Source organism: Pseudomonas sp. FW305-3-2-15-E-TSA4, from assembly GCF_058787295.1.
In genome coordinates this window covers 1-44,930 of record NZ_JBYSZP010000029.1, presented here as the reverse complement: position 1 = coordinate 44,930, position 44,930 = coordinate 1, and the positions used below count along the sequence as shown (strand labels likewise).

Sequence of the window (44,930 nt, the reverse complement as noted above, 5' to 3'; positions counted from 1 at the left end):
CCGGTCGTCAGGTTAACCGTCGCTTCACCTTTGACGGTGGTGCCGTCCTTGATCTGGACTTTCTGACCTTTGGCCCCACCCCCTGACAACGTGATCTGGGTATCAACGGTGAATCCGCCTTTGGCAATCTCATTCCCTTTGGAGTCTTCCACTAGGGTAATTTCTGGGCGCACATCCTCAATCGCTTTGATCGTATAAGTGCGCACCGGAAACTCCACCGCCTCACTCTCCACAGTGCTCTGACCAAGCGCCGCTTTAAACACCAATTCCAGATCGCTGCCATCCTGCAGAGCGTTGAGCTCATCGGCTGGAAGCGGAGCAGTGAAGAACCGGTCAGCAATCCAGTCGGGGTTGGTGAAGGCCGTCGGCGCGCTCCAGATCTCGCGTGTGTAGGCGCTGCCGTCGGCATTGGTCCCGCACAGGCGCAACCAGACGTATTGGTTGAGGGCGATCAGCGGCCAGTCGCCCATGCGTACGGAAGCTTGGGTCAGGTTGCCGGTATGCAGTTCCGGGCCGGCGCCATCGTTGTCGGCCTGCTCGATGGTGGGGCTGGTCAGCGCGCTCTGCGGCATTGCTTGCACCGTCAGGTCAAATACCCGGGACGGTGTTGGATGACCATCAATGATGACGACGTAGGAGACTTTTACCCGCTTACCCAGATTGAACGCCACCACGCTGTTGGGGATCGCAAACTCAAGCCCTTCGCTTACCGCACGCGGCGCTGAGGTGTGCGACCCGCCGGCCGGCGTGCCGTCAGCGCCAGTCCAGGTGACGCTGATTGCATGGTTTGGCAGCAACGCGCTGTTGTCCGGCACCACGATGGTCAAGGTGTCCCTGACCAGCAGCGGGTTGAGTGCGCTGTCGCCGTTGTTCTCCTTGATCCAGGGGGCGAGCAGTTCCAGCGCGACGCCCACGGTGAACACCAATGGATTCGAAAGGCTGGTCTCATCTGTGGCATGCCGCCAGAGCTGGTAGCGGACGGTGATCTTGCTGCCGCGGTTCGGTTCGATGTGTTGGGCGACGAAGGCGGCGTCCAGGTTGATGACCCAGTCTTGTTGGGCGGTGACGGCATTGAATGTGCGGGACCCGGGTTCCTCGCCGGAGATGTCGCCCACCCACTTCCAGGTGGCCTCGTCGTTGGCTACCCATGGCTTCACCACAGGCCTGGGGATGGTCAGTCTACTGGTACCGCCGGGCAGTGTGGCCGGGTCGAGGAAGCCGTTCTGCACCCCGAGGACAATGGGTGCGTCCAGCTCGAATTTCGGTTCACCCACATTGAGCAATTTCGTGTGCAGCGATTCCCGTCTGAGGATCTCGTCGCCCTCGGCTATCAGCAGGTCGTACCACCCCTTCAGGGTTCCGCCGTCAAGGAGCTTGAGGTTGTAGTCATCGACGGTGATGACAAAACCTTCGGGATTTTCGACTTCATCCTCCTCCGGAATGTGCCACTTCAACTCAGGCAGGAAGGTGCTGCCGTCCGGACGTTTACCCAACAGGAACAGCTCAATGCCCATGCCGTACTCGATGGCCGGATCGAACGGAATGCGGACGTTGATTTGAGTTTCGGAGGGATCGATGAATTCTCCCTCGGCTTCTTCGATGATCGGTGCGGCCAGGCGGTGGGCTGCGCCGGTGACTTGTACAAACTGCCTTTTTGAGCGTAACGGGTCACTGCTGCCGCTGCGTTCCAGCCGATAGAAGAAACTGACCTGGGTATTGACCAGTTTGCGCACGTCGGCAATGGGCAGCTTGAACTCGTAGTTATGCGGGATGTTGTCGACGGTCTGGGGCAGGGCGGTGACTTCGACTTTTTCGCCCTCCAGGGTGGTGCCGAGCATGGTCAAGTGAATGATGTCATTCATCTCGAAGTCTGGTCGGTCGGCCGTGACATGCACCGTGATGTCGTTGTCGCCCTGTTTATCGACGTCGAGCTTGTTGTTGACGGCCTCCTGAACAATCGGTGCGGCCAGCAGGTCGATGCCGGTGGTGACGACGATGCGGGTTTCCTTGCACCAGTCTTCCGATTCATTGCCGACGATGTCGCGCACCTTGAAGGTGACCGCCAGACCGGAGAGGTCGGTGTCACCAGCCCGTTCAATAGTGGCTTTGGAGACCGTGATCAATATCGGGTTTGCCGCTGGATCGTCGATCTGCGCCTGGGTCACCGGTGTGGAATACTCAAAAAAGCCACCCCAACTGAGATGAATGACGTCGTCCTTCGCGATGTCAGGGTAAGGCAAGCCGCTGCCGGACTCGGACCTGATGACAATCGGCACTCCCGCTTCGGCAACGTCTTTGTCCACCCCGCCGTTGACGATTTCCGGGGGAATGTACATGTACAGGTTGGAGTGACCAGGGCCCGGGTCGATGTCCTGGCCACCGGGGAGTTCCAGTTTGACGAAGAGGTTGAGGGGCTTGTCCGGACGCTCTTCTTTTTGATTGGGCTGTTTGATTTCGTAGGTGAGTTCGTAAGAACCGGTCTGCAGATGACGGGGAGCCACCCACAAGAGGGTCGGTTGCTTGAGCTCGGCCTCGTCAATGATGGGACGTCCGTCGACCTCACGGCCATTGAGCAGCAGCTTGACGGAATCTCCGACATCCTTGCTGGCCCAGACGGGGATGACGACCAGCAGTCCGAGGTCGGGAAAAGTGAACACCGCCGCCCGGTTGATCCCCCACTGACCGGAAGGCAGGAGGCGCCCGGGGACTAGCGGGTCCAGCAGTGAATGGGGGGCAGAGATTTTCATCCTGGGCTGAACGAGCATGGTCGGAACTCCAAGCGAACTGTCGGGAGACAAAGGGCATGGAGTTATTCAGCGCTGAAGATGACGGCTCTGGCTACTGTCAGAAATTACAGGTACGAGGCCTTTTCGGATGAGCGGTAAGGCGCGGCGCGACGGATAAAAAGACGTTTCCCGGCATCCCTTGGCACCTTCTGTGCCCGTCGCGGACAGTACCTGCTGGACTTGAATGAGAGGGTTGCCAGCCGTACCGGCCTCTTCGCGAGCAAGCCCGCTCCCACAGTTTTAACCGGGTGTTGCTGTAACCATCGGCTCAGCGCATTTCGATGTGGGCGCGGGCTTGCTCGCAGCGGCAGTTCCTGCAGATCGGGCACTATCAAGCGGCGTGGGGTGAGCCGGGCAGGGTGGCGGTATGTTCAGGCGAATACATCCAGCGCATCAACGAATGCCGGCCGCTGATCCCCAGCTTGATCGCGGCGCGCTTGAGGTAGCTTTCCACCGTGTTGACCTTCAGTTGCAACTGTTCGGCCAGTTCCGGCGCGGTACGCCCGGCGAGCAGGCCGATGCACACTTCGGTTTCGCGATTGGACAGCCTCAGGCCCAGTTGCTGCAAACGCTCGTTGAAGCGCAGCCGCAGGTTTTCCAGGCCCTGTTGCGCGCCGTCAGCGCCGGGCGACGGATCTTCTGTGTTGGTCTGCTGGGGTTGCAGGGCGTGAATGTGTTTTTCCACCATCGGCAACAGCACCGGAGATATGTCCTGCAACAAACTCTGCTCCTGAGCCGAGAATCGTTGCGACTGGTCGTTGCGATACACCGAAATCACGTAGCGGTAGCCGTCCTTGCGCCGGGTCAGGTGTAGCTGCGAGGCGTCGGCGCTGGCCGCGTCTGGCGTGTCTATCGGCTCGCTCGAGCGTGCGGCAATCTGTTCGCAGAATACCGTTTCAGCCTGCTGGGCCGAGTCTTGGCCGGTTTCCGGTAGGTTGCGATGGGCGGGGCGGCCCACCGGCTCGACGCGCATCTGGCGAATGTGTGTGGCGTCGACCGCCAGTTGTGTCTGGATCAGGTCATGCAGCATCCGCGGAAAGTGCCGGCTGCCGGTGCTCGCAATGACTTTACCGATGTGGGGAAACAGGTGTGAATTCATAAACATCATCCATGAGTTGCAGGTGAAACAGTCCCATTTCTGACCTGCGTCGAGCATGTTCCCTGGTCGGCGCAAATGTCAGGATGTGGATCCTATCCTAGTACAACGTTTGAAAGACGGTTTAATGAAGGTGTTATTAGCTCATAACTTCATCCACAGGATTGTGAGGTGAACCCAGGAATGGCGGCCTGTCGAGATCATTGTGGGAGCGGGCTTGCTCGCGAAAGCGGTGCGTCAGTCATTTGAGATGTTGCCTGGAATGAACCCTTCGCGGGCAAGCCCGCTCCCACAGGGTTATGGGGCACCGCCTACCCGCAAGGCCTCAACTTGATTGGCGCAACGGTGGAGAGGGTCCTGAACCGGGCACCGTACAGTTTGATGATCGCCAAACCAATTCTCCAGCCGCATTGAGTCGGAGGCTGGCAAGCCTGTGTTGTGTCGCCAGGATTGTCCGTTATGAGTTGACAGTGAAACGCTTTTCAACCGATTTATCGGTTTCGGTTGTGTCAGTAATCTGTGCCCATGTTCAACGCAACGCCCACTACCTCAACCAAGAAAAGGGATTCAAACATGAGCACTGCAACCTACAACCGCCTGAACAAAGACGACGCCGTAGTCCTGCTGGTCGACCACCAGACCGGTCTGATTTCTCTGGTTCAGGACTTCTCGCCGAACGAGTTCAAGAACAACGTCCTGGCGCTGGCCGACCTGGCAAAATTCTTCAACCTGCCGACCATCCTCACCACCAGTTTCGAACAAGGCCCCAACGGCCCACTGGTTCCGGAACTGAAAGAAATGTTCCCCGATGCGCCGTACATCGCCCGCCCAGGCCAGATCAACGCCTGGGACAACGAAGACTTCGTCAAGGCGATCAAGGCCACCGGCCGCAAGCAGATCATCATCGCCGGTGTCGTGACCGACGTCTGCGTCGCATTCCCGACTCTGTCGGCACTGGCCGAAGGCTTCGATGTGTTCGTCGTCACCGACGCCTCCGGCACCTTCAACACCACCGTCCAGCAAGCCGCCTGGAGCCGCATGACCCAGGCCGGCGCACAAATGATGAACTGGTTCTCGGTCGCCTGTGAGCTGCACCGCGACTGGCGCAACGACATCGAAGGGCTGGGCAATCTGCTGTCGCAGCGGATTCCGAACTACCGGAACCTGATGAACAGTTACTCGGCATTGACCGCGCAGCAAAAGTGACTGCAGCGTTGTGAACGTGAAAGCCTGCCCTGAAAAGCAGGCTTTCTTTGTTTGCGCCGCGGCATCAACGTTACTACCCGGCGCGATGAACCGAGCGCTGGCTTCTGCGGTTTTTTTGATCAGACTCAGCTGGGTTTTCCCTGACGTTTACGGCTAATCTGCGCACTCGCTGACGACAACAAGACAAAAACAGGAGTCACTGATGCAACCGATCCGTCTCGGTCTGGTGGGCTACGGCAAGATTGCCCAGGATCAACATGTTCCGGCGATCAACGCCAATCCCGGATTTCGTCTGGTGGCGGTCGCCACGCAAGGTGCACCCTGTGCCGGGGTGGAGAACTTTCACTCGTTGAGCGAGTTGCTGGAGAACGGCCCCGAGGTGGATGCGATCGCGTTTTGTACGCCGCCGCAAGGTCGATTCGCTCTGGTACAGCAGGCGCTGGCCGCCGGCAAACATGTGTTGGTGGAAAAACCGCCGTGCGCCACGCTGGGCGAGGCGATGACCCTGGTCAGTCAAGCGCAGCAGCAGGGTGTCAGTGCGTTGTTCGCCTGGCATTCGCGCTACGCCCCCGGTATCGAAGCCGCCCGCGACTGGCTCGCCGGCCGCACGCTGCAAAGCGTGCAGATCGACTGGAAGGAAGACGTGCGCAAGTGGCATCCCGGGCAGACGTGGATCTGGCAACCCGGTGGTCTGGGCGTTTTCGATCCGGGCATCAATGCCCTATCGATAGTCACCCGTTTGCTGGCGCAGCCATTGTTTGTCGAAGCCGCCGAACTGCGCGTACCGGAAAACTGCCAGTCGCCGATTGCCGCGTCGATCAAGATGTCCGACGCGAACCGACTCGACGTGCAGGCCGAGTTCGATTTCGACCACGGTCACGACGAACTCTGGAGCATCGAGATGCGCTGCGCCGAAGGGGTGCTGCGTCTGGACAACGGCGGGGCGCTGCTGAGCATCGACGGCGTGCGCCAAGTGGTGTCGGAAGAGGGCGAGTACACCGCGGTGTATCGACACTTCCGGCAACTGATTGGCGATCGGGCCAGCGACGTCGATCTGCAGCCACTGCGGCTGGTGGCTGACAGTTTCTTTGTCGGCAGTCGGGTGGCGGTCGAACCGTTTTATGACCCGGCACGTTGATCAGTTGAAGCGGGAGAGCTGTCGCGTGATGACAGCGAACTTGAGCGTCAGGCCTAAGCTAATGCAAAAAGGGTATTTGTTCGTGGTTTTTAAGATCGTTTAGTTTTGTCTCACGACGAATCAAACGCATCAAACCGATAGACCCCCGATTGCCATGACGGCACACGCTGAATCGATCAAAGGCTCTTCAGGTTTGGTTCACACGGGAGTGAATCATGCCGCATACCCTCGATATCACCACGCTGCCGACGCTGGACCTTTCGTTGTTCGAAGGCACCGCGCAGCAGCGTTATGAATTTCTTGAAAACCTGCGTCACGCCGCGCGTGACGTCGGCTTTTTCTATCTCACCGGCCATGGCATCGACAGCCACCTGCTCAAGCAGGTGCAGGATCACGCCCGGCAGTTCTTCGCTTTGTCCGAGCACGAAAAAAACGCCGTCGGCATGATCAATTCGCCGCATTTTCGCGGGTACAACCGTGCCGCTTCCGAGATCACCCGTGGTCAACCCGACTGGCGTGAGCAGTTCGATCTCGGCGCCGAGCGCGAAGCGTTGCCGCTGGACGCGGACAGTCCGTTGTGGGCTCGGTTGCAGGGACCCAACCAATGGCCGGCGGCGCTGCCAGAACTGAAACCGCTGCTGCTCGAATGGCAACAGGCGATGACGCGCATGGCGTTGCGTCTGCTGCGTGCCTTTGCCCAGGCGCTGTCGCTGCGGGCGGACGCGTTCGATCAGTTGTACGGCGACAAGCCCAACGAACACATCAAGTTGATGCGCTATCCAGGCCAGGCCGCCAGCGCGAGCCAGCAGGGCGTCGGCGCGCACAAGGATTCCGGGTTCCTGAGCTTTCTCCTGCAAGATCAGCAGGCCGGTCTGCAAGTGGAGGTCGAGGAAGGGCGCTGGATCGATGCGCTGCCCCGCGACAACACGCTGGTGGTGAACATCGGTGAACTGCTGGAGCTGGCCACCAACGGTTATCTGCGCGCCACGGTGCATCGGGTGGTGTCGCCGCCCGCAGGCAGCGAACGCTTGTCCATCGCCTTCTTCCTCGGCGCGCAACTCGATGCCGTGGTGCCGCTGTATCCGTTGCCCACCGCGCTGTTGCGCGAAGCGCGTGGCCCGGCGAGTGATCCGCTCAATCCGTTGTTTCGCGATGTCGGCTGGAACTACCTCAAGGGTCGGTTGCGTTCGCACCCCGACGTCGCCCGGCGCTTCTATGCCGACGCGCTGATGCCCGCCGCACCGGCTCGTAAAACCGCCAACGCCTGATTCATCACTCGCTCAAGGACTCCGCTCATGTTGAAAAAAGCAGGTTTGACCCTGGCCGTGCTCGGCGCGCTGGTGACTTCGTTCGGCGCGCACGCACTGGAGCCGTTGCGCGTGGCCGCCGACCCGGTGCCCCACGCGCAGATTCTCGCGTACATCCAGACAATCGATCCGCAACTCAAGCTCAAGGTCATCGAGATTCCCAACGGCGTGAACTCCAACGAGCTGTTGGTGCATGGCGATGTCGATGCCAATTACTTCCAGCATCTGCCGTACCTGAAATCCCAGGAACAAGCGCTGGGGCAGAAACTCGCGGTGGCCGCCACGGTGCATATCGAGCCGCTGGGCATCTATTCGCGCCGACACAAAAGCTTCGCCGAGGTGCCGGAAAAAGGCACCGTCGCCGTGCCCAACAACGTCACCAACCTGAGCCGTGCGCTGTACCTGTTGCAGGACAACGGCCTGATCAAACTCAAGCCCGGCTTCAAGGATCCGGCAGCCGATCAGGCCACACCCAAGGACATCGCCGAGAACCCGAAACAGCTGAAGATCCTTGAGATCGAATCGCCGCAAATTCCTCGGGCGCTGGACGACGTCGACCTTGCGGTGATCAACGGCAACTACGCGCTGGAAGCCGGACTGGTGCCGGCCCAGGATGCGCTGGGGCTGGAGAAGGCCGAGCACAATCCGTACGCCAACATTCTGGTGACCACGCCGACACTGCAGAACGATCCGCGCATTGCGCAACTGGCCAAGGACCTGACCTCGTCGCAAGTGGCGAAATACATCACCGATAACTTCAAGGGGTCGGTGATTCCGGTGGAGGATGGCAAGCCATGATCGTCGTCGAGCAGTTGAGCAAGACCTACCCGTCGGCGCCGGCACCAGCACTGGATCAGGTGTCGCTGAGTATTCCCGACGGCGCGATCTACGGCATTCTCGGGCGCAGCGGGGCGGGCAAGTCGACCCTGTTGCGATGTCTCAATCTGCTTGAACGCCCGGACAGCGGGCGGATCCTGATCGACGGCGTGGACCTGCTGACGCTGTCTGCCAGCGACCTACGCCGCCAGCGTCAGCGCATCGGCATGATCTTCCAGGGCTTCAATCTGCTGCACTCGCGCACCGTGTTCGACAACATCGCCGTGCCGCTGGAAATCGCCAACGTCGGCAAACCGTGGCGCCATGTGCGGGTGCGCGAACTGCTGGAACTGGTCGGTTTGACGGACAAGGCGCAAGCCTTTCCCTCGCAGTTGTCCGGTGGGCAAAAACAACGGGTGGGGATCGCCCGCGCGCTGGCTGCCGAGCCTGCGTATCTGCTGTCGGACGAAGCCACCAGTGCGCTGGACCCGGAAACCACCACGTCGATTCTTGACTTGCTGCGCGACATCAACCGGCAATTGGGCGTGACCATTGTGCTGATCACCCATGAGCTGGACGTGGTCAAGTCGATCTGCGATCACGCGGCGTACATGGCGGACGGTCGCCTGGTCGAGTCCGGCCCGGTGCCGCGATTGCTCGCCGATGCGCAATCGAGTCTCGGCACTTCGTTGCGGCCGACCTGCGGCCTGCCGCTGGGCCACGACATCCCCGGGCTCAGCTTCCTCAAGCAATACGGCGTGCGGGCGGCTCAGTCATGAACCGCACGATCAACTGGGATGAAATCCTGCAACTGCTATTCAACGCCACTGGCGAAACCCTATACATGGTCTTGCTCGCGGGGCTGTTCACGCTGCTGATCGGTTTGCCGCTCGGGGTGTTGCTGTTTGTCAGTCGCCGCGACGGCCTGTGGCCGCTGCCACGCCTCAATGCCGCGCTGGGTTCGCTGGTCAATCTGGGGCGTTCGCTGCCGTTTGTGGTGATGTTGATTGCACTGATTCCGCTGACCCGTCTGCTGGTTGGTACGACGCTGGGCAGCACCGCTGCGGTAGTGCCGATCACCATCGGCGCGTTTCCGTTTTTTGCGCGGATCGTCGAGAACGCGCTGGACGAAGTCGACAAGGGCCGCATCGAAGCGATCCTCGCCATGGGCGGCGACATCCGTCATGTGATTTTCAAAGTGCTGTTGCCCGAAGCGCTGCCCGCGCTGCTGGCGGGGATCACTCTGACGCTGGTGATGCTGATCGGTTTTTCTTCCATGGCCGGGGTGATTGGCGGTGGCGGCCTCGGTGATCTGGCGATCCGTTATGGCTATCAGCGTTTCAACAATGAAGTGATGGTCGCCACCGTGGTGGTGCTGGTCATTCTGGTGCAGGGCGTGCAGAGCCTGGGCGACCGGCTGGTACGTTCGCTGGCCCATCGGCGTTAAGGAATCTTATGAGTGTCGTCGTGGCCCGCGCGCCGCTGATTCAGGTGCGTGAACTAAGCAAAACCTTCGGCTCGAACCGCGCACTGGATCGCGTCAGCCTGCAGATTCATCCCGCCGAAGTGGTGGCGTTGCTCGGTGCCAACGGTGCCGGCAAATCGACGCTGGTGAAAATTCTCGCCGGCAGCCAGCGCGCCGATGGCGGCGAGATTTACATCGACGGTCAGCCCCGGCAATTCAGCTCGCCGCCGTCGGCACGTCGGGTCGGGATTGTCGCGGTGCATCAGCAGATCAACGAGGGCATTGCGCCCGGTTTGAGCGTGGCGGAGAACCTGCTGCTCGATGAACTGTGCAAACCCGACGCGGACTTCTGGCTCAATCGCCAACGCTTGCTGGAACGCGCCGCGAGTATCGCCGCCGGGCTGGGTCTGGTGTTGCCGCTGCAGCAGCCGATTGAACACCTGGGCCAGGCCGAACGGCAGTTGGTGTTGCTGGCGCGGGCCTTTGCCTTGCAGCCGCGTCTGCTGATTCTCGATGAGCCGACCGCAGCCTTGTCGGAGACCGAGGCGCAACGGCTGTTCGGCCTGATCGACACCCTGCGCAGCCGTGGCGTGGCGATTGTTTACATCTCTCATCGCTTGTCCGATCTGCAACGGGTGGCGGACCGCGCCATTGTCCTGCGCGATGGTCGACCGGCCGGGGAATTCAGCGCACGGCAGTTGCCGGAAGCGGTGCACTCCATGCTCGGACAGGCGCTGGACGGGCATGTCTACACGCCCGGCAGCGTGGGCCGAAAAGTCCTTGGTGTGCGCGGTTTGCAGATTTTGCCACGCTCCAGGCGTTTCGATTTCGACCTGCACCAAGGCGAAGTGGTGGTACTGACCGGGCTGCTCGGCGCTGGCAAAAGCGAAATCGCCGAAGTGTTGTTCGGCTTGCGCAAAGCGGTGGCCGGCAGCCTGCAACTGGACGGCATGGACTGGCTGCCGGGTTCGCCAAGGGCGGCGATTCACAGCGGTGTGTTTCTCGCGGCGGAGGATCGTGCCAGTCAGTCGCTGGTGCCGGATTTCTCCCTGCGCCGCACCCTGACGCTGCCGTTTCTGGAGCGCTTCACCCGTGCCGGGTTCATTCGCAACCGCGCCGAAGCTGCAGCGGTCGAGGCGCAAGTCGCGGCGCTGGGGATCAAGACCGCCGGCATCGAGGTGCCGATGAGCGCGCTGTCCGGCGGCAATCAACAGAAGGTCGTGCTTGGCCGCTGGCTGCTCGGAGAAGGGCGGGTGTTGATCCTCGACGAGCCGTTTCAGGGCGTCGACGTGCGCGCCCGCCGCGAGATCGGCCAACTGTTGCGCGACAGTGCCGGCGGCCGCGCGACCCTGGTGATTTGCGCCGATGTCGACGAAGCCCTGGAAATCGCCGACCGCATTCTGTTGGTGCTCGATCACGCCGTGGTCGCCGAATACCCGCGTGCCGGTCTTGAGCGCGCGACCCTGGTCGCTGCGCTGGCCGGCAGCGACGCTAGCGAAAATCCCTTTCATGCCACGCCAAGGAGCAGAGCGAGTGCCTGATTCGAGTTCACTGTTGTCGTCCGCTACGGCACCCACCGAGCGCCTGCTGCAAGCGCTGATCCGCTACGGCCTGTTGTGGCTGCTGGCGCTGATCGTGGTGTTTTTCAGTGTCGCGGAGCCGGCGTTTTTGCGCGTCGGCAATCTGTTCAGCATCTTGCAGTCGGTGTCGATCGTCGCGCTGCTGGCCCTTGGCGTGACGCTGACCATGGCCGTCGGCGGACTTGATCTGTCGATTGGTGCGGTGGCGGCGATGAGCCTGATGATCGCCAGTTACGTGATGGTGGTGCTCGGTTGGGGCGCGGTGCCGGCGGTGCTGATCAGTCTGGCCGGTGGCGCACTGGTCGGGCTGCTCAATGGCTGGCTGATCGTCAAGCTGCGGGTGCCGGACATTCTCGCGACGCTGGGCAGCATGTTTCTGGTGATCGGCGTGCAACTGATTCCCACGGGCGGACGCTCGATTGCGGTGGGCATGACCTTGCCCAGTGGCGTGGAAACCGAAGGCACGTTCAGTACGGCGTTTCTCGCCCTCGGCCGCGGACGCTTGTGGGACATGGTGCCGGTGCCGGTGTTGATCACGGCGCTGGTGGCGCTGGCGGTGTGGCTGTTTCTCGAGCGTACGCGCATCGGCCGGTTGTTTTATGCGATTGGCGGTAACGAACAGGCAGCGCGATTGGCAGGCGCGCCAGTGCAGCGCTTCAAGTTGCTTGCGTACGTGCTCTCGGCATTGCTCGCCTCGCTCGGCGGGTTGCTGTTGGCGGCGCGCCTGGGTCGGGGTGATGTCAGCTCCGGCAACGGTCTGGTGCTCGACGCCCTCGGCGCGGCGCTGATCGGTTTTGCCGTGCTCGGAGCGAAGAAGCCCAATGCGTTCGGCACGTTGGTCGGCGCACTGTTGGTGGCGTCGCTGCTCAATGGCCTGACCATGCTCAACGCGCCGTACTACGCGCAGGATTTCGTCAAGGGACTGGTGCTGGTGCTGGCCCTGATGTTCACCTTCGGCCTCGCGCATCGGGCGCGCTGAGCCGGTTCATTTGTCGCTGCAAGGAAGATGTATGCACGGTTCAATCAAGCAGTTCGCACGCCATTGCCTCGCCGGCGCGGTGCTCTCGGCATTGGCTTTGAGTGCTCAGGCCAAGGCATTGCCAGGTGCTCCGGCGCCGTCCGATAAAGGTCAGGTGCAGATCGCGCTGGTCGGCTATCTGTTTTCCGGGGACTTTCCCGAGGCGTACCTGCGCGGCGTGGAGAAACAGACCGAGGCGCTGGGGGCCAATCTGCGGGTGTTCGATGCGCGCCAGCAAGCGGCGAGTCAGGGCGAGATGATCGATCAGGCAATCGACCTCGGCGTCGACGGGATCATCGTGCAACTGGGCCTGGCGGAAACCCTCAAGGGACCGATTGACCGGGCGATCGCCAAAGGCATCAAGGTGGTGGCGTTCGACGTCGATCTGAACAGCCCGCAAGTGACTCAGGTAGAGCAGGATCACCATGCACTGGCGCGACTGGCGCTGGATCAGGCGGTGAAGGACAACGGCACGCGGTTCGATGCCGGTTACGTGTACATCAGCGGCTTCACCCCGATGGAGCGCCGCGACGAGATCTGGAGTCAGGTGAAAAAGGCCAATCCGGGCATCATCGAGAAGGCGCGTTTCGGCACGCTCAACCCGCCGATTGCCAACTCGGTGGCGGATCAGGCCAGCGCGGTGTTGCGCGCCAATCCGGATATCAGCGTGATCTTCGCGCCGTTCGACGAGTTTGCCAAAGGCGCGAAGATCGCCGTCGACGAGGCCGGGCTGGGGCGCAAGGTGAAGATCTACAGCGCCGACATCTCCACCGCCGACATTCAGATCATGAAAGAACCTGACAGCGCCTGGGCGGCGACCGCCGCGGTCAATCCGCAAGTGGCGGGGGCGATCAGCGTGCGCAGTCTGGCGATGTTGATTGCCGGCGAAAATCCTGGGCATCAAGTGCTGGTGCCACCGACCCTGATCACACGCCAACAGTTGCTCGATCTGGACGTGAAAAACGTCCGCGACCTGGCGCAGAAACTCCCGGCGTTCGGCGATACCGCCAATGTGGCGCGGGCCGAGTGGATTCCTGTGGCGAACTGAATGCAGCCGTTATCACCGGGTGATGCGCTGTATGCGCGGTAGGCATCCTGACGCGCTTGGGAGTGAACATGCACAACAAAGCCATGCGTTTGCGCAACAGCCGCGCACCTAAGGCTGATCCGGCGCTCGGTCAACGTTTGCCGCCGGGGCAGGTGTTGACCGAGCGGTTCCCGATTCTCCACGAAGGCACGGTGCCGGAGTATGAGTTGGCAACCTGGTCACTGCGCCTGTTCGGCAAGGTCGGGCGTGGCGTCGAGTTGAGTTTTGCCGACCTCCAGGGTTTGCCGCAACGCCAGTTGCAATGTGACATTCATTGCGTCACACGCTGGTCGAAGTTCGACACGCAGTGGAGCGGGGTACATCTGCAGGATCTGCTGAGCGCATTCGGGATCCAGCCCGCTTCACGTTTCGTCATGGCCCACGCCGATCACGACTACCAGACTAACCTGTCACTCGACGACCTGCTGCACCCGGACAGCCTGCTCGCCACCCATTACGCCGGCCAACCCTTGACCGCCCAGCACGGCTGGCCGCTGCGGCTGGTGGTCGCCGGGCGCTACTTCTGGAAGAGCGCCAAATGGTTGCGCAGTCTGGAGTTTGTCGACGAAGAACAACCCGGTTTCTGGGAGCGCAACGGCTTTCACCTGCACGCCGATCCGTTTGCGGAACAACGCTTCAGTGCTGACGCTTTGGACATTGCCGAAGATGCCTGGCTGGAAAAGGAATTCGACTAAGGTTTTGCGCCTGTTTTGCAGTCAACCTCCCGGGTGACTGGACTGGCCCCTTCGCGAGCAAGCCCGCTCCCACATTGGATTTCAGTCGGGAGTAAAAAGTCAGCTCGCTCCAATAACAACTGTGGGAGCGAGCTTGCTCGCGAAGAGGCCATTCCAGCCAACATCTGCATTGACTGATACACCGCTTTCGCGAGCAGGCTCGCTCCCACACTGGATTTCAGCCGGGAGTAAAATGTCAGTTCACTCCAATAACAACTGTGGGAGCGAGCCTGCTCGCGAAGGGGCCATTCCAGCCAACATCTGCATTGGCTGATACACCGCTTTCGCGAGCAGGCTCGCTCCCACACTGGATTTCAGTCGGGAGTAAAAAGTCAGTTCACTCCAATAACAACTGTAGGAGTGAGCCTGCTCGCGATGAGGGTAAAACATTCAACTTCTTCAGTGGCTGATACACCGCTATCGCGAGCAGGCTCACTCCTACAAAAGATCTTTGGCTGATCTTGAATTAGTGGGTGTTAGTTAGGGTTTAAGTGTTTGCCCAGCAACACTTGTGTTGCTCTAAAAACAAATAATCCGCCCGATCTAACCTAAGTGTTATTGGTTCTTTTACGGCAAGCCTCCACCCGTCTAGCATCGGTGTTCAAGGGGAAATAACTAACTTTGGGGATTCTGCGCTTCACTGACTAATCACGCTAAAAAGCCTTCACCACCTTCCTGCTTTCTAAAACTACAGCAGACATTGCCGTGCATTGATTGCCGAACCTTTATTGTCGGCAACGGCCGGGTATTAGCTGCGATAAAGGAGCTGTCCCATGTATCAGCGTTCCCGTTCATTACTGGCCATCGCGGTGGTCGGTGCGATCTGGCAACTTCCGGCGCAAGCCGAAGACACTTCCACGCGCGTTAACGACGACACACGGCTGGGTACCGTGCTGGTCACTGGCACTCGTGGCACTGCTCGCACGGTTCTGGATTCTCCAGTGCCGGTGGACGTGTTGACTGCCGCTGATCTCAAGTCCACCGGTGCGGCCGACGGTGAACTGGGCCAGGCGCTGCAGACGTTACTGCCATCGTTCAGCATGCCGCGTCAGTCCAACTCCGGTGGCGCCGACCACGTGCGCGCCGCACAGTTGCGCGGCATGAGCCCGGATCAGGTGCTGGTGCTGGTCAACGGCAAGCGCCGTCACACCTCGGCGGTGGTCAACGACTCGTCGAAAATCGGCCGCGGCACGGCGCCGGTGGACTTCAACTCGATCCCCATCAGCGCGATCAAACGCATCGAAGTGCTGCGCGACGGCGCCGGGGCGCAGTACGGTTCCGACGCGATTGCCGGGGTGATCAACATCATCCTCGACGACGCCCCCGAAGGCGGTGAAGTGTCCACCAGCTACGGCGCGTTTCACACCCATCAGGACGCCATCGGCAGAACCACCACCGACGGCCAGAACAGCGTGACCACGGCCAAGATCGGCACGCGCCTGGGCGAAGAGGGCGGGTTCATTCGCGGCGGCACCGAGTACAAAAATCGCAACCCGACCAACCGCGCCGGTTTCGACGGTTTTGCCGATACCCCGGACCAGCGCAACTACGTAATGGGCGACGGCCTGGCGCGGGACGTCAACCTGTGGTTCAACAGCGAGCTGCCACTGGCCGGCGGCAAGGCCTACAGCTTCGGCACCTACAACCAGCGCCACACTACTGGCGCCGAGTTCTATCGCTACCCCTACGAGCAGCCGCAGTTCTACCCCAACGGCTACTTGCCACAGTCGCTGGGCGACAACAAGGATGTCTCCGCCACCGCCGGTTTCAAAGGCATGATCGGCGAAGACTGGGACTTCGACAGTAGCGTCACCCATGGCCGCAACCGCTTCGACGGCTCCACCCGTCGCACGCTCAACGTCAGTCTTGGCGCGGACTCGCCGACGAAATTCGACACCGGCGATTACGAGCTGCGCCAGACCACCACCAACCTCGATTTCAGCCGCGAGCTGCGCTTGGGCGGACGCTCGTTCGTACTGGCGCTGGGCGGCGAATACCGCTACGAAAACTACCTGACCTACGCCGGTGACGAGGCCTCCTACATCGGCTCCGGCGCTGACGGTGCCAACGGTCTGCGCCCCAGCGAAGAGTCGGACCTGGACCGCAACGTGTTTGCGACCTACGCCGAATTGTCGGGCGATCTCACCGAGCGCTTCTTCGTCGACGCCGCCACGCGTTGGGAACATTATGACGATGCCGGCAGCAAACTCACCGGCAAGCTCAGTGGTCGCTACAAACTGACCGAGCAGTGGGCGCTGCGCGGTGCGGTGTCGAACAACTTCCGCGCGCCGTCGCTGGCGCAGAGCGGGTTCCAGAACACCACCAGCAACTTTGGTGAAGGCGGCACACTCACCGACATCCGTGTGCTTTCGGTCAACGATCCGATCGCCCGCGCGCTGGGGGCCGAGAAGCTCGATCCGGAGACTTCGAAGAACTTCAGCCTCGGCGTGACCTTCCAGCTCAACGAACGCTTCGACGCTTCGCTCGATGTGTTCCGCATCGACGTCAAGGACCGCATCACCCTGTCGCAGCGCATTGGCAGCGACGCCATGGAGCAATACATCAACGACAACTTCGGCGTGGCCGGGGTGCATGACGTCAACTTTTTCACCAACGCCGCCGACACCAGCACCCACGGTGCCGAACTGGTGCTCAACTACCATCAGCCGCTATACGAAGGGCAACTGGGCCTGACCACCGCGTACACCTACAACCACACCAAAGTCACCAGCACCAAAGGCACGCCGTCGCAACTGACGGCGCTGGGGATCGGCAACGATGCACTGGTCGGCGTTGAAGAAACCAATACTCTGACCGACGCTGCGCCCAAGGATCGCTTCGTGTTTTCCGCCAACTGGGCCAGCGAACACTGGGGCCTGCTCGGGCGTCTGACCCGTCAGGGCGAGACCACTCGCGTGTTCGATTTCGGCGACTCGCAACCGGAGCAGACCTATGGCGCGGTGTGGCAACTGGACGCCGAGGTGACCTACAAATTCACCCCGAAATTCAGCGTGGCCCTGGGCGGCAACAACCTCACCGACAACTACCCGGAGCGCTCCGGCTCGGCGATCAATTACGGCGGCAACTTGCCGTATGACGTGTTGTCGCCGATCGGCACCAACGGCGCTTACTACTACGCCAGCGCCACTTACGGCTTCTGAGCCGAACCGCCATGGATGGCGGCCCACCTGCGGAAAAATTCATGAGTCACACCAAAGGCCCCACGCGTCACCTGCCGGTAATGCAGGCGTTGCTGATCACGCTGGGCATGGTGATCACCACCGACATCCTCAAGACCGCGCCGACCGTGGCGCTGAACGTCGGGCCTGCCTGGTTCTACTGGGTCTGGGTGCTCGGCGGCCTGGCGTCGATGGCCGGGGCGTTGTGCTTTGCCGAAATGGCCACGGCATTTCCACATCCTGGCGGCGACTATCACTTTCTGCGCACGGCCTATGGCGAGCGCATGGGTTTCCTGTTCGCCTGGTCGCGTTTTTCGGTGATGCACACCGGCTGGATCGCCTTGTCGGCGTTCATGTTTGCCGATTACGTCAATGCCGTGGTGCCGCTCGGTCGGTACGGCTCGGGCCTGTTTGCTGGCGGAGTCATCGCTGCGCTGGTGTTGCTCAATCTCACTGGCAAGCACATCGGTTTCATCACCCAGACCTTGCTGGTTGGCTTGTTGGCGCTGGGCTTTCTGAGCATCGCCAGCGCCGGGGTGTGGCTGGCGTGGCAGGGGATTGAAGCACCGCCACCGAGCGTTTCGGTCACGCCGGAAAACACCGGTATGGCCGGGTTTTCGGCGGCGATGATTTTTGTGTTTCTGGCGTTTGGCGGCTGGAGCGATGCGGCCACATTATCGGCGGAAGTGCGCGATGGGCGGCGAGGGATTTTCATCGCCATGCTCGGTGCGCTGACGCTGCTGATGGCGATTTATCTGGCGCTGAACTGGGCGTTTGTGCGAGGCCTGGGTTTCGCCGGGCTGGCGGCGAGCAACGCACCGGCGGTGGAACTGTTGAACCGTGCATTCGGTGCGCCGGGAGTGCTGCTGATTCTGCTGATGGTGGGCATCGCGGCCATCGCCAGCATCAACTCGACCTTGCTGGTCGGCGCCCGCACCACCTATGCCGCGGCCCGCGATGTGCCGCAGTTGCGTCGCTTCGGCGAGTGGCACGAACGCGACGGCGTGCCGCGCAAAGCCTTGCTGGCGGAGGGCGCGGTGGGATTGTTGCTGGTGCTGTTCGGCAGTTTCACCCAGAGCGGCTTCAACACCATGGTCGAGTACCTGACCCCGGTGTACTGGCTGTTTCTGAGCTTCAGCAGCCTGGCGTTGATCATTCTGCGGCGGCGCTTTCCCGAGGTGCCGAGGCCGGTCAGGGTGCCGTTGTATCCGCTGGTGCCGCTGCTGTTTTTCGGTCTGTGCCTGTACATGCTCTATTCGAGCGTGACGGTGGTGGGGTGGGGCGCGTTTCTGGGGATTGGCGTGTTGCTGGTGGGCGCGCTGCTGCTAGCGGGATTGAGCCGCCTGGCGTCGACGCCTCGGCAAGCTCTGGGGCAGATCAGCGATTAGAACGATATGTCGGCCGGTTGCGACAGACGCAGTACCGACAAGTCACCGGTAATGCGTTTGTACGCCAAACGAATCGCTTCGATGTTGCCGGCGTTCTGCGGATTGTTCTCGTGCAGGATCACGATGACCTTGGTGCTCAGCCGCTCCGGCTCCTTCGCCCCATGATCACGCCACTGCCCATAGGCATCGAACACGGTGAAACCGTCGGGAAACCGCGACGTCACTTCCTTGTCGAGAAACTCGCGCCAGCGCGCCGGGCTGACCGCGCCTTCCTTGCCATCCACCGTGCCTACCGAGAAGTACAGCTCGGTGCGGATCCACTGTGCCTGCGCCGGACGCGTGGCGTCGCCTTGCAGGGTTGAACTGGTGGGGTCGTGGGTGTGAACGGCGGCAGGCGGCGGGCTGGCGCAACCGGCGACAGTGACGAACAGTGCGGCCAGTAACAGGCGTCTTTGCATGAAGCATCCCTTTTTATGAGTTGAGTACAGGGGCGCAATTATAGAGGGCGAGGTTAATAGCGATAAAAGATTAAAAAATGGTTTTGTGGTTGATTAGTGGAATAAGGAACGAACCAAGCCAGGATGCCAAACGTACCGCCGCCTTCGCGGGCAAGCCCGGCTCCCACAGGTCTCGTGGCGTGCATAAATCCCTTGATCCACACATCTCCCCTGTGGGAGCCGGGCTTGCCCGCGAAAGCGCTGGTTCAGTCAATAAAAGATGTTGGATGCACCAACGCCATCGCTGGCAAGCCAGCTCCCACAAGTTTTTGCGGTGTACACAGATCCGCTGATCGACACCATCCACTGTGGGAGCGGGCTTGCCCGCGAAAGCGGTGTATCAGTCGCTGGAGATTTTGCCTGTGCCGGCGCTTTCGCGAGCAAGCTCGCTCCCACAGTTTCTCTCGGTGCTTTCCAGCAGCGACGGCGTACTAACGCGTCGCTCAGCGCCCCTCATGCTGCTTGCGATACGCCCCCGGTTGCACTCCCACCGACTTGGCGAACGCCCGGGTAAACGCAGCAATCGACTGATAGCCCACGGCCGCGCACACCTGTTCCACCGTGTGATTGGCCCGCAGCAACTGGCAGGCATGCCGAATGCGCAACGCCAGCAATACCTGCCCCGGCGATTGCCCGGCCAGTTCGTTGAAGCGTTTGAAAAACGCCGAGCGCGACAGGCCGATACTCGCCGCCATGCTCTCCAGCGACCACGGTAATTGCGGCTGTTCGATCAACTGGTCCAGCAACGGCGCGAACTGCGGATTGCGCGCCAAAGCCACCAAGCCGCCGAGGCGCTGGTTATCGGCCATTTGTTGGCGCAACACGTACAGGAACAGCAGGTGACTCAAGCGTTCCAGCAAAGTCGAGGAGGGCGCCGGCAAGCGTTCGCACTCTTGCAGGATCAACTCGAACAAGGCTCGCGCCGCGCTCGAAGAAGGATCGCCCGCGCGCAGGATGATCCAGTCCGGCAGGCCTTCGATGATCAGCGACGACAGCCCGGACTTGAAATGAAAGAACCCGCAGACCAGCCCGACACCGTCTCGCGCTTGGCTGTCGAGCGCGGTCATGGCTATGCGCGGCAGCGTTTGGGCGAGGGCCGGCTCTTCGGCGCTGGAGATGCGGTAATTCAGATCCCGCAGCAGGAACACTGCATCCGCGGTGTTCAGCGGAATTGGCTGCTCCTGCCCGTCAATGTGCAGCCAGCAGCGGCCCTGCACGATCAAGTGAAAACTGGCGCGCGCCAGTCCGTGCGTACTTGCATGCCAGCCACCGCAATAGCGCCCGACGTGAAACAGGCTGGCATCGAGTTCGAGGCTTTCTAATAACCAATCAACCAGGGGGCTGGACGAAATCATCTAATGGAAACACTCAGGAGCAAGTAATCGCTACTTTAGAATATGGATCGAAATTTTTATAACCAACAGACTGGCCGGACACTCAACAACAGGAGTCCACTCCATGTCGCGCGTCACTCTTCACACCGTGCAAAGCGCTCCCGAAGCCGCCAGACCGTTTCTGGAAAACGCTCAGAAGAACTCCGGATTCATTCCGAACCTGCTGGCCGTGCTGGCTAATGCCCCGGCCGCGCTGGAAACCTACGTTACGGTATCGGCGCTCAATGGCAAGTCCGAACTCAGCCTTGCTGAGCGCGAAGTGGTGCAACTGATTGCGGCCACCAACCATGGTTGCGATTTCTGTGTCGCAGGTCATACCGCCGTGGCGCTGAATAAGGCCAAACTGCCGCCGGAAGTGGTCAGTGCGCTGCGTGAGAAAGCCACCGTGCCCGTGGAAAAACTGGAAACCCTGGCCGCGTTTGCCCGCGAAGTGATTGCCACCCGGGGCAAGGTCAGCGACCAGACCTTCAACCAGTTCAAGGCTGCCGGCTACACCGAAGGCAATGCGCTGGAAGTGATCCTCGGCATCAGCCTGGCGACCCTGTGCAACTTCGCCAACGTGTTCGCCGACACGCCGCTCAACCCCGAGCTGGCGCCGTATCGCGCGTAATCGGCCAGCGCTTCAGGCCGCATCGTCTATGGTTGATGCGGCTGCGTACAAGGAGAGAAACGACATGCTCAATCAGGCATTGACGCAATGGCTGGAACACAACGCCCAGGCCCTGGATGCGGGCGACGGCGATCCACAACAGGTGCTGACGCAACTGGCGCAGGCCGGCGTGCTACGGGTCGGCATCAGCCCGGCGCTGGGCGGCAGCGGTGGTCACGTAAGTGATGCCGTGGAAACCCTGGCTGCCGTCGCCAGCCATTCATTGGCGGCGGCGTTTGTGTTCTGGGGCCAACGGGCCTTCATCGAATATCTGTTGCACAGCCCCAACGCGGCGCTGAGGGAAAAACTGCTGCCGGCGTTGCTCCGCGGAGAGCTGGCCGGGGCTACCGGTTTGTCCAACGCGATGAAATACCTGTCGGGCATCGAGGCACTGCAAGTGCGTGCCGCCCACACCGCAGACGGCTGGACCCTGAACGGGCGCCTGCATTGGGTGACCAATCTGCGCAAAAGCGGTTTCGTGGTGGCGGCGGCGATCGAGCACGAGGAGGGTGGTTCGCCGTTCGTGCTGGCGATCGCCGATGACGCTGCCGGCGTACAACGTTCCGCCGATCTGCAACTGATGGGGCTGCAATCGAGCAACACCGCAGCGATCGATTTCGCGCAAGTGGCGGTCGGACGCGAATGGCTGCTGCATGACGATGCGCGCAAGTTTCTGCCAGCGGTGCGCCCGGCGTTTCTCGGCTTGCAATGCGGCATGGCGATTGGTCTGGCGCGACGGGCGCTGGCCGAGGTCGAAGGGCATTTGCAGGACGGCCGTTCGATTCTGCTGGAGCCGTTGCAGGAACAACGCGAGCAACTGGCGCAGAGCGTCGATGCGCTCAAGCAGGGTCTGCACGACGGACGTTTCCTGACCCAGCCGGGCGCCTTGTTCCAGATCCGCATCGCGCTGGCCGAATCCGCTGCCAATGCGGTGCAACTGGAACTGCAATCCAGCGGCGGCAAGGCCTATCTGACGGAGCACGGCAGCGGTTTCGCCCGGCGCTGGCGCGAGTCGGCGTTCGTGCCGATTGTCACCCCGAGCCTGGTGCAATTGCGCGCTGAATTGCAGCGGCAGAAACGGGAAGCGACGGCATGATTGCGCCGGTGCTGGAAGCGCAGGGCATCAGCCTCGGCTACCCACGGGAGCAGGGCTGGCACACCGTGCTGGAACACTTCGACCTGCAATTGCAGCCCGGTGAAGTGGTGACCATTCTCGGCCCCAGCGGTGTCGGCAAATCCAGTCTGCTGCGAGTGCTGGCGGGTCTGCAGGCGCCACAACAGGGTCGGGTGAGCCTGCTTGGCGAGCCACTGACCGGCGCACATCCACGGGTGGCGGTGGCGTTTCAGGACCCGAGCCTGTTGCCATGGCTGACTTTGGAAAAGAACGTCGCCTTCGGTCTCGATTTCGCTCGCCAGCCGCACCTCACGGCCGAGCAGCGCAAGGCGCGGATCGACCACGCCATCGCGGCGGTCGGCCTCGAACATGCGCGTCAGCAGCACCCGGCGCAGCTGTCCGGCGGCATGGCCCAGCGCACCGCGTTGGCGCGGTGTCTGGCGCGGCAGCCGCAGGTGCTGTTGCTTGATGAACCGTTCGGCGCGCTGGATGAAATCACCCGCGCCGACATGCAGCAGTTGCTCCTGCAACTGATTGCCGAGCACCACACCGCCGCCGTGTTGATCACCCACGACATCGACGAAGCCCTGCTGCTTTCCGAGCGGATTCTGCTACTGGGTAACAGCCCGGCGCACATCCTCGGCGAGTGGCGCATCGACCTGCCTCAGCCGCGTGCCGAGCTGGTCGAGGAACTGGGCGCGCTGCGCATCGACATCCTCAAAACCCTTCGGCGGGCGAGCCGCAACCCCCTCATTCAACCTGTGCCCGCTACGTCGGAGATTGACCATGTGCCTGGACGACTTCACTCACACACGTCGTGACTTCCTCAAACTCAGCGCGCTGCTGACCGCTGGCGGCGCGTTGCCGTTGCTCAACAGCCTGAACGCGCGCGCCGCTGCCGAGCCGAACGCGCCAGTGCGCATCGGTTATCTGCCGATCACCGACGCCACGCCGTTGCTGGTGGCGCACAACAACGGCCTGTTCGAAGCCGAAGGGATTCAGGCCGAACGCCCGGTGCTGCTGCGCAGTTGGGCACAGGTGATCGAGGCGTTCATTTCCGGGCAGGTCAACGTGATCCACCTGTTGTCGCCGATGACCGTGTGGGCGCGTTACGGCAGCAAGGTGCCGGCCAAGGTCGTGGCGTGGAACCACGTCGGCGGCTCGGGCCTGACCGTGGCGCCGGGCATCACCGAGGTCAAGCAACTTGGCGGGCAGTCGGTGGCGATTCCGTTCTGGTATTCGATTCATAACGTGGTGGTGCAGCAGTTGTTCCGCGACCATGGACTGGTGCCGGTGAGCAAATCCGCGAGTGCTGCGCTGGCACCGAACGAGGTCAATCTGCTGGTGCTGCCGCCGTCGGACATGCCGCCGGCCCTGGCGAGCAAACGCATTGCCGGCTACATCGTCGCCGAGCCGTTCAACGCCCTGGCCGAGGAACTCAAGGTCGGCCGAGTACAGCGCTTTACCGGCGACGTCTGGCGCAATCACGCCTGCTGCGTGGTGTTCATGCACGAGCAGGATCTGAACAACCGCCCCGAGTGGTCGCAGAAAGTGGTCAACGCCATCGTCAAGGCGCAGGTCTGGACCCGCGACAACCGCGCCGAGGCGGCGAAACTGCTGTCCAAGGACGGCGAAAATCGCTACACGCCGCACGCGCAACCGGTGCTCGACCGGGTGCTGTCGCCGGCCACCAGCGACCGCGAGCAGTATCTGGCCAGCGGCGCGATCCAGCACAGCCATTGGGACGAGCAGCGCATCGACTTTCAGCCGTACCCGTTCCCCAGCTACACCGAAGAACTGGTCAAACGTCTGAAGGACACGCTGATCGAGGGCGACAAGGGTTTCCTCGCCGGCCTTGATCCGCAGCAGACCGCCAAGGATCTGGTGGATGATCGCTTCGTGCGCAATGCCATCGCGGCCGTTGGCGGCATGCAGACCTTTGGCCTGCCGGAAAGCTTCGAACGCAGCGAGGAGTTCAGCCTCTGATGCGTCAGCGATCTTCTTCGACCGTACACGGTTTGTTGGGTGTGGCGGGGCTGTTGTGCCTGTTGCTGCTGTGGTGGCTGGGCGTACACGTGTTCGGCGGCAACGACAGCCTGGCGCTGCGCTTTTCACCCGAGGCAACCCTGGCCAGCCTTGGCGAACTGTTGCTGCGCCCGGAGCTGTACGAGCATGTGCTGGTCAGCCTGAAGCGGATTCTGGTCGGTCTGCTGCTGGCGCTGCTGATCGGCGTGCCGCTGGGCTTGATGATTGGCAGTCACCGGCATCTGGAAGCGGCGACCACGCCGGCATTTCAGTTTCTGCGGATGATCTCGCCGCTGTCGTGGATGCCGGTGGTGGTGATGCTGATGGGCGTTGGCGATCAGCCGATCTACTTTCTGCTGACCTTTGCCGCCGTGTGGCCGATCCTGCTCAACACCGTGGCCGGTATGCGCCAGCTCGACCCGCGCTGGCTGCAACTCAGCCGCAGCCTCAGCGCCACCCGCTGGGAAACCCTGCGCAAGGTGATCCTGCCCGGCGTGCTCGGCCATGTGCTGACCGGGGTGCGGCTGTCGATCGGCATCTTGTGGATCGTGCTGGTGCCGTGCGAGATGCTCGGCGTCAGCGCCGGGTTGGGCTACTTCATTCTCGATACGCGTGATCGACTGGCGTATTCGGAACTGATGGCGATGGTGCTGCTGATCGGCGTACTGGGCTTTGCGCTGGATGCGTTCGCGCGCTGGCTGCATCGGCGTTGGGCGCCGGCATGAGCCTCTTCCCGCCACCATCACGTTGACTGACACACCGCCATCGCTGGCAAGCCAGCTCCCACAATGATCTCGGCCAGTCGCCAACTCCGCGCCCACCGCAGAACCCTGTAGGAGTGAGCCTGCTCGCGAAGGGGGCGTGTCAGTCACCCCCGCTGTGACTGAACCACCGCCATCGCGAGCAGGCTCACTCCTACAATGCTTTAGGCCAGCCGGCACATTTGCGTTAACCGCAAACCCCTGTGGGAGCTGGCTTGCCAGCGATGGGGCCGTGTCAGCCGCCATCACTTCAGACTGACCCACCGCCGTCGCTGGCAAGTCACCTTCCACAGGGGGTGGTCTGCTACGGCGTGGCGGCGGGTTTCGCCAAAGCAATCCCCGCATCCCCCAACCGCTTGAGTATCTCGAACAGCAGATCACTCTTGGTCCCGCCCACAATCCGCGGGCTGCCGACGTAGCCGGTCACCGTCAAGGTGATGCCATCCGGCGACAGCTTGCTGAAGCGCACGTACGACGCCGGTTTGTCGAGGATGTTTTCGTTTTCGTGGTAGGTGTTCAGCAGCAGTTCCTTGACCTGTTCCGGGTCGATGTCCAGCGGAAACATCAGCTCCAGGCTCGCCACCCCCTGGGCGCTGCCGCCGAGGGTGACGTTGCGCAGGTTCTGCGAGATCAGTTGCGAGTTGGGCACGATCACGATGGAGCGGTCGCTGAGCTGGATTTCCGTGGCGCGCACGTTGATCCGGCGGATGTCGCCCTCGACGCCGCTGATGCTGATCAGGTCGCCGACCTTCACCGGGCGTTCGGTGAGCAGGATCAGCCCGGAGACGAAGTTCTTGACGATCTCCTGCAAACCGAAACCGATCCCCACCGAGAGCGCACTGACGATCCACGCCAGATTGGTCCAGCGCACGCCCAGCGACGACAGCGTCAGGAGGATGACCGTGGCATAACCGATGTTGGAAAACAGCGTGCTCAGCGACGCGCACATGCCCGGATCCATGTCGGTCTTGGGCAGGAATTCATTGTCGAGCCAACGGCGCAAAGCGCGGATCAGGTAGATGCCGATCAGCAACGCCAGCACGGCATTGATCAGATGCGCGGGAACGATGTTCAGCTTGCGCAATCCGGCGCCGCCGAGAATGCCCATGACATTGCTGGTCAGTTGCCCGAACGTGGTGCCGATGCCACCGACGAACAGGGTGATCACCGCCAGCAACAGCAGCCCGGCGCGGCTGGCACCGGACAGCACAATCGAAATCTGCTCCAGCCGCCGGTCGCCCATGCCCAGGGTCTGCTTGATGGTCTTACCGGCCGAGTAGCGCGGCGAGAACAGGTATTCGCAGGCATCCTTGACCACCTGCACTAGCAAATAGAACCCGGCCAGCACGATATAGGCCCACACCAATTCATAGGTGACGAAGCGGGCCAGCGACACGTAGCCGGTGAGCAAGGCCAGCGCCGATATGCACATGCACACCGTGGCAATGCTGTAGATCGCCCCGGCAAACGTGCTGCCGGCTTCCGGTTCATTGGCGGTGAGCAACGCCTTGCGCACTCTGCCGACGCGCAACAGCAGCGGCACCAGAATCACGATCACCACGATGGCAATTACGCCGCGCTGGGCGATCACGATCTGGCTGCTCATGCCGGTGGCGTTGCTGACCTGCACCAGCGTCACCAGCACCAGCAGAGTGGCAGCGAGAATCCTTGGATAGGGCCGCAACGCCAGCGCCACCGAGTCGGCAATCGCCGGCAGCCGCCACGAGGGATGCTGGGTCGACAGCAGCGCGCGGCTCAGCGCGGTGATCAGGACGCAGGCGTAAACGGCTTTTTCGAACTCCTCGGAAAAAGTCTGCAGCATGGGCGTCAAAGGTTCGTGGCGGGTGCAGGCGTAGAACAGCAGATGCAGGGCGATGGCCGTGGTGCCAAGGGTCGCCAGCGCCGAAGCGAACGCCAGCGCGCTGCGGCGCAGGCGCCCCTCCGGCATGCGGTGGATGCAAACCCAGGTCAGGCCGCGCTCGGCGAGTCGGCGGCCGACCGTCCAGAAAGCCAGCGCCAGCAACACCAGCACACAGGTGAAAAAGCGCTGCCCGGGCGCCCAGACCGTGGCCCAGGTGAGGTTCACCTGATCAATGAAAAACTTCAGGCGCTGACGATCATCCGGTTCCGGCACCACCAACGGCGACCAGAAGGCCGGGCTCAGAATGCTGTCGGTGCGCAGCGTCAGTTCGCTTTCGAGCAGTGTGCGGCGAATGCCGGCGATTTGCGTGATCAGCTCGGCGGCGCTTTGTTTGAGCGCGGCAAGGCTTTTGAGCGTGGCATCGACCTTGTTTTTCTGCTCGTTGAGCTGCGCCCGTTGCGCGGCGATTTCCGCCTGTTCGGCGGCAATCTGCGTATCCGGCGCCGCGCCGAGCACCCCCAGTTGCACCGCCAGTTGTGCCTGCTGCGGCAACAACGACGCCGACAACCGATCGACATCCAGAATGAACGTCTGCACCCGGTCTTGCGGGCCTTCGAGCTGGTTGTAGTTGTTGGCGGCGGAAATCTGCTGCTTCAGCCCGTCGAGGCGCAGTTGCAGGGCTTGCAGATCACTTTGCGAGACCTCCACCAGCGGCGCCGCAGCGGTCGCCGAGGGCGCCGGCAAATCCGCCGCCCACGACGCCGAACCGCTCGGAGCGAGCAGGAGCAGCGCGACAAAAAACAATGACTTCAATGTGTTGCGCATGAGAGGGGCCGGTTCTCGTTGATCACACAAGCTATGAGGTTAGGTGATCGAACCGGGCGCGGCGGAAAATTTCGGGGGGAGCAGGGCATGCGTTTCAAAAAAACTCGGCGACAGGCATGCTATGGCTCACGCCAATGTTCGGACGTCAGGGATAGTCAGCTCCATGTGGAAAGTTTTGTTGCAAAGACTCACCGGAAAAACATCCACCACTGCAAAAACCGAACACTCAGTAGATCCAGTAGATCCAGTAGATCCAGTGGATCCACCAGAAGTATTGCCAGTGCGTGACTGGAAGTGGCTGGTCACGTCCTGGGATGGATTCGACCGGGAGGCCGGTCTACGGCAAATCCGCTCATCGCAGTCGATCGAGCGGCTGGCGTCCATTATCGTGCGGCTCAACGACTGGGTGCCGCAGGTACGCGCGGCGGCCAGAGACGCTTTCGCAGACTATCTGACACCCGAGTATGGCCCTTGGCTGATCGCCAAGACTCCCGCCATCCTTGCCCTTGAGCAGCGCCGACGCGAAGACCATGGCGTTACCATCCAAAAGCTTGAAGCGCTGCTGGCAACACCTGAGTGCCTCGCGCAAACCACGGCGGCCTTCGAAACCAGCCGTGGCGCCTGTACGCGGTTGTTTTTCAGGGTACTCGCTCAGACAAAGCGCGCAGATGAGCTGGAGGCGTTTCTTGTCGCGAGCCTTCATCATGCAGATTTCAGTGTGCGGCGGGCTGCGCTCGGCAGGGCAATGGCGCTGCCTCTGGAATCGGCGCAGAAGGCCATTGCCTATGGACTCGCCAGCAACAGCAGCATTCTCAGGCGCCTGTCGTTTCTGCAAGCTATTGAGTTGCAAACGGATCGCACACGACTGATCGAAGACTTTCTGACCGACCCATCGTCTGCAGCAAGATCGACTGCACTCTGGGCCGCCAGAAAGTATGGCGTCGACCCGTTGCAGGTACTTCAAGCGCAACTGGCAGGCGAGATTCCCGCCACCAAAGCCCGTTGGCTTGGCGTACTCGGGTTGGCGCAGTCGCTTGGCATGGCAATCCCGCAAGGGTGGATGAACGCGGCCCTCAGCCAAAACAGTGGCGAGGTTCGGTCACTGGTCCTGAGCCTCGAAGGAGAGGGCAGGCCTGATTTACTGATCGCGGCGATCGCGGATCCGTCACGCCCGGTGTTCGAGGCCGGAGTACGCGGCCTGCGCCCGCAGCCATGGAAAATCATCGAGTCAGCATTCAGCGCTCAGCTCGAAACACTCTGGCCAACGTTATCCGCCTCTCGACGTCAGGCACTGCTTGAGCTGATGCCCAAATGGACACAGGCCGGGTATCTGTTGCAGCAGCTGTCTCGCACACCTGCTGAACCTTCCGTGCTTGAGCAGTTGCGTGCATGGGTCTATGGCCAGACTTACTCGATTACTGACCGAGAAACATCGGAAAGCGAGCGTGCCCGAGTTGTCGCGAAACTGACTGCGCTTGAGAAGGGCGGGGTATTGCCGAAAGGGTCGGTTGCCAGGCTGACGTGAAGGTGATGTCAGGCAGGCATGAGTGCTCGAACCCGAATAGGTTGAATCGGGGAAGGTCTGTTTTGCGGTTGGATTAGGATCACGTCTGCTTGCTGTCAGGGCCTGTCCACGACATTTCAATATGCGTGTCTGTCGTGCCAGTCTGGCGAAAGCCCAGCCGTTCATAGAGCTTCTGCGCCAGAGTGTTCGTGCGAAAAGCGCCCAACTGCAACGGCACCTTGCGGGCAGCGGCTTGCAGCTGGAGGTTCTTCAGAATGCGCGAGCCAATGCCCTTGCCTTGGTACTCGGGCGAAATAGCGATGTTCTGAATATGGATTCGATCTTCCTTGTCCAGAATCTGCACATAGCCAACAATCCGGCCGTCTTGTTCAATAACCGAAGTGGCCGCGCAGGCGAATTCCGTTGCGAAATTTGCGCGTTGCCAACTCTCATCCCAGCCCCATATTTTCTCGATGTGTTCGCGGAAGACTGCTCGATGCAAGTCGAAGAGGGCTGGCTGGTCGCTATCGGTGGCGGGGCGTAGCGTCATGCGGGTCTCTGATTTGTGCTTTTGACTTTTGCTGAGGCTAGCGGCTGCAACAATAAACGGCAATTCGGATAGATCATGGCCCGCAGCATCTGACTGACCCAAAATCACTCAAAGCGCCACCCGCTGCAGAAACCTGCTGACCTCCAGCGAATAAGCCCCCGGATGCGAGAACCTGAACATATGCCCGGTTCTCGGCATGACGACTTCTTGCGCGGTCTTTATCCCCTTCAGCAGAATCCCTGCAGCCTCTTTGCCGATCAGCTTGTCTTCCTCGGGCGTAAGGATCAGCGTCGGCACGTCGATCTTTGCCAGCAGGGCGGTGTAGTCGACGGTCTCGATCGAGCGCACGCGGTTGACGTAGGCCTTGTGTGGGGTTTGCTCGATGAAGAAGGCGCGGCTCCTGGCGGTTGACCAAGGGATTTCGCCTTCCTTGTCGAACGACGAAGCCAGTTGCGCGGCGTGGAAGCGCAGGGTGGTCTGTCGATAAAACGGCCCGGGGAAGAACGGCGCCAGAGCGGCCAGCGTTTTCAGCAGGGGCGAGGTGATCGGGCTTTTGGCGAAACCGCCGGACAGCACCAGGCCCTTGAGGCCTTTGGGCTGGCGCGTTGCAACCGCGATCGAGGCGACCGCGCCGTAGGAGTCGCCCACCAGCACGTAGCATTCGAGATCTTTCACTTGATCAACGATGAAGTTGGCGAGCGTTTCCAGATCAGCGACGTCGTCCGGTAAGCGCAACGTACGCATGGCGCGGTGCTGCAAGTGGCTGAGTTGGTTGAGCTGCCACGGCGCACCGGCGAAGCAAGGGACCATGACCAGCGTGGGCTCGGTTTGCATGAGAATTCCAGGGATGTTGAACGGATGTCCGCACTCTAGGAGTACCGAGGCGCGCTATCCAATGGCATTGGTGCAGCCTCTCGATGCACGAGATCGATCATCAGTCGTCGATCAGCATTCTGGTGATCCATTCAACCGCAGGCTCGTTGGCGCGCCCGCGTGCGCGGACGACGAAGACCTCCCAGGTCGGTAGCGGCAAAGGCAATTCGAACAGGCTCAGTTGTGCGGTTTCCTGCATCTGCAAGGCGACACGTTCGGCGACCACGGCAATCGATTCCGATGCGCCAACCATGAATGGCACTGCGAGAAAACTCGGGCAGGTGACGCTGACCTTGCGGCTGCGACCGAGCTGTTCCAGCGCGTCATCGACAGCGCCCCGCGCGTCGCCCCGGGGCGAAATCAGAACGTGCGGCAGACGCGTGAAGTCATCCAGTTCCATATGCAAATGTTTGCCGCGCTTGACCAATGCCGGGTGCCCTTTGCGGGCGATGCCGACGAATCGCTCCTTGTGCGCGAGCTGGCAATCAAAGCGTTGCGGCACTTGCGCAAACGAACCCGAACCCAACACCAGGTCGATCTCGCCGGCGTCCAGTTGGCGCATCGCCGACTCGCCATCCACCGGCCCGAGTTTCAGCACCACCTCCGGCGCCGCAACCTGAATTTTCGCCAGCGCCGGGGCGATGACGGTCAGCACGGCGTGATCGGTGGCCGCTATCCGCAGTGTCGCCTGCAGACGCGCTGGATCGAACGGCCCCCGTGGGCTGGCGACCAGCCGCACCGATTCGAGCACCGCCGCCACTCTGGGCATCAGCTCGATGGCCAGCGGCGTCGGTGCCATGCCGCGAGGGTTGCGAATGAACAACTGATCATCAAACGCCGTGCGCAAACGCGACAGGGCATGGCTGGTGGCCGACTGCGACAGATGCAGATGCTGCGCCGCACGACCGACGTGCCTTTGCGCCCAAAGCGCCTCTAGAACCACCAGAAGATTGAGGTCGAAACGCGTCAGATCCAGCGGCTTCATGGGGTGTTGGCCTTTTCATCATTCGATGTTCGCCACTTTCCTACAGCCACTGGCTGAAAGCTACAGCCCGATCTGTCCTGGCAGGCATGCAGGCGTGGTCGCCTGAGAAGGTATGGGGCGAGACGACGCGGTTGTTCAGCCGACCTTTCCGTGGCGCGTAGCCGGTGTATCAAATGCCCGTCGATGTCGCCTGCAATGTACTCATGACAATTTTTTGATTGTGATGAGCGGCAGATTTTACGATGAGTCATCGCCCATTTAGAGACTCACCATGCACATCGCCATCCTGACCTTTGAAGGCTTCAACGAACTGGATTCGCTTATCGCGTTCAGCATTCTCAACCGGGTCAAACAGCCCGATTGGCGCGTGTCGATCGCCAGCCCGACGGAAAAAGTGCGTTCGATGAATGGCCTGGTGATCGAGGCTCAGGTGTCATTGGAGGAGGCGAGCGACGCGGACGCGGTGTTGGTGGGCAGCGGAAGTCTGACCCGGGATATCGTGGCGGATACCGAGCTGATGGCGCGGCTACGGTTCGATCCGCAGCGCCAGCTCTTGGGCGCCCAGTGCTCGGGCACGCTGATCCTGGCAAAGCTCGGCCTGCTCAATGACGTCCCAGCCTGTACCGATCTGATCACCAAGCCCTGGGTGGAGGAGGCCGGTGTGGCGGTGCTCAATCAGCCGTTCATGGCCAAGGGCAATGTCGCCACCGCTGGCGGTTGCCTGTCCTCACAATATATGGCGGCCTGGTTCATCGCCCGTCTGGCCGGTGTGGAGGCCACCCGCAACGCGTTTCATTATGTGACGCCCGTTGGCGAGAAAGAGCTCTACATCGATCGGGCGATCGCGAACATCGAGGCGTATCTGTAAAGCACGTTTAATCGACGCCTGAAGCAGCGAATCAGCTCTCGCGGGTTTCAACCGGTTCGGCCGCCGCTTCGGCAGCCAGTTTCGCGCGGTCGGCCTTGCTGATGTACTTGGGCTTTTTCGGCGCCAGTTTGGCGCTGGCCTTTTTGGCCTTTTCCTTGAACAACTGCTGCAGTTTCTTTTGGCGGTTCATGTTTCTACTCAATTTGAAAGTACGGTGATGAGGATGGCAGCCTGAGCACTAAGCCCGAGGCTCGAGATAAGGCTTCACGGCGTCCTCAAGAATGTCCACCAGCTCGGGATCCATGAAGCGATAGTCATCTGGAATATCCAGCGTGTGGATCGGCTTGTGTTCAAGTAATCGGGCGTATTCGGCTTGCAGGCGATTGAGGTGCTTGCGTTCCATGACAAAGATGACATCGGCCCAGCGGATATCCGCCGGGCCGATCGGTTTGCGGGCGTTGGGGCTGGTGCCTGCCGAGCGGGCTTCGAAACCGGGCCGACGGCGCCAGATCGCCTCCGCCGTCGGACTGCGCCATTGGTTGCGGCTGCACACGAACAGGAGATTGGTCACACTTGATCCAGCAATTGGCGGGTGGTGCGGATGGGATAGCTCATGCCCAGTTGGCGCGCCCTGGCGAGTTTGTCAGCAGCCGCGGTAATACGAGTTGTGGGTATGGTAAGCGTGAATCGACGCAGTGGCTAGGTGGTTGAGCCGTTGAAGCCTTGCCTCTGCAGCCACTGGTCACACCAACGCAGTAAGGTGCTTGCCCGGATTTGAAATACCCATCATTGCCCGCTAGAGTCGCGCCCCTTGTCCGGCCAGCAGCGCCGGCGATGGCTGGTGAAGAGGGCGGCAGTTGAACGAACACACATTGTCCATGCGACTGGAGCGGGTGGCGGCGCATGTACCGGCCGGCGCGCGTTTGGCGGATATCGGCTCGGATCACGGCTATCTGCCGGTGGCCCTGATGCGCCGTGGCGCCATCGTTGCGGCGGTGGCCGGCGAGGTGGCGCTGACGCCGTTCCATGCCGCGGTGCGCACGGTGCGCGACAACGATCTGCAGCAGCACATCAGCGTGCGTCTGGCCAGTGGTCTGGCGGCGATCGAGCCTGATGACGGAATCACCGCGATCAGCCTCTGCGGCATGGGCGGCGAGACGATTCGCGACATCCTCGACAGCGGCAAGGCGCACCTGCGCGGGCACGAACGACTGATCCTGCAACCCAACGGCGGCGAGCAACCCCTGCGCCAATGGCTGATGGACAACGGCTACCGCATCCTCGATGAGGAAGTGCTGCAGGAAAACCGTTTCTTCTACGAAATCATCGTCGCCGAGCGCGGCGCACCGCTGAGCTACAGCGCCGAACAGTTGTACTTCGGCCCGTTGCTGATGCAGACGCGCAGCCCGGCATTCATCGCCAAATGGCAGCGCTTGTTAAGGCAGAAACAGAAAACCCTTAACAGTCTCAAACAGGCGCGCCAGGCTGTGCCCGAGGAGAAGCTGCAAGACATTGCGCGGCAGGTTCAGTGGATTACCGAGTTGCTGGCGTGATCTGGCATGTTGGCGCTGGCGGCTTTCAGGTTTAAAGTCAGCTTCAAGGTTAACGGGCTTGCGGAGTCGGACATGAGAATTGGTGAACTGGCGAAAATCAGCGGACTGGCGCCATCGCGTATCCGCTTCTACGAAGCGAGCGGGTTGATCACTTCGGTCGCGCGCAAAGCCAATGGCTATCGCGATTACGCCCCCGACACACAGTGGGTGTTGCATATCATCACCGGCGCGCAGGCGGCAGGTTTCTCCCTGGAGGAAATCCGTCAGTTGATGCCGATGAACGCGAGTGGCTGGCAGCATGACCAGTTGCTCAGTGGCTTGAAGCAAAAGGTCGAAGAAATCGAAGTCCTGCAGCAACGGCTGGCGCAGAACAAGGAACAACTGCTGCTGGTCATCAAAGGGATCGAGGGCAAACCTGCGGGGATGGCGTGTGCGGACAATGCGCAGAGGCTGATCCAACGGCTGTGCGAAGAAGGCGTGGCTTCTGCGCCCGACAAGCAGCCAGCAGCTGCGGCAAGAAAAGCAAACGCCCGTCAGACATCCAGAGCCTGACGGGCGTTACCGCTTTCAGCGATTGCCAACCAGCGTGGCAAGCGGTTTTGGCGCATAGAGTGCACTCTGGAACTCAGGGACATATTCGTACTTGAGCATTTTCCCCAGCTTCAAGTCGCGCAAGTAGTTCGACAGGCTGCCATCGGCCAACGCATGGTTGACCATTGAGCTGAACAGCAATCCTGTCAATACGGTGCTTGCGAGTTTCAATCGGTCTTTCTCCGGGTAGGAGCTACTTGAAGGTTCAGCGAGCTGTGTGGTCGCCAGCGAGCACCGCCATCACGGCTTCAGCCACGGCCTTGGGCGATTGAGGGTTCTGGCCGGTCACCAGCCTTCCATCGGTAATGGCAAACGAAGTGAACGGCAGCCAGCCCTTGCGGTAGTGCGCGCCCTGGCTCACCAAGCGGTCCTCAAGAAAGAATGGCACCTGATTTTTCATGCCCGAGAGCAGCTCTTCGCGGTCGGAGAAACCGGTGATGTTTCGGTTCTTGATGATCAATTGGCCTTGGCTGTCCTTCAGATCCAGCAGACCCGCTACGCCATGGCACACGGCCGACACGATGCCGCCCTGGTTGTAGATGGTTTCGGCGACACGGCGCAGGTCAGGGTTGTCGGGAAAGTCCCACATGACGCCATGGCCCCCGGTGAAGTAGATGACGCCGAAGCGGGACGGATCGACCTCGGCGATCGGCAGCGTATTGGCCAGGCGCGCGCGGAACGCAGGGGACTGCAAGTGCTCCCGCGCAGCCTTGTCCATGTACAACCACCCCAGACTGCGTTCGTCCAGAGGCACCGCGCCACCCTTGGGGCTGGCAAACACGGTGGTGTAGCCGGCGGCTTCCACCACATCGGTGAAGTGGGTCAGTTCGGTCAGCCACAACCCGGTGGTATCGGTTCGAGAGGGATAGCTGGCGTGATTGGTCATGATCACCAGGATCTGGCGATCCTTGATAGCCGCCGACTCAGCATTTGCAAACGTCATGAAAGCACCACCTATCAATAACAGGGCAGAGGAAACAAGGGTCTTGAGCATCATCCGGGCTCCATCGAGCAAGCAGGTCGGCGCATGCTCACCTTAAACCTCACTTTAAGGTCAACCCCCGCTGCTGCGAATAATTTGCGTCGATGCCATTGCTTGACCCTCAACCTGACTTTAACGCTAGCGTCTGAAGCTGATTGGGCAAGGCAATAACGCTGCTTGGCAATCTCCTCAGGAGCAACGCATCAGTCAGCGAAATCAACATTGAATGACCTTGAAAAAAGTCATTGACCTTAAAGTTGACTTCAATCTTATGGTGGCCTCATCTCCAGTTGAGGACCGCCCCATGAGCTTGTTCGACCCCCTGACCTTACCCAACGGTTCGACCATCAAGAACCGCATCGCCAAAGCCGCCATGGAGGAAAACATGGCCGACGCCGAGCAGGCGCCCTCTGCAGAACTGATGCGTCTGTATCAGGCATGGGCCGACGGTGGTGCCGGGCTGATTATCACCGGCAACGTGATGGTCGACGGCCGCGCCATGACCGGGCCGGGCGGCGTGGTGCTGCAGGATGATCAGCAACTCGAGAAGTTCAAGCGCTGGGCGCGGATCGGCCGTTCTGCCGGTGCGCAGTTCTGGTTGCAGATCAATCATCCGGGGCGCCAGATGCAGTCCAACCTCGGGCAGAAAACCTGGGCGCCGTCAGCGGTGCCGCTGGAGCTGGGCAAACTGTCCAAGCGTTTCGCCACGCCGCACGCCATGACCGCCAGTGTGATTGAGGACGTCATTCAGCGTTTTGCGCACACCGCACGCCTCGGTGAACAGGCCGGCTTCACTGGGGTGGAAATCCACGCCGCTCATGGCTATCTGTTGAGCCAGTTTCTCTCGCCACTGACCAATCAAAGGACGGACGAGTGGGGCGGCTCTCTGCAGAACCGTGCGCGGTTGTTGGTCGAGATCGTCAAGGCAGTCAGAGCCGTGGTTTCCGCGCAATTTGCGGTGGCGGTCAAACTCAATTCCGCCGATTTCCAGCGCGGCGGATTCACCGCTGACGATGCGAAAAAGGTCGTTGAACTGCTCAACGATCTGGGCGTGGATCTGGTGGAACTGTCCGGTGGCAGCTACGAAGTTCCGGCCATGCAAGGTGAGGCGCGCGATGGTCGAACTCTGGCTCGCGAGGCCTATTTCGTCGAATTTGCCCGGGACCTTCAGACCGTTGCCAAAATGCCAGTGATGGTCACCGGCGGCATCCGCCGTCGTCCGGTTGCCGAAAGCGTCGTGCACAGTGGTGTGGACATGGTCGGCATCGGTACCGCGTTGGCCATCGATCCGTACCTGCCGCGTGACTGGCTGCAGGGCAAGGACAACGCCCCGCAATTGCCGCCGATCACCTGGAAAAACAAGGCCATTGCGGCCTTGGCGAACATGGCGGTGGTGAAGTTTCAGCTGGGTAAACTCAGTCGGGCGAAAAAGCCTGATCCGGGGGTGTCACCGTTACGCGCGCTGATTTTGCAGCAGATCGCCATGGCGTTTCGCACCCGGCAATATCGGCGCTGGGTGGAAAAGCGTTCGGCGTGAGTCGCAAGGCATTTCAATCTTGACGTTGGCGGACGTTCTGACGAGAGCCCGCCAACGTCAGCCAGTCAATTCGGCATCAGCACCGTATCGACCACATGAATCACGCCATTGGATTGCATGACGTCCGCGATGGTGACGGCAGCTTTTCCACCTTTGGCGTCCTGCACCCACAGCTTGCCGTCGTGCAACATCACGGTCAGCGATTCGCCCTGGACGGTTTTCAGCATCACTTTGCCGCCGTGCATTTTGGCGTCGTCCATCAACTGTTTAGCCGTGTGAGTGCCGGCGATGACGTGGTAAGTCAGGATCTTGGTCAGGTCCGCCTTGTGTTCAGGCTTGACCAATGTATCGACCGTGCCGGCGGGCAGTTTTGCGAAGGCTTCGTTGGTGGGGGCGAAGACGGTGAACGGGCCCTTGCTGTTGAGCGTATCCACCAGCCCGGCGGCCTTGACCGCAGCGACCAGGGTCGTGTGATCCTTGGAGTTGACTGCGTTTTCGACGATGGTCTTGGTCGGATACATGGCCGCGCCGCCAACCATCACGGTATCGGCAGCAAAGCTGGATCCGGCTCCGAGGCAGAGCAGGGTAAAGCAAGCGACAGCAAGGCGTTTGATGAGCATGTGCATGGTGCGTCTCCTTGATTCTTCGACCCTTCGAATGAGGGTGTTGAATGTACGGAGCAGGGAGTGAAACGGATGCAGCATGCAGCGAAAAACCTTTTGCGGTGCGCTGAAACGGATTACTGCTAATCACGCAAGGTGGCTTCACCTGTGCGCGGGTTGGTCAGGGTCACATTCTCCAGCGCTCTGATGCGCCAAGCTTCGTTCTGCCTGATCAGCACCGCGAGAATCAGCGTATCCACCACATGCGCTCCGGCCGGATGCGCAGCACCGGCCGACAAACGACTCCAGAAGTGAATGATCGCCACCCCGTCAGCAACAGGGTCGATATCGATCAGTTCATTCTCAAGAGTGGAGTCACGATAGATCGTCTGGTGAATGGGCGCGTGCAGCGCAACGATCTGCTCGACGCCCCGAACGAAGTGGCCGAAACGATTGACGAACGTCGCTTGCGGATCGAACAGAGCTCCGAGTGCCGCCATGTCGTGAGCGTTCCAGGCTACCTGGAATGCGGCGGGAGCGTCTTCGGGTTTTTTTATCTGAGTCATGGCCGGGGCCTCGCAGATCGTTAGAATGCGCTTTTAAACATAAGAAGCTCAGTATGGATGTACAAGCGCTCGAAAGTAGCGACGTTTTATCGTTCACGTTGGATCAGGCACATCGCTGTTTCGAAATGGTCGTCAGCCTGAAGGACGGATGCCGATGCAAACTGACGGCGTGGAATATCGATGGCGCAGAGTTGCCCATCAGTCTCGGTGCTCTGCACATTCAAAATTCTCGCATCCTCGGAGAGCTGGAAGGGATCAGCTTTGTTGAAAACGTTCTATCTCTCGAGGGCGATTTTGGCGATATGTCTATCGAGGCGGACACGGTTTTGGTCGAAAAGCTGATTTAGGCTTTGAGCGCAAAAGGAGGGATCGCCATCTCGATAGACGATTCCATTCAAATCTCTGTCAACGCTTGGCGCAATACATTCTGTCTGTAACCTGAGGTTCTGCCGGCGCGCTTGTTTCTAAACCTGACGCCAGCGCCTGATCGATCGTTTTTCCAAGGAGGTCCCCATGACAACAGGGCAGTGTCTTTGCGCGGCAGTACGCTTTTCCCTCTCAGTGGAACCGCGCTTTTTCTATCGCTGCCACTGCTCACTGTGCCGCAAACAAACCGGTGTCGGGTTCAACCTCGCCACTCTGGTAAGCGCTCGGGACTTTCGTTGGGACGCAGGGCAGGACGCGATCAACAGTTGGGTCAAACCCAGCGGCTACAGAAACGACTTCTGCGCACAGTGCGGCTCGACCGTGCCCAACCCACTTCGCGAATCGCCTTACGTGTGGATTCCGCTCGGACTGCTCGATGAGGATTTGAGCATGGAATGCGTTGGCGATTTCTGTGTGGACGATGCCATGTCATGGGATACGCAGCGTTCAACGCGGAGTTATCAAGGGGCGGTGGAGTCACTGGCGTTTCTTCTGCAAAAACTCCGGGTCAATCCTGATTGACCCGAAGCTCGCGCTGCAATTACTTCCTTAGATACGCAAACATGTGCTGCACATAATCCGCCTTGCCCAGCGGCACACCGTTGTGGCGCAGGATGTTGTAGGCACGGCACACTTTGCGCAGGAGCCTCCCCACGGCATTTGCCGTAGGTTCAATGATTGGCAGCGTCGCTCGACTGTTGAAGCTCAAGTTGCCTGGCAGCACTCGCTTCGAGGGCCGCACGCTCTACATCCAGATACCGATGGATGCTTTGGAGGTTGGCAATTTTCTGTTTGATTTCGGCCATCTTCTTTTCAATCAGCTTCGCGCCGTCAGCACAGTCGATCAGCTTGTTGCGCTGCGCATCCAGAATCTCGCCTATTTCCCCCAAGGAAAATCCCATGCTTTGCGCGCGCTGGATAAAGTCCAGATCCTGCAGGGTTTGCTCGGTGTAGACACGATAGTTGTTGGTTTGCCGCAGCGGTGAGATCAGGCCGATTTGCTCGTAGTAACGCAACGTATGACGGCTGGCGCCGCTGCGAGCCTCGAGTTCGCCGATTTTCATGAAAACACCGCTTGACTGTAGAGTTGGGTCGATACTTTACGCTTGATTTCTCACCTTCAACAAGGAACAGGGAAATGAGCGTGGAGTGCTTTGTCACGGGGGGGACCGGCTTCATCGGTCAACATTTGCTGGCGAACCTGAGTGCAAAAGGTCACACCCTTCGGGTATTGATGCGTCGCCCGGAGCGGCTGGCTGCGTTGCGCGAGCAAGTTGATAGTTTAGGCGGGTGCGCGACACGGGTATTTGCCGTGGCTGGCGATCTGGAACAGGACAATCTCGGGCTGAGCCTGGCTGATCAGGAGGTGCTGAGGCGCGCCAGCGTCATATTCCATCTGGGCGCTCACTTCGCATGGGGGCTTTCGATGGAGCAGTCTCGTGCGGTGAATGTGGAGGGGGCAAAGCGTGTGGCGCTGTTGGCGGCTGAGCAAAAAAGCCGTTTAGTGATGATCGGCGGCTACATGCTGAACAATCATGAACATCTGCAACGCATCGGCATTGATCCTCGTCAGCCGGAGTTGACGAACTGGCCCGCCGTTTACCGACGTGTCGGTGGATACGAGGCAAGCAAGCTGGAGGCGCATTTTGCGACCCAGCAGGTCATGTCCGCCAAGGGGGGTGAGATGACCGTTGTCCACCCTGCGACGGTCTGTGGCCACAGCCGCACCGGGCATATCGTTGACGGTCAGCCGCTGGTGGCGCTGATACGCAACCTGGTGCAGGGCAAGCTGACTGCGGTGCCCGGTACCGCCGAGCACTGGCTGCCACTGGTCACCGTGGATTATCTGGTCGAACTGGTGGCTGTTTGTGCTTTTGATCCTGCCATGGTGGGCGAGGAACTGCTGGCGCTTGATGATCAAACGCCAAACTTGCGAGAACTCCTGGCACAGGTGGCTAAACCTTTGGGCTTGAAGTCTCCCAAACATCATATTTCACTCCGACTGCTGAAGTGGCTACTGAGTATTCCTCCGGTCGCGTGGTTTTTGAATACAAAACCCGAAGCCCTGGACTTTATCCAGACCACTCGTTTCAACACCGCGGCGGTCGAGCAATTTGCCAACAGGCATGGAATAGCCAAACCGGATATACGTCAGGCTTTGCAGCACACGGCAACGTTCGTCAACGCGTATTGCATAGCCAAGGGCCAGGCACTCTGACGTCTCCCTTGGGCGGCGCCGTCGATACAGGGCGGCATGCTATCGAACGACAATTCAGCGACAAGGATCGTCACCGCGCAGCCTCGGATGCGCGGCAGGATCTTGTTTCGCTACTCACGGAACTATCGTTAGACCAACGTCGGTTTTACAACGCAAACGTAGTCCCGCGAGTATTCACAAACAATGAGTAGATCGAGTGACTACTGGCCATGAACAGTCGATTGCCTTCGCGCCCGCCGAAGCACAGGTTCGGGCAGCGCTCTGGCAGCGAAATGTGCCCGATGGCCCTGCCCTGCGAGTTGAAAACACGCACGCCGTCGAGTTTTTCCAGGTCGGCCTTGGGATCACCATTACCGCCCCAGCCGCACCACAGGTTGCCCGCTTCGTCGCACTTGATGCCGTCAATCGCGGCATAGTCCAAGCCTTCGATGTGCTTGCGGCGTTCACCCAGGGTGCCGTCGTCTTTCACCGTAATCGCCCAGATCAGGCGATTGGGCTTGGCGCGACCTTCGACGACATACAGGGTCTTTTCATCGGGAGAAAAGCACAGGCCGTTGGGGCCGTTGAGGTCGTCGATTACCCGAGTGACTTTTTGGCTCTCACCGTCGATGCGGTACACGGCGTGGGGCTGGGTCGGGGTGACTTTGTGGCCTTCGTAGTTGTTGCCGGTCTGGAATGGCGGGTCGGTGAACCAGATCGAGCCATCACTTTTGCAGACAATGTCGTTGGGCGAGTTGAAGGGCTTGCCGTCGAAACTGTCGGCCAGCACGGTGATCGTGCCATTGTGTTCGGTGCGCGTGATGCGGCGCCCTTCGCTAGTGGTGGTGGAGCCTTCGCAAACGATCAGACGCCCTTGTCGATCCCGGCACATGCCGTTGGAGAAGTTTGAGTGTTCGCGGTACACCGTGAAGGAGTCGGTGATTTCGTCCCAGCGCATGATGCGATTATTGGGGATGTCGCTGACCAACAGATACCGGCCATCACCGACCCACACCGGTCCTTCGGCCCAGCGCATGCCGGTGGCGAGCTTTTCAACACTGGCGTTGAAAACGCGTAGCTCCAGGAAACTGTCGTCGAGGATATGAATCAGTGGATCAGGGTAGCGCTGACTCAAGGGTTCGGCGGCATCGGAGAAGCGGGGCAGTGCGGCGCTGCCGACAGTGGCGAGCGTGGCGGAAACAGCGAGCGACTTTTTCAGGAAACTGCGGCGGGTATTGCCTTTCGCTTGATCAAGGCTTTCAGGCTTGGCGGACAGGAATGAGTCCATGTAGCGATCTCCGTGGTTTTATTTTTGTTGAGGAGACGTAGTAATACCTTGTGATAAGACATCGTACAAGTTGATATGGCCGTCGCCAGCGCTGCATGTCATGCCGGTGACTGGAATCGATCTGGCCGACATGGCGCTAACTCTTACCGATGCTGTCTTGCCTGGCCCGGTGATATCAGGGAAGCTGCGCCGAATCCGGTTACGGGTCAGTTGTTGAATTGTTCAGGGAAGCGTTGATGGCACTCAGGGTGTTGGTGGTTGGCGGGTATGGAAACTTTGGCAGTATCGTTTGTCGGCATCTGATCGACATGCCGGGCGTCGAACTGGCGATCTCGGGGCGCGATCCGCAGAAGCTGGAGCGCAAGGTTGCTGAGTTGGGGGCGAGCTGCGAGCGCTGGTGTGGTGATGCGATGGGCGCCGGTTTCACCGCTGCTCTGCGCGCAATGAATATTCAACTGGTGATTCACACGGGCGGCCCGTTCCAGGGGCAATCCTATGCGGTGGCCGAAAGCTGCATCGAGGCGGGCGTCAACTATTGCGATCTGGCGGACTGCCGGACGTTCGTCAATGGCATCGGCGTACTCGATGCACGGGCGAGAGAGGCCGGTGTCGTCATCCTCAGTGGTTGCAGTTCGGTGCCGACGCTGTCGTCGGCGATCATCGATGAGCAGCGCCATCACTTCAAACGCATCGACTCGATCGAGCACGGCATTTCCTCGTCAGCGAAAATGCCGGGGTTGTCGACAATCGAGGGCGTGCTGGCGTATGCGGGCAAACCGATCCGCCAACTGCGCAATGGTCAAGTGCATGAGGTGATGGGCTGGGAAGACCTGACCTTGCGCAAGCTGCAGAACCTGGGCACTCGTGCGCTGGCCAATGTTGATGTGCCGGACATGGACATCTTTGCCAGCCGGTTTGGTGCGCACACGTTGAGTTTCAAGGCAGGCGCTGGCCTCAAGCTCGGCGGCGTGGCCAATTATCTGTTTGCACTGGGGATGAGGAAAGGGCTGGTGCGTGACCACAGGGTGTGGGCGGCCCGGTTGCATCGCTGGGGGACATGGTTTGAGCGTTTCGGTGATGGCAAAAGTGCAATGTATATAGATGCGCGAGGTGTCGGTTTGAACGACCAGCCGTTGTCGATGATGGCGCAACTGACCGCGCTGAATGACAAGGGGCCGGAGATCCCTAGTTGTGCTGCCGTCGCTCTGGCCGCGAAGATCGCAGGAGGTTATTTACCCGAACCGGGGGCTCGTCCATGTGTTGGTGAGATCAGCGTCGACGAATACATGGCAGCGATCAACGATCCGCAGAATCTTGGCCTGTCCGTGATTTTCTCTGACGGGATGCGTTGAGCATGCTTTATCTGAGCGTGAAGTACGTGCATGTCATCGCTGCGATTTTCCTCTTCGGCTTCGGCATGGGTTCCTATCTGTACCTGATCGCCACCAGTCGCACGGCCAATCCGCACGTGATTGCGCATGTGGCGAGAATGGTCGTGCGCTATGACGCCTGGATCACCACGCCGGCAGGCTTCATCCAGATCGCGACGGGTTATTGGCTGACAAGGCTTTCCGGGTTGCCGTTGACCACGGACTGGGTGCTGATGTCGCTGATCCTGTTCTTTGTAGTGGGCTCGCTTTGGTTGCCGGTGCTGTTGCTGCAGAAACGTCTGCAAGGGATGGCGGCGGACGCGGTGCAATGTGGGGCGGGGCTTGATGCTGATTACCGGGCTGTTTATCGGCAGTGGTTCTGGATGGGCGTTTGCGGGTTTCTGGGAATGTTCGTGATCGTGCTGATGATGGTGACGAGGATGACGCCGGGGCAGTGGCTGCAGTTGATGTTGTAGCTGAGCATTCACACCGGCGACTTGAGAAAGCGACGTTCGTGATCGGGGTCGGGTAACAGGCAGCTGTCGTACTTGCCGAAGATCCAATAGCGATTCAGTGCGACGCGGTCGTAGGCCCAATCTCTAAGTGCTCGTGGGAAAACTCGCAGAAGCCTGACCAGCGACCAACGAGCCGGCAGTTGTGCAATCACTTCGAAGAACGCATCGGAGCGCACCCAGTAATGCTGGTCGCGGATCACCGCCATAGTGTCGAATTCGTCCACCGGGAGACCGGCCCATGCCAGCAAGGCCTGACCTTCTGGCGATTGCACTGCCGCCAGGCGCACTCGCTGTTTGTTGTCGTGGCGAATCAGAAAACGCGCCCAGCCGTTGCATAGCTTGCAGACGCCGTCGAACAGCACCACGGTCTCGCCTGGATTGAGCAGGGGCGCTGGGGTAGGGCGTATTCGGGAGCCGGGCAAGGGCCGGGATCCAGGAAGTTGGGCTGTCATTGTGAGGCATCATCCGAAGGCGTTGTTTTAGGCGATGGACCGTATGCTGCGTATCTGTTGACGGTGCGTCTATATATAAGCAGGCTTTTTCGGTGCATTGATAGAAAACTGAAATTAACGGTTGACGGCAGATTCAGGAGGTCTA

At 60.6% G+C, this 44,930-nt stretch carries 42 protein-coding genes and 3 pseudogenes; 27 read left to right on the top strand and 18 right to left on the bottom strand.

Annotation, left to right across the window (positions count from 1 at the left end; translation table 11 throughout):
• A pseudogene (locus tag AC3WMV_RS27505) lies at positions 1-2,765 on the bottom strand (hypothetical protein); the annotation flags it as partial.
• Positions 2,766-3,117: 352 nt separating this feature from the next.
• Entirely contained in the window at positions 3,118-3,885 is a 768-nt protein-coding gene (locus AC3WMV_RS27500) for a helix-turn-helix transcriptional regulator (protein WP_103367453.1), read from the bottom strand.
• A gap of 570 nt (positions 3,886-4,455) precedes the next feature.
• On the opposite strand from AC3WMV_RS27500, the gene ycaC reads away from it, so the two are divergent.
• The 12 genes from ycaC to AC3WMV_RS27440 all read left to right on the top strand — a co-directional run bounded on the left by ycaC (position 4,456) and on the right by AC3WMV_RS27440 (position 18,800).
• Entirely contained in the window at positions 4,456-5,088 is a 633-nt protein-coding gene (gene ycaC / locus AC3WMV_RS27495) for an isochorismate family cysteine hydrolase YcaC (RefSeq protein ID WP_007966399.1), read from the top strand.
• Positions 5,089-5,290: 202 nt separating this feature from the next.
• Positions 5,291-6,226: a Gfo/Idh/MocA family protein gene (locus tag AC3WMV_RS27490; RefSeq protein WP_103367452.1), complete on the top strand. Its 936-nt coding sequence runs from the start codon at positions 5,291-5,293 to the stop codon at positions 6,224-6,226.
• A 215-nt stretch (positions 6,227-6,441) separates the two neighbouring features.
• Complete coding sequence (locus AC3WMV_RS27485; RefSeq protein ID WP_103367451.1) at positions 6,442-7,494, top strand: isopenicillin N synthase family dioxygenase; 1,053 nt, start codon at positions 6,442-6,444, stop codon at positions 7,492-7,494.
• A 27-nt stretch (positions 7,495-7,521) separates the two neighbouring features.
• Entirely contained in the window at positions 7,522-8,331 is an 810-nt protein-coding gene (locus tag AC3WMV_RS27480; protein ID WP_103367450.1) for a MetQ/NlpA family ABC transporter substrate-binding protein, read from the top strand.
• Entirely contained in the window at positions 8,328-9,128 is an 801-nt protein-coding gene (locus AC3WMV_RS27475; RefSeq protein ID WP_103367449.1) for a methionine ABC transporter ATP-binding protein, read from the top strand. The genes AC3WMV_RS27480 and AC3WMV_RS27475 overlap by 4 nt, the downstream gene beginning before the upstream one ends.
• Complete coding sequence (locus AC3WMV_RS27470) at positions 9,125-9,796, top strand: methionine ABC transporter permease (protein WP_047599773.1); 672 nt, start codon at positions 9,125-9,127, stop codon at positions 9,794-9,796. The genes AC3WMV_RS27475 and AC3WMV_RS27470 overlap by 4 nt, the downstream gene beginning before the upstream one ends.
• A gap of 8 nt (positions 9,797-9,804) precedes the next feature.
• Positions 9,805-11,355 carry a sugar ABC transporter ATP-binding protein gene (locus AC3WMV_RS27465; RefSeq protein WP_103367448.1) on the top strand — a complete coding sequence of 517 codons (1,551 nt, stop codon included), beginning with the start codon at positions 9,805-9,807 and terminating at the stop codon, positions 11,353-11,355.
• A complete protein-coding gene (locus AC3WMV_RS27460) occupies positions 11,348-12,373 on the top strand; it encodes an ABC transporter permease (protein WP_103367447.1) in 1,026 nt (341 codons plus the stop codon). The genes AC3WMV_RS27465 and AC3WMV_RS27460 overlap by 8 nt, the downstream gene beginning before the upstream one ends.
• Before the next feature lie 31 nt (positions 12,374-12,404).
• Positions 12,405-13,460 (top strand): substrate-binding domain-containing protein, encoded by a 1,056-nt coding sequence (locus AC3WMV_RS27455; protein WP_103367446.1) that lies wholly within the window; start codon positions 12,405-12,407, stop codon positions 13,458-13,460.
• 68 nt (positions 13,461-13,528) lie between these two features.
• Positions 13,529-14,194, top strand: a complete 666-nt coding sequence (locus AC3WMV_RS27450) for a sulfite oxidase-like oxidoreductase (protein WP_103367445.1) — start codon at positions 13,529-13,531, stop codon at positions 14,192-14,194.
• 812 nt (positions 14,195-15,006) lie between these two features.
• Positions 15,007-17,394 carry a TonB-dependent receptor plug domain-containing protein gene (locus tag AC3WMV_RS27445; RefSeq protein WP_103367444.1) on the top strand — a complete coding sequence of 796 codons (2,388 nt, stop codon included), beginning with the start codon at positions 15,007-15,009 and terminating at the stop codon, positions 17,392-17,394.
• 41 nt (positions 17,395-17,435) lie between these two features.
• Complete coding sequence (locus AC3WMV_RS27440) at positions 17,436-18,800, top strand: APC family permease (RefSeq protein ID WP_103367608.1); 1,365 nt, start codon at positions 17,436-17,438, stop codon at positions 18,798-18,800.
• Here the strand turns inward: AC3WMV_RS27440 and AC3WMV_RS27435 are convergent.
• A complete protein-coding gene (locus AC3WMV_RS27435; protein ID WP_103367443.1) occupies positions 18,797-19,258 on the bottom strand; it encodes a DUF3574 domain-containing protein in 462 nt (153 codons plus the stop codon). The two genes, AC3WMV_RS27440 and AC3WMV_RS27435, sit on opposite strands and share 4 nt — an antisense overlap.
• A 482-nt stretch (positions 19,259-19,740) precedes the next feature.
• Complete coding sequence (locus AC3WMV_RS27430) at positions 19,741-20,652, bottom strand: AraC family transcriptional regulator (RefSeq protein WP_103367442.1); 912 nt, start codon at positions 20,650-20,652, stop codon at positions 19,741-19,743.
• 103 nt (positions 20,653-20,755) lie between these two features.
• On the opposite strand from AC3WMV_RS27430, the gene AC3WMV_RS27425 reads away from it, so the two are divergent.
• The 5 genes from AC3WMV_RS27425 (at position 20,756) to AC3WMV_RS27405 (ending at position 25,204) form a co-directional block, all read left to right on the top strand.
• Positions 20,756-21,301 (top strand): carboxymuconolactone decarboxylase family protein, encoded by a 546-nt coding sequence (locus tag AC3WMV_RS27425; RefSeq protein ID WP_047599763.1) that lies wholly within the window; start codon positions 20,756-20,758, stop codon positions 21,299-21,301.
• Positions 21,302-21,365: 64 nt separating this feature from the next.
• Positions 21,366-22,436 carry an acyl-CoA dehydrogenase family protein gene (locus tag AC3WMV_RS27420; RefSeq protein WP_103367441.1) on the top strand — a complete coding sequence of 357 codons (1,071 nt, stop codon included), beginning with the start codon at positions 21,366-21,368 and terminating at the stop codon, positions 22,434-22,436.
• Positions 22,433-23,275 (top strand): ABC transporter ATP-binding protein, encoded by an 843-nt coding sequence (locus tag AC3WMV_RS27415; RefSeq protein ID WP_103367440.1) that lies wholly within the window; start codon positions 22,433-22,435, stop codon positions 23,273-23,275. Before AC3WMV_RS27420 ends, AC3WMV_RS27415 begins: the two co-directional genes overlap by 4 nt.
• Entirely contained in the window at positions 23,241-24,440 is a 1,200-nt protein-coding gene (locus AC3WMV_RS27410) for an ABC transporter substrate-binding protein (protein WP_103367439.1), read from the top strand. The genes AC3WMV_RS27415 and AC3WMV_RS27410 overlap by 35 nt, the downstream gene beginning before the upstream one ends.
• Positions 24,440-25,204: an ABC transporter permease gene (locus AC3WMV_RS27405; protein ID WP_103367438.1), complete on the top strand. Its 765-nt coding sequence runs from the start codon at positions 24,440-24,442 to the stop codon at positions 25,202-25,204. Before AC3WMV_RS27410 ends, AC3WMV_RS27405 begins: the two co-directional genes overlap by 1 nt.
• A 340-nt stretch (positions 25,205-25,544) precedes the next feature.
• Here the strand turns inward: AC3WMV_RS27405 and AC3WMV_RS27400 are convergent, their stop codons facing one another.
• Positions 25,545-27,926 (bottom strand): DUF3772 domain-containing protein, encoded by a 2,382-nt coding sequence (locus AC3WMV_RS27400; RefSeq protein ID WP_103369729.1) that lies wholly within the window; start codon positions 27,924-27,926, stop codon positions 25,545-25,547.
• 163 nt (positions 27,927-28,089) lie between these two features.
• Between AC3WMV_RS27400 and AC3WMV_RS27395 the strand changes: the two genes are divergently transcribed.
• The gene (locus AC3WMV_RS27395) at positions 28,090-29,451 is read left to right on the top strand and encodes a hypothetical protein (protein ID WP_146038517.1); all 1,362 of its coding nucleotides are present in this window, start codon (positions 28,090-28,092) and stop codon (positions 29,449-29,451) included.
• A gap of 79 nt (positions 29,452-29,530) precedes the next feature.
• On the opposite strand, the gene AC3WMV_RS27390 is transcribed toward AC3WMV_RS27395, so the two are convergent.
• The 3 genes from AC3WMV_RS27390 to AC3WMV_RS27380 all read right to left on the bottom strand — a co-directional run bounded on the left by AC3WMV_RS27390 (position 29,531) and on the right by AC3WMV_RS27380 (position 31,838).
• Complete coding sequence (locus AC3WMV_RS27390; RefSeq protein ID WP_256584863.1) at positions 29,531-30,088, bottom strand: GNAT family N-acetyltransferase; 558 nt, start codon at positions 30,086-30,088, stop codon at positions 29,531-29,533.
• Positions 30,089-30,814, bottom strand: a complete 726-nt coding sequence (locus AC3WMV_RS27385) for an alpha/beta fold hydrolase (RefSeq protein ID WP_103369727.1) — start codon at positions 30,812-30,814, stop codon at positions 30,089-30,091.
• Positions 30,815-30,914: 100 nt separating this feature from the next.
• Positions 30,915-31,838, bottom strand: coding sequence for a LysR family transcriptional regulator (locus tag AC3WMV_RS27380; RefSeq protein ID WP_103369726.1), 924 nt, complete (start codon positions 31,836-31,838; stop codon positions 30,915-30,917).
• 271 nt (positions 31,839-32,109) lie between these two features.
• On the opposite strand from AC3WMV_RS27380, the gene AC3WMV_RS27375 reads away from it, so the two are divergent.
• Entirely contained in the window at positions 32,110-32,706 is a 597-nt protein-coding gene (locus tag AC3WMV_RS27375; protein WP_103369725.1) for a DJ-1/PfpI family protein, read from the top strand.
• A gap of 31 nt (positions 32,707-32,737) precedes the next feature.
• Here the strand turns inward: AC3WMV_RS27375 and AC3WMV_RS27370 are convergent, their stop codons facing one another.
• Together AC3WMV_RS27370 and AC3WMV_RS27365 are read right to left on the bottom strand one after the other, a co-directional pair.
• The gene (locus AC3WMV_RS27370) at positions 32,738-32,896 is read right to left on the bottom strand and encodes a DUF2986 domain-containing protein (RefSeq protein ID WP_081730283.1); all 159 of its coding nucleotides are present in this window, start codon (positions 32,894-32,896) and stop codon (positions 32,738-32,740) included.
• A gap of 48 nt (positions 32,897-32,944) precedes the next feature.
• Positions 32,945-33,277 (bottom strand): low molecular weight protein tyrosine phosphatase family protein, encoded by a 333-nt coding sequence (locus AC3WMV_RS27365; RefSeq protein ID WP_096797690.1) that lies wholly within the window; start codon positions 33,275-33,277, stop codon positions 32,945-32,947.
• 286 nt (positions 33,278-33,563) lie between these two features.
• On the opposite strand from AC3WMV_RS27365, the gene AC3WMV_RS27360 reads away from it, so the two are divergent.
• Together AC3WMV_RS27360 and AC3WMV_RS27355 are read left to right on the top strand one after the other, a co-directional pair.
• Positions 33,564-34,259: a tRNA (adenine(22)-N(1))-methyltransferase gene (locus tag AC3WMV_RS27360; RefSeq protein ID WP_103369724.1), complete on the top strand. Its 696-nt coding sequence runs from the start codon at positions 33,564-33,566 to the stop codon at positions 34,257-34,259.
• Positions 34,260-34,331: 72 nt separating this feature from the next.
• Positions 34,332-34,811 (top strand): MerR family transcriptional regulator, encoded by a 480-nt coding sequence (locus AC3WMV_RS27355; RefSeq protein WP_096797692.1) that lies wholly within the window; start codon positions 34,332-34,334, stop codon positions 34,809-34,811.
• Between the two features lie 15 nt (positions 34,812-34,826).
• Here AC3WMV_RS27355 and AC3WMV_RS27350 read toward each other — a convergent pair.
• Both AC3WMV_RS27350 and AC3WMV_RS27345 read right to left on the bottom strand, forming a co-directional pair.
• A pseudogene (locus tag AC3WMV_RS27350) lies at positions 34,827-34,961 on the bottom strand (acetoacetate decarboxylase (ADC)); the annotation flags it as partial.
• Between the two features lie 94 nt (positions 34,962-35,055).
• Positions 35,056-35,847, bottom strand: coding sequence for a type 1 glutamine amidotransferase domain-containing protein (locus AC3WMV_RS27345; protein ID WP_103369723.1), 792 nt, complete (start codon positions 35,845-35,847; stop codon positions 35,056-35,058).
• Positions 35,848-36,136: 289 nt separating this feature from the next.
• On the opposite strand from AC3WMV_RS27345, the gene AC3WMV_RS27340 reads away from it, so the two are divergent.
• Positions 36,137-37,369, top strand: coding sequence for an NADH:flavin oxidoreductase/NADH oxidase family protein (locus tag AC3WMV_RS27340; RefSeq protein ID WP_103369722.1), 1,233 nt, complete (start codon positions 36,137-36,139; stop codon positions 37,367-37,369).
• A 65-nt stretch (positions 37,370-37,434) separates the two neighbouring features.
• On the opposite strand, the gene AC3WMV_RS27335 is transcribed toward AC3WMV_RS27340, so the two are convergent.
• Together AC3WMV_RS27335 and AC3WMV_RS27330 are read right to left on the bottom strand one after the other, a co-directional pair.
• Complete coding sequence (locus AC3WMV_RS27335) at positions 37,435-37,995, bottom strand: fasciclin domain-containing protein (RefSeq protein ID WP_103369721.1); 561 nt, start codon at positions 37,993-37,995, stop codon at positions 37,435-37,437.
• A gap of 119 nt (positions 37,996-38,114) precedes the next feature.
• Positions 38,115-38,537 (bottom strand): SgcJ/EcaC family oxidoreductase, encoded by a 423-nt coding sequence (locus AC3WMV_RS27330; protein WP_097087835.1) that lies wholly within the window; start codon positions 38,535-38,537, stop codon positions 38,115-38,117.
• 53 nt (positions 38,538-38,590) lie between these two features.
• On the opposite strand from AC3WMV_RS27330, the gene AC3WMV_RS27325 reads away from it, so the two are divergent.
• Positions 38,591-38,884 (top strand): hypothetical protein, encoded by a 294-nt coding sequence (locus AC3WMV_RS27325; protein WP_097087833.1) that lies wholly within the window; start codon positions 38,591-38,593, stop codon positions 38,882-38,884.
• A 166-nt stretch (positions 38,885-39,050) separates the two neighbouring features.
• Positions 39,051-39,485, top strand: coding sequence for a GFA family protein (locus AC3WMV_RS27320; RefSeq protein ID WP_103369719.1), 435 nt, complete (start codon positions 39,051-39,053; stop codon positions 39,483-39,485).
• A 19-nt stretch (positions 39,486-39,504) separates the two neighbouring features.
• Here the strand turns inward: AC3WMV_RS27320 and AC3WMV_RS27315 are convergent.
• Positions 39,505-39,591: pseudogene (locus AC3WMV_RS27315) on the bottom strand (DUF1993 family protein); the annotation flags it as partial.
• Positions 39,592-39,634: 43 nt separating this feature from the next.
• Positions 39,635-40,027 carry a MerR family transcriptional regulator gene (locus AC3WMV_RS27310; protein WP_096797698.1) on the bottom strand — a complete coding sequence of 131 codons (393 nt, stop codon included), beginning with the start codon at positions 40,025-40,027 and terminating at the stop codon, positions 39,635-39,637.
• A gap of 74 nt (positions 40,028-40,101) precedes the next feature.
• Here AC3WMV_RS27310 and AC3WMV_RS27305 point away from each other — a divergent pair, with 74 nt between their 5' ends.
• Entirely contained in the window at positions 40,102-41,181 is a 1,080-nt protein-coding gene (locus AC3WMV_RS27305) for an SDR family oxidoreductase (protein WP_103370543.1), read from the top strand.
• Positions 41,182-41,326: 145 nt separating this feature from the next.
• Here the strand turns inward: AC3WMV_RS27305 and AC3WMV_RS27300 are convergent, their stop codons facing one another.
• Complete coding sequence (locus AC3WMV_RS27300) at positions 41,327-42,448, bottom strand: SMP-30/gluconolactonase/LRE family protein (protein ID WP_103369717.1); 1,122 nt, start codon at positions 42,446-42,448, stop codon at positions 41,327-41,329.
• A gap of 236 nt (positions 42,449-42,684) precedes the next feature.
• On the opposite strand from AC3WMV_RS27300, the gene AC3WMV_RS27295 reads away from it, so the two are divergent.
• Positions 42,685-43,800 (top strand): saccharopine dehydrogenase family protein, encoded by a 1,116-nt coding sequence (locus AC3WMV_RS27295; protein ID WP_103369716.1) that lies wholly within the window; start codon positions 42,685-42,687, stop codon positions 43,798-43,800.
• A 2-nt stretch (positions 43,801-43,802) separates the two neighbouring features.
• Entirely contained in the window at positions 43,803-44,294 is a 492-nt protein-coding gene (locus AC3WMV_RS27290; protein WP_103369715.1) for a DUF2269 family protein, read from the top strand.
• Positions 44,295-44,302: 8 nt separating this feature from the next.
• Here the strand turns inward: AC3WMV_RS27290 and AC3WMV_RS27285 are convergent, their stop codons facing one another.
• Positions 44,303-44,755, bottom strand: a complete 453-nt coding sequence (locus AC3WMV_RS27285; protein ID WP_097087819.1) for a thiol-disulfide oxidoreductase DCC family protein — start codon at positions 44,753-44,755, stop codon at positions 44,303-44,305.
• Positions 44,756-44,930 lie beyond the last annotated feature (175 nt).

What these genes read in the sequence shown, in the direction of transcription:
- AC3WMV_RS27305 (WP_103370543.1), top strand. Translation starts at nt 40,102, where the DNA reads ATGAGCGTGGAGTGCTTTGTCACGGGGGGGACCGGCTTCATCGGTCAA.
- AC3WMV_RS27475 (WP_103367449.1), top strand. Translation starts at nt 8,328, where the DNA reads ATGATCGTCGTCGAGCAGTTGAGCAAGACCTACCCGTCGGCGCCGGCA.
- AC3WMV_RS27490 (WP_103367452.1), top strand. Translation starts at nt 5,291, where the DNA reads ATGCAACCGATCCGTCTCGGTCTGGTGGGCTACGGCAAGATTGCCCAG.
- AC3WMV_RS27380 (WP_103369726.1), bottom strand. Translation starts at nt 31,838, where the DNA reads ATGAAGCCGCTGGATCTGACGCGTTTCGACCTCAATCTTCTGGTGGTT.
- AC3WMV_RS27405 (WP_103367438.1), top strand. Translation starts at nt 24,440, where the DNA reads ATGCGTCAGCGATCTTCTTCGACCGTACACGGTTTGTTGGGTGTGGCG.
- AC3WMV_RS27330 (WP_097087835.1), bottom strand. Translation starts at nt 38,537, where the DNA reads ATGACTCAGATAAAAAAACCCGAAGACGCTCCCGCCGCATTCCAGGTA.
- AC3WMV_RS27320 (WP_103369719.1), top strand. Translation starts at nt 39,051, where the DNA reads ATGACAACAGGGCAGTGTCTTTGCGCGGCAGTACGCTTTTCCCTCTCA.
- AC3WMV_RS27345 (WP_103369723.1), bottom strand. Translation starts at nt 35,847, where the DNA reads ATGATGCTCAAGACCCTTGTTTCCTCTGCCCTGTTATTGATAGGTGGT.
- AC3WMV_RS27300 (WP_103369717.1), bottom strand. Translation starts at nt 42,448, where the DNA reads ATGGACTCATTCCTGTCCGCCAAGCCTGAAAGCCTTGATCAAGCGAAA.
- AC3WMV_RS27310 (WP_096797698.1), bottom strand. Translation starts at nt 40,027, where the DNA reads ATGAAAATCGGCGAACTCGAGGCTCGCAGCGGCGCCAGCCGTCATACG.
- AC3WMV_RS27375 (WP_103369725.1), top strand. Translation starts at nt 32,110, where the DNA reads ATGCACATCGCCATCCTGACCTTTGAAGGCTTCAACGAACTGGATTCG.
- AC3WMV_RS27370 (WP_081730283.1), bottom strand. Translation starts at nt 32,896, where the DNA reads ATGAACCGCCAAAAGAAACTGCAGCAGTTGTTCAAGGAAAAGGCCAAA.
- AC3WMV_RS27440 (WP_103367608.1), top strand. Translation starts at nt 17,436, where the DNA reads ATGAGTCACACCAAAGGCCCCACGCGTCACCTGCCGGTAATGCAGGCG.
- AC3WMV_RS27295 (WP_103369716.1), top strand. Translation starts at nt 42,685, where the DNA reads ATGGCACTCAGGGTGTTGGTGGTTGGCGGGTATGGAAACTTTGGCAGT.
- ycaC (WP_007966399.1), top strand. Translation starts at nt 4,456, where the DNA reads ATGAGCACTGCAACCTACAACCGCCTGAACAAAGACGACGCCGTAGTC.
- AC3WMV_RS27470 (WP_047599773.1), top strand. Translation starts at nt 9,125, where the DNA reads ATGAACCGCACGATCAACTGGGATGAAATCCTGCAACTGCTATTCAAC.
- AC3WMV_RS27335 (WP_103369721.1), bottom strand. Translation starts at nt 37,995, where the DNA reads ATGCACATGCTCATCAAACGCCTTGCTGTCGCTTGCTTTACCCTGCTC.
- AC3WMV_RS27445 (WP_103367444.1), top strand. Translation starts at nt 15,007, where the DNA reads ATGTATCAGCGTTCCCGTTCATTACTGGCCATCGCGGTGGTCGGTGCG.
- AC3WMV_RS27415 (WP_103367440.1), top strand. Translation starts at nt 22,433, where the DNA reads ATGATTGCGCCGGTGCTGGAAGCGCAGGGCATCAGCCTCGGCTACCCA.
- AC3WMV_RS27480 (WP_103367450.1), top strand. Translation starts at nt 7,522, where the DNA reads ATGTTGAAAAAAGCAGGTTTGACCCTGGCCGTGCTCGGCGCGCTGGTG.
- AC3WMV_RS27425 (WP_047599763.1), top strand. Translation starts at nt 20,756, where the DNA reads ATGTCGCGCGTCACTCTTCACACCGTGCAAAGCGCTCCCGAAGCCGCC.
- AC3WMV_RS27385 (WP_103369727.1), bottom strand. Translation starts at nt 30,814, where the DNA reads ATGCAAACCGAGCCCACGCTGGTCATGGTCCCTTGCTTCGCCGGTGCG.
- AC3WMV_RS27395 (WP_146038517.1), top strand. Translation starts at nt 28,090, where the DNA reads ATGTGGAAAGTTTTGTTGCAAAGACTCACCGGAAAAACATCCACCACT.
- AC3WMV_RS27420 (WP_103367441.1), top strand. Translation starts at nt 21,366, where the DNA reads ATGCTCAATCAGGCATTGACGCAATGGCTGGAACACAACGCCCAGGCC.
- AC3WMV_RS27450 (WP_103367445.1), top strand. Translation starts at nt 13,529, where the DNA reads ATGCACAACAAAGCCATGCGTTTGCGCAACAGCCGCGCACCTAAGGCT.
- AC3WMV_RS27325 (WP_097087833.1), top strand. Translation starts at nt 38,591, where the DNA reads ATGGATGTACAAGCGCTCGAAAGTAGCGACGTTTTATCGTTCACGTTG.
- AC3WMV_RS27290 (WP_103369715.1), top strand. Translation starts at nt 43,803, where the DNA reads ATGCTTTATCTGAGCGTGAAGTACGTGCATGTCATCGCTGCGATTTTC.
- AC3WMV_RS27340 (WP_103369722.1), top strand. Translation starts at nt 36,137, where the DNA reads ATGAGCTTGTTCGACCCCCTGACCTTACCCAACGGTTCGACCATCAAG.
- AC3WMV_RS27485 (WP_103367451.1), top strand. Translation starts at nt 6,442, where the DNA reads ATGCCGCATACCCTCGATATCACCACGCTGCCGACGCTGGACCTTTCG.
- AC3WMV_RS27400 (WP_103369729.1), bottom strand. Translation starts at nt 27,926, where the DNA reads ATGCGCAACACATTGAAGTCATTGTTTTTTGTCGCGCTGCTCCTGCTC.
- AC3WMV_RS27500 (WP_103367453.1), bottom strand. Translation starts at nt 3,885, where the DNA reads ATGAATTCACACCTGTTTCCCCACATCGGTAAAGTCATTGCGAGCACC.
- AC3WMV_RS27355 (WP_096797692.1), top strand. Translation starts at nt 34,332, where the DNA reads ATGAGAATTGGTGAACTGGCGAAAATCAGCGGACTGGCGCCATCGCGT.
- AC3WMV_RS27430 (WP_103367442.1), bottom strand. Translation starts at nt 20,652, where the DNA reads ATGATTTCGTCCAGCCCCCTGGTTGATTGGTTATTAGAAAGCCTCGAA.
- AC3WMV_RS27435 (WP_103367443.1), bottom strand. Translation starts at nt 19,258, where the DNA reads ATGCAAAGACGCCTGTTACTGGCCGCACTGTTCGTCACTGTCGCCGGT.
- AC3WMV_RS27465 (WP_103367448.1), top strand. Translation starts at nt 9,805, where the DNA reads ATGAGTGTCGTCGTGGCCCGCGCGCCGCTGATTCAGGTGCGTGAACTA.
- AC3WMV_RS27410 (WP_103367439.1), top strand. Translation starts at nt 23,241, where the DNA reads ATGTGCCTGGACGACTTCACTCACACACGTCGTGACTTCCTCAAACTC.
- AC3WMV_RS27455 (WP_103367446.1), top strand. Translation starts at nt 12,405, where the DNA reads ATGCACGGTTCAATCAAGCAGTTCGCACGCCATTGCCTCGCCGGCGCG.